The following is a 55,604-nucleotide window of genomic DNA, read 5'->3' as shown; positions in this document are numbered from 1 at the left end:
TCGAAGACCCGGCCCCGCACCTCGGCCGCGTACCGGCGGGCCTCCGCCGGCCCGAGCAGCGGCAGCTTCGGCCGTTCGGAACGGGGGTGCTCGAAGGCGTCGTACAGCGGGTCGATCTCCGGGCGCAGGGACTCGCGCCCGGCCACGTGACGCAGCAGCCAGAGTTCCTCCATGTTCCCGATGTGCGCCAGGTCCCACACGAGCGGCGACATCAAGGGGGAGTGCTGGGCGGTCAGGTCCCGGTCGTCCACCGGGTCCGTCAGCGCGGCGGTACGCACCCGCGCCGCGGTCAGGGCGGCCACCGCGCGCTCGCGCAGGGCCTCGGGGTCGGTGCTCCCGGGCGGGGCGCCGACGCTCCGGCCCGGGTGGTCGGCGCTCCGGTGCGGGCTGTCGATGCTCATGCGCGGTATCCCTTCCCGGCGGGCTGCCACAGGTCGTCCTCCTCGGCTTCGTCGGCCGGACAACGGCCGCGCAGGACGTAGCGCTCGGTGAAGGCACCGACCGTGTCGCGTACGTGCGTGCTCGCCCCGAGGCGCGGCAGCGCCTCGCGGGCCGCCAGGAAGCACGCGGTGGCGGCCGACCGCAGGTCGGGATCGGCGAGCCCCTCCCGGGCGGCGGTGCGCCACAGGGGATTGCGCGGGGCGGCCCGGCCGCCGTAGGCGTCGGCCAACGACTTGGACACCCGGTACGCGGTCTCCGCGGCCTCCGGGTCGTCGAAGAGCGCGTGCACGACGGCCGCGGGCACCAGCCAGCCGTCCGTGCCGGGCTGCGCGTCGATCATCCTCAGCTCCAGGTGGCCGCGCGGGCGGACCGGCGGGAAGAGCGTGCTGAGGTGGTACTCCAGGTCCCGCGCGGTGGGCGGACGCAGTCCGCCGGGGCGGGCGTCCGCGGGCACGTCGCCGCGCAGCCAGTCCCGGAAGGTCAGCCCGCTCGGCACCGGCCACGGCCCGTCGCCCTCGGACCGTACGCACATCACCCCGGTGTCCAGGGCGTGCCGGGTCCACCCGGCCCGTGGCTCGGCGTCCAGCGGCGGGGCCAGGGAGCGTCGCGCGTCGATGTCTTCCCAGATCCCCTGGCGGGCGCACCGCCACCCCCGGTACGGGCCCTCGCGCGCCGGCGAGTTGGCGAACGCGGCGACCAGCACCGCACCCAGCAGGTGGGCCAGCCGCCAGCGGCGGCCGTAGCCGAGGGGCCCCGGCTCCTCGTGACCGGCGTCCACGCAGACCTGGACGGAGGCGGAGGAGCGCATCATGGCCCGGCCGGCGGGGCCCGTACGGTCGAAGTAGGCCTCCATCGCGTCGTAGCGCGGGCTGCTCAGCAGCCGTCGCAAGGGGCGGCGCGGGTCCTGGCCGGCGCCCCGCAGGACCAGCCCCTGGGCGTCCAGGGCGGCGCGTACTGCGGTGAGGTCTTCCTGGAGGTCGTCCACGCACGCGGTGAGGGAGGCGGCGGGCTCCGAGCTGAGCTCCAGCTGCCCGCCCGGCTCGACGGTGATCCGCGAGTGCAGCGGCAGGGCGTGGGCGGCTTCGTGGGCGGCCGCCAGTCGTTCGGGCGGCAACGGTTGCCAGGGTCGTTCGGCGTCCAGCACGAGCCATTCCAGCTCGGTGCCGATCAGTCGGGGCGGTCCGGTCTTGAAACATATGCCGTGCACCAGGTGCTCGGCGGCGGGCTCCGTGAGGGAGGCGTGGTCGAAGTCCTGGGCGAACGGATCGGGCGGGATTTCCGGCATCACCGTTTCCTCGTCTCCTGTCGTCGGCCTTGATGTCACCCGTGCCTACCCGTCCTCGGGACACAAATTCCTTTGCTTTGCCCCGGGCGGCGCCCGAAGCTTTGCGGCGTGAGCAGATTGCGTGAGATAGCGCGGGAGAACGCGCTGATCGTGGCGGCCGGCGCGTACCGGACGCGGTCCGGGCGGCAGGTTTCCCTGGCCGCCGCCGTGGCGGAAGCCAAGGCGGGAACCACGATATACGGCCCAAACCGGGTCATTCCAGACGAAGGGCCCGTCGGTGGCGGAGCCCGGACGGTCATCGAGGTCACGGGGGAGAGCAGTACGGTCGCCGCCCGCCGGCTCGCCGCCGTCGACGCGGAAGCCGCCCCGGTGGCGGTCCTGAGCTTCGCGTCGGCCCGCAATCCCGGGGGCGGCTACGTGCGCGGGGCCAAGGCCCAGGAGGAAGCGCTGTGCCGCGCCTCGGCGCTCCACGAGACCCTGCTGGAGGCCCGCGCGTACTACGAGGTCCACCGCGCGACCGAGAGCACCTTCTACACCGACCGGGTGATTCACTCGCCCGGCGTCCCCGTCTTCCGCGACGACCGGGGCGAATTGATGGAGACGCCCTTCCGGGCGGGCTTCCTCACCTCCCCGGCGCCGAACGCGGGCACGATCCGCCGACAGGAACCGGACCGCGTCGCCGAGATCCCGGCCGCCCTGGCCCGACGGGCGGAGCTGGTGCTGGAGGTCGCCGCGCTGCACGGATACCGGCGTCTGGTCCTCGGCGCCTGGGGCTGCGGGGTCTTCCGGAACGACCCGGCCCAGGTCGCGGAGGCCTTCCGGGCCCTGCTGGCCGAACGCTTCGCCGGGACGTTCGAGCACGTCGTGTTCGGCGTGCTCGACCGCGACCCGGCGACCCGCGAAGCCTTCGCCCGCGCCTTCGGTACACCGCCGACGGGCTGATCGAAAGGGGGCCGGCGCAAGGGCCCCGGCGGACGGCCGCCCCGGGGGAAAGGCCCCGTCGGGAGGGCCCGGGCGGAAGGGGCGCCGTCACTGCCAGCCGTAGAGCTCCCGCAGACGGTCCACGACCAGCCCGAACCGTGCCCGGTCCAGCGCGCACGCCTCGCGCCGCATCCCCGACTCGTGCACCCGCAGCACCCGGTCCAGATCGACCCAGGACTCCCGCCCGGCGGAGTCCCACGGCCCCGAGCCGATCGGCACCCACTCCCGGTCGGCGTCGTGCCGCTTGCTCGACAGCTGGACGGCGAGCAGCGTCCGCCCGCCCGCCTCCCGGGCGACGACCAGGACGGGGCGGTCCTTGCCCCGGCCGTCGTTCTCCTCGAACGGAACCCAGGTCCAGACGATCTCCCCCGGGTCCGGATCCCCGTCCTTGTCGGGCGCGTACTCGGTGCGCACCGGCCCCGTGGCGCGCGGATCCGCCTCCGTGGTGGCGGTGACCCCGTCCCGTCCGGGCTGCTCGACGTGACTGTTGCCGTGATGCGAAAGTGCCGTCATTCGGGCGAGATTACTGGCCCCGGAACCCCGAACGGGAACACGCCCGCTCCGCGACCGCCGGGATGCGCCGACGCGGGCCCGGGGTCGCGCCGCCCACGCACCCCGCCCCGTCCCTCCAACGGGCGACGGGCGGGGGCCGCCGCGAAACCCCGAACACCACGTGGCTCAGAGGGCGGGCCAGTACGCCGACCAGTCCTCCGCCGCCTCCAACTGCGCGGCCAGCGACAGCAACCGGGGTTCCGCGTCCGACGGTCCCAGCAACTGGGCCCCGAGCGGCAGGCCGTCCGGGGTGAAGCCCGCCGGGACGTTGACCCCGGGCCAGCCCAGCACGTTCCACGTCCAGGCGTACGGGCACGCCGCGATCATCGCCCGGTCCGTGGCCATGGCCCCCAGGCCCGCCAGGGCGCCGATCCGCAGCGGGGGAGTGGCCGTGGTCGGCGTGAGCACCACGTCGAAGCGGCCGAATATCTCCCCGACCCGGCGGCGCAGCGCCACCTCGGCCCACCGGGAGACCCGCAGCGCGGGCCCGCCCAGCAGGCGCCCCGTACGCATCGCCTCGTGCGTCCGCGGATCCAGCAGCGCGGGATCGGGCACCCGGGCCGCCAGCTCCCGTACGCCCACGGTCGCGCGGGGCACGAAGGTCAGCCCGATGAGGCCGTAGCGGGGATCCTCCGGGACCACCTCGTGGCCCAGCGACTCCAGCCGTCCGGCCAGCCGTTCCACCGCCGAACGCACCACGGGGTCGAGGGACTTGGGCGTCGCGGTGAAGGCGGTCCCGTAGGACAGCGCGATCCGCAACCGCCCCGGCGGGCGCAGTACGGCCTCGGCCGCGGGGATGTGGGCGGGCCGGTGCAGGTCGCCCGGGTCGGAGCCGCTCGCCGCGTCCAGCAGTAGCGCGGCGTCCGCGACCGTACGGGCCAGTACGCCGTTGACGGTCAACCCGTGGAAGGACTCGGGCGCGGGCCAGGTGGAGATCCGCCCGCGCTGCGGCTTCACCCCGACGAGATGGGTCCAGGCCGCCGGGATCCGTACCGAACCCGCCCCGTCCGAACCGAGTGCGGCGGGCACCAGCCCCGCGGCCACGGCCGCCGCGGAACCGCCCGAGGAACCCCCGGGGGTGTGGTCCGGGTTCCACGGGTTGCGCGTCGCGCCGAAGGCGTGACCCTCGGTGAACGGCCATTGACCCAGCTCCGGCGTCTGCGTCTTGCCGACGATGACCGCCCCCGCCGCACGCAGGCGCCGGACCGCCTCGCTGTCGGCGTGCTGCGCCGGGAAGTCCCCCGCGCAGCCGAAGGCGGTCGGCTCGCCCGCCACGTCCATGTCGTCCTTGACCGCCACCGGAACGCCCAGCAGCGGCAGCCGTTCCCCCCGGGCGAGGCGCCGGTCCGCGGCGGCGGCCTCGGCGAGCGCGGCCTCGGCGCGCACGATGCGGAAGGCGTTGAGCGAGGGCTGCGCCGCCGCGATCCGGTTCAGGCATCCCTCGACCAACTCCATGGAGGTGACCGAACCCTCGGCGAGCCGCGCCACCATGTCCCGCAAGCCCGGGGCCACTTGACCCCCCGGCGGTCGCGACGTTCCCGGCGATCCCGCCACATCCAACGAACCCGCCACCGGACCTCCCCTACTCGTCGGTAGCAAGACGGTAGCGGGGGAGGCGGCCGGTCGGACAGCCCCGGGCGCTCCTATATCCAGCCCTCCAGCGAGGCCATGAACCCCTCGAAGTCGTCCCGGTGGATGGTGTGTCCGGCTCCGGCGACCGAACGGACCTCGAAGCCGCGCTCCGTGAGCCGCGCGGCCCGCTCCTCGGATATCAGGAAACTGGGATCGGCGAGCTGTACCAGGGAGGGCACCACCGGCGCCGCCGGCAGCAGGTCCCGACCCTGGAGCGGGGCGAGGCTCAGCGCGGTGGCCTCGTCCCACACGGCGAGGGTCGCCGCCTCGACCTCCACGTCCGCCTCCTCCCAACGCGGGTTCATCGCCCGGATCTGCTCCTTGCCCGCCGACTTGAACCGCGCGAACGCTTCCGCATCGAAGCCCTGTTCGGGACCGGCCAGGTGCCAGGCGGGGTCCGAGTACACCGCGCGACGCGGCTCCAGCCGGTCGACGGCCAGCGACAGGGTCAGGCCGCCGAGCGAATGGCCGATGGCCAGCTCCGCGCCACGGGGGAGCGTCTCGACGACGTCGTCCGCGAACAGTTCCGGGCCGTACGGGCCCCGCCCGCTGGCTCCGTGACCGCGCAGGTCGACGGCGACGACGCGGTAGCCGCGGTCGGCGAGGGCGGGTCCGACCCGGCGCCAGGTGCGGTGGTCGGCCATGATGCCGTGGATGAGGACGGCGAGGCGCTCGCCTTCGCCCCAGGTGCGGGTGTGCAGCTGCACGGTGATGCCTTTCGAGGAGGAGAGGGGGTGGGGAGTCGAGAAGGCGCAATGGGGTGCGTGGGGGAAGTCAGCGGACGCCGCGGATCGGCCGTACGGCCAGGGCCCCCGCCACGGCCAGCACGGCCGCGACCACGAACAGTGCCGTGTACCCGCCGGTCAGCGACACGACCACCGAGGCCACGAAGGGCGCCACGATCTGCGGTCCGGCGTTGGCGATGTTGAGCACGCCCATGTCCCGGGCGGCGTCCTCGGCCTTGGGCAGGACCATCGTGACGAGCGCCGTGTCCACCGCCATGTAACAGCCGAACGCGAGCCCGTTGACCACGGCGAACGCCAACATCGCCGACCAACTCGCCGACACGGCCGGGATGACCAGGGCGATCGCCGAGAGCAGCGCGGAAGCCCCGACGAACAGCTTGCGCCGGTCGAAGCGGTCCGACAGGTAGCCGCCCACGACGGTGGAGACGACCATCGCGACGCTCGTCACGGGCATCAGCACGGCCACCGCCGCCTCCGGCTCCAGCCCGTCCGGCAGCACGGTGTGGTCCTGGAGGATGTAGAGCTGGTACCCGCTCACCGCGAAGTACCCGAGGACCAACAGCGCCCGCCCGATGAACGCCCAGCGGAAGTCGTGGTCGCGCAACGCATGGGTGAAGGCGGCCAGTTGGCTCCGGACGGGCATCGGGGCACGCGCCGGGAGCCGCCGCTCGCGGCCGCACGCGGTGAACAGGACGGCGGCGCCCGCGACCACGGCGCCGAACACCAGGTAGCCGGTGCGGTAGTCGTCGGAGAAGGCCGCGCCCACCAGCGCGCCGACGGTGGAGCCGAAGGGCAGGCCGAGGCCGACGGCCGCCGAGGCCTTGCCGCGGGCGGTCATCGGTACCCGGTCGGGCACCACCGAGGTGATGGCCGCCTGGTAGACGTTCATCACGGCCTGGCCGAGGCACCAGGCGATGGTGATGAGCAGGATCGTGTCGGCGAGTCCGAGCAGGAACATCGCGGGCACGGCGGCGAGCCCGCCGCCCAGGATCCACGGATCGCGGCGTCCGCTGCGGTCGGAGAGGGCGCCCGCGACCGGGTTGAAGACCGTCGCGAAGATCGCGGAGACCCCCGCGATCAGGCCGAAGTTGGCGACCTTGTTCGCCGGGTCCACCTGTTCGACCTGGAGCGCGAGCAGGATGCCGGCCACGCCGATGTACAGGGCGTACATGGCGGTGTTGCCGAGGAGCAGCAGCGGGAGCAGGCCGCGACCCGGCGGGGGCGCGGCCCCGGGGCCGGGCGAGGGGTCGGCGCCGCCGGGTGCGGTGGGCGCGCCGGGAGCGGTGCCGGAGTCGGGGGAGGAAAGGGCCACGGTGCCCTCCTGGGCAGGGGATCCGATACGAGGTGAGGGGTGCGCGCCGCCCCGTCGCGACGGCGGGGGTGCGTCGGAGCGCGACGGGACGGCGGCACGGTCGGACACGTGCGACATCGCGCACCCAGGGGGTCGCGATGCGGCGGTTACACGTGTCAATGAATCGTGTAACCACTGTGTAGCATCCGTTTCAGGCCATCCGCCAGCCCCCGGGCGCAACAGGTCTGGAAAGATGCGACGGCAATGTCTCAGTCACCGAAATCGCCGAACGTGCCGACCAGCGCGGACGTCGCCCGCCTCGCGGGCGTGTCGCGCGCGACGGTCTCGTACGTGCTCAACAACGCGGCAGCCGTGCGGATCAGCGAACCGACCCGGCGCAAGGTCCGGGAGGCCGCCGAGGAACTCGGCTACGTCCCCCACGCCGCCGCGCGCAGCCTGCGGGCCGGGCACACCCGGATCGTCCTGCTGCCCACCTCCCACGTGCCGGTCGGCCCGCTCTACAGCGCCTTCCTCAACGAGCTGCAGTGGGCGCTGCGCCGCCTGGACTACACCGTGGTCCAGTACGGCAGCCTCGGCCTGAACGGGGACGAGGCCGCCCGCGCCTGGGCCGAACTGCGGCCGGTCGCCGTGATCTCGCTCGGAGAGATCGCCCTGTCGCCGCACAACGTCGCCACCCTCAAGCGGGCCGGCGCCCGCGCCGTCATCACCCTGGGGCCCGCCGGCGTGCCCGGCGCGCACGGGCTCGTCATGGACCAGGCGGAGATCGGCGCCCGCGCCGCCGCCCACCTCGTGGAGCGCGGCCGTCGCCGGATCGGAGTGATCGTCCCCCGGGAGGCGGGACTGGAACTGTTCTCCGGGCCCCGCCTGGCCGGAGCCCGGTCCGTCGCGGGCGCGGAGGTCCAGGAGGTGCCCCTGGCCCACACCGAGGAGTCGGCGGCGGAACTCGTCGCCCGCTGGCCCTCGCTCGGACTCGACGCGGTCTTCGCGTACAACGACGAGTACGCGATGCTGCTGATGCGCGCCCTGCAGGACGCCGGCCTGCGGATCCCCGAGGACGTGGCGGTCATGGGGGCCGACGACCTGCTCATCGGCCGACTGCTGCGGCCCCGACTGAGCACGGTCCGGCTGGAGCTGCCGACCGGGGACCACCTGGCGTCGCTGGTGGACCGGGCGGTGCGCGAACCGTCGGAGATCACCGAACGGCACGACCTGATGGCGGCCCTGGTGGTACCCCGCGAGTCGACCTGAGGCCGCGGCGGGCCCGCCCGGCGCCCCGCCGGCTTCCGGGCGGCCGTTGACAGGCGACGACGGTCGGGCGGAAACTGCGGGCGCGCCCCACCGGGCGTGCCCGGCGGCGTGCCCGGTGCCGAAGCCGGCCCCGATGCGCCGCCGCCCGTACGGATCCGCCCAGGAGAGACCCCATGAGCATCCGCACCGTCCGCGACGTGTACGTCGTCGACGCCGTCCGCACCCCGATCGGCAAGTTCGGCGGGGCACTGGCCGGAATCCGGCCGGACGACCTGGCCGCCCATGTGGTGCGCGCGCTGGTGGACCGTACGCCGGACCTCGACCCGGCCCGCATCGACGACGTCGTCTTCGGCGACGCCAACGGCGCCGGTGAGGACAACCGGGACGTGGCCCGCATGGCGGTGCTGCTCGCCGGCCTGCCCGTCACCGTCCCCGGGGTCACCGTCAACCGGCTCTGCGGCTCCGGCCTGGAGGCCGTGGTCCAGGCGGCCCGCGCCATCGCCCTGGGCGACGCCTCCGTCGCCATCGCGGGCGGCGTCGAGTCGATGAGCCGTGCCCCCTGGGTGGTGCAGAAGCCGGAGCGGGCCTTCCCCGCAGGGCACCAGGAGATGTGGTCCACCACCCTCGGCTGGCGGATGACCAATCCCGCCATGCCCGCCCAGTGGACGGGCTCGCTCGGCGAGGGCGCCGAACTCGTCGCCGAGAAGCACGGCATCACGCGCGAGGCGCAGGACGCCTTCGCGCTGCGGAGCCACCACAAGGCCGCCGCCGCCTGGGCCGCCGGGCTGTACGCCGACGAGGTCGTCCCGTACCCGCGCGTGGACCTCGCGCGCGACGAGTGCATCCGTGAGGGCTCCACCCCGGAGGCCCTCGCCCGACTGAAGCCCGCGTTCCGAACGGACGGGTCCGGTACGGTCACGGCCGCCAACGCCTCCCCGCTCAACGACGGGGCAGCCGCCCTGCTGTTGACGGACGAGGCCGGGCTGGCGGCGACCGGACGTGAACCGCTGGCCCGGATCAGCGCCAGTGCCGTCACCGGGATCGAGCCGCAGCTCTTCGGCCTCGGCCCGGTCGACGCGGTCGAACGGGTCCTGGGCAAGGCGGGCCGTTCGCTGACCGACCTGACGACCTTCGAGCTCAACGAGGCCTTCGCCGCACAGGCGCTCGGCTGTCTGGCGGCCTGGCCCGAGCTGGACCCGGACGTGGTCAACCCGCGCGGCGGGGCCATCGCCATCGGCCACCCGCTCGGCGCCTCGGGAGCCCGACTGGCCGGTTCGGTCGCCCACCAACTGGCTGCCGCGGGTTCGGGTACGGGCATGGCGGCGCTGTGCATCGGCGTCGGGCAGGGCATCGCGCTCGTCCTGGAGCGCTGAGTCCGGCCCCGCCGTGGCGTCGGCGCGTTCGCGGGCTGTCGATCGTTTCCAGACATGACAGCCCGTCAACTGCCCAATAACTGAACAGAAGTGGTGTCTCCGGTCTGGCACGATGGCGCGTGCTGCCGCCCCCCGCCCCGCACCATGCCCTTCCGGAGGCCCCGCGTGACGCCGCTCCTCGACCCGACGCTCTGGCAGGACGGACCCACCCTGACCGGCGGCACGGCCCCGGTCGTCGAACCCGCGACCGGGCGCACCCTGGCCACGCTCGACCTCGCCGCCCCCGCCGACGTGGCCGAGGCAGCCGTACGGGCCCACGCCGCGCAACGGGACTGGGCGCGCGCCACCCACCCGGAGCGGGCCGCCGTACTGCGCCGCGCCGGTGACCTGTTCGCCGCCCACGCCGACGAACTGCGCGAATGGCTGGTCCGGGAGTCGGGTTCCATCCCCGGCAAGGCGGACTTCGAGCTGCACGTCGCCGCCCAGGAGTGCTACGAGGCCGCCGCCCTCGCCTCCCGTCCGACGGGTCAGGTCCTGCCCACCGAGGCGCCCCGACTCTCCTTCACCCGCCGGGTGCCGGCAGGCGTCGTCGGGGTCGTGGCCCCCTTCAACGCGCCGCTGATCCTCTCGATCCGCTCGGTGGCCCCGGCCCTCGCGCTCGGCAACGCCGTCCTGCTCAAGCCGGACCGTCGCACCGCCGTGTGCGGCGGTCTCGCCCTGGCGGCCGTCCTCGCCGCCGCCGGACTGCCGGCCGGGCTGCTCCAGGTCCTGCCCGGCGGGGCGCAGACGGGGGCGGCGGTGGTGGCCGACCCGCGCGTGCGCGTGGTGTCGTTCACCGGCTCCACCGCCGCGGGCCGCGCGGTCGGCGAGCTGGCCGGCCGTCACCTCAAGCGCGCTCACCTGGAACTGGGCGGCAACTCTGCGCTCGTCGTGCTCGCGGACGCGGACGTCGAGGCCGCCGTCGCGCAGGCCTCCTGGGGCTCCTTCTTCCACCAGGGGCAGATCTGCATGACCACGGGCCGGCACCTCGTCCACGCCTCGCTCTACGACGAGTACGTCGAGCGCCTCGCCGCGCGCGCCGAGGCGCTGGCCGTCGGCGACCCGTACCGCGAGCGGGTGCACCTGGGCCCGCTGCTCGACGAAACCCAGCTGGAGCGGGTCCACGGGCTGGTCGAGGCCAGCATCGGACAGGGCGCCAAGCTCGTCGCCGGAGGCACCCACCGGGACCTCTTCTACCGGCCCACCGTACTGGCGGGGGTGGCCGACGACACGCCGGCCTACGCGCAGGAGGTCTTCGGCCCGGTGGCGCCCGTACGGTCCTTCGTGACGGAGGACGAGGCCGTCGAGCTGGCCTCGGCGGGGCCCTACGGGCTCTCGCTCGGCATCATCACCCGCGACGCGGCGCACGGCATGGAGCTGGCCGATCGGATACCGACCGGCATCGCGCACATCAACGACCAGACCGTGAACGACGAGGCCGTGGCCCCCTTCGGCGGGGTCGGCGCCTCCGGTACGGGCGCCCGCTTCGGCGGTGAGGCGAACCTGGACGCCTTCACCGAACTCCGCTGGACGACGGCCCGGACCAGCGCGCCCGGCCACCCGTTCTAGGGGTCCGGTCACTCGTTCGACGGATCCGTGGTGAGTGCGGAATTCGACGGGTGGGTCGGTCGTTCACACAGGACACGCACCAAACAGGAGGTCTGGACCCGTGGCTACAGTCGAGCTCACCAAGGAGAACTTCGACCGGACGGTCAGCGAGAACCCGTTCGTGCTGATCGACTTCTGGGCGGGCTGGTGCCGCCCCTGCCTGCAGTTCGCCCCGGTCTACGAGAAGGCCGCGCAGGACCACCCCGACCTGGTCTTCGCCAAGGTGGACACCGAGGCCCAGCAGGAGCTGGCCGCGGCCTTCCAGATCACCTCGATCCCGACCCTGATGATCGTCCGGGACCAGGTGGCGATCTTCTCGCAGCCCGGAGCCCTGCCGGCAGCCGCACTGACCGACCTCATCGGGCAGGCCCGCGCCCTCGACATGGACGAGGTCAGAGCGAAGATCGCCGAGTCGGAGCCGTCGGCCGGTCCGGCGGCCGACCCGCGGCCCGACGAGACCCCCGGCACGCCGCAGCCCTGACCTTGCCGGCCGCGGCCCGTCCGCTGCGGAGACACTGGTCCCCATGACTGAAGCGATGGAGTACGACGTCGTGGTGCTCGGCGGGGGACCGGCCGGCGAGAACATCGTCGACCGGACCCGGGCCGCCGGGTTGACCACGGCGCTGGTGGAGAGCGAGCTGGTCGGCGGCGAGTGCTCGTACTGGGCCTGTGTGCCGAGCAAGGCCCTGCTGCGACCGGCGCTGGCACGGGCCGAGGCGCGGCGGGTGCCGGGGCTGGCCGGTGCCGTGGCGGGCCCGCTGGACGCGGAGGCGGTGTTCGCGCACCGTGACTACGGGACCGGGAACTGGAACGACGAGGGACAGGTCGGCTGGATCGACTCCACGGGGGCCGATCTCTACCGGGGTCACGGCCGGCTGTACGGCATTCGCAAGGTGGCCGTGACCAGCCCGGAGGGGGAGCACCACATCCTGTCCGCCCGGCACGCGGTGGTGGTCGCCACCGGCACCCGCGCCGTGGTGCCGGAGGTCCCCGGGCTCGCCGAGGCCCGGCCGTGGACGAGCCGCGAGGCCACGTCCGCGCGGGAGGTGCCGGGCCGACTGCTGATCGTCGGCGGTTCGGTCGTGGCCGCCGAGATGGCCACCGCCTGGCAGGCGCTCGGTTCCCGCGTGACCTTGCTGGTACGGGGATCCGGGCTGTTGCCGCGGATGGAGCCCTTCGCCGGGGAGATGGTCGCCGACGCGTTGCGCGAGGCCGGCGCGGTCGTCCGTACGGGGGTGGAGGTCGAGGCGGTCGAGCGCGACGGGTCGACCGGCCCCGTCACGGTGGTGCTGGCGGGCGGGGAGCGGCTGGAGGGCGACGAACTGCTGGTGGCGACCGGCCGGGCCCCGCGGACCGAGGACATCGGGTTGGACACCGTGGGCCTGACCCCGGGTGACTGGATCGGGGTGGACGAGAGCTGCCGGGTGCCCGGCAGCGACTGGCTCTACGCCGTCGGTGATGTGAACCACCGCGCGCTCCTCACCCATCAGGGCAAGTACCAGGCCCGGATCGCCGGCGCTGCCATCGCCGCCCGCGCAGCCGGGACCGGTGACATCGACACCTCCCGCTGGGGCACCCACGCGGCCACGGCCGATGCGCGAGCCGTGCCGCAGGCCGTGTTCACCGACCCGGAGGCAGCCGCCGTCGGGCTCTCCCTCGCCGAGGCCGAGCGGGCGGGCCACCGGGTGCGGGCCGTCGACCACGACATGGGGAAGGTCTCGGGCGCGGGCCTCTACGCGGAGGGGTACCGGGGTCGCGCCCGGATGGTGGTCGATCTCGACCGGGAGGTCCTCCTCGGGGTCACCTTCGTGGGCGCGGGCGCCGCCGAACTCGTCCACGCGGCCACCATCGCCGTGGTGGGCGAGGTGCCGATCGACCGGCTGTGGCACGCGGTTCCGGCGTTCCCGACCATCAGCGAGGTCTGGCTGCGGCTGCTGGAGGCGTATCGGGGCTAGCCACTTCGGCCGGCGGTGCCGGGCGGTGGGGGCGCGGTGTGGCGGGTGGAGGGAGCGGGACCGGCCAGAGGAACGGAAATCGGCCAGAGGGCGGGAAGCAGGCTCAAGGTCGAGAAGTCTTAGGTTAGCCTAACCTAAGTCGATCAAGTCCGTTCCTGGAAAGGCGTTCTGCCATGCGTGTTGCCCACCTGCCCCGCGTCACCGTCCGGCTCGCCGCCCGCGCCGCCTTCGCCGCGACCGCCGCCGTGGCCCTCGCCCTCGGCACGGCCGGCTCCGCCAACGCCGCGACCTCGACCCGCACGGTGACGGACGGCGGCGCCACCTTCAACCTCAGCGTCACCGCCCCCGGCACGGCCGGCGCCGCCGGGCAGAACGTCACGGTCACGGGCAGCGGGTTCAACTCCGCCAAGGGCATATACGTGGGACTCTGCGCGGTGGACGGCGCCCCCGGCCAGTACAAGCCCACCCCGTGCCTAGGCGGTTCGGACCAGGCGGGCACCACCGGCGCCTCGCACTGGATCAACAACACCTTCGGCGGCACCCTGCCGAACACCTCCACGTTCGGCCCCGGCGGCACCTTCGGCGTCACCCTTCACGTCAAGGCCGACCTCGGCAACGGGAACATCTGCGGCGAGACCGTCGAGTGCGCCGTCGTCACCCGCGCCGACCACTTCAACTCCACCAGCCGCACGTACGACGTCCACGTCCCGGTGACCTTCAACTAGGGACCCCTCGGGCGGCCTTGCCCCACGGATCAGCCCCGGACCAGCGGTCACGTCGACGAGGAAGTCATGACACCCCAGTACCCCAGCACCCCCGCCCGGGCGGGCGCGGCCTCCGCCGCACTCGCGCTCGTGCTCGTCTCGGCAGCACCGGCGGCCACCGCCGGTCCGGCTGCGACCGGGCCCGGACGCACCGTATGGGGCTCGGGCGGACAGCAGTTGACCGTGTCCGTCGCGTCCGGTCCGGATCCGCTCGGCCAGACCGTACGCGTCACCGGTGCGGGCTACGACGGGGCGAAGGGCATCTACGTCGCCTTCTGCAAGGACAACGGGGACAACCGGGTGCCCGCTCCCTGCGTCGGGGGCGCCGACATGACGGGCGGGTCCAAGGCCTCGCAGTGGATCGTGCCCCGGGGCGACGCGCACGCGGGGGAGTTGGGGATCCCGTACGGCGAAGGAGGCCGCTTCGAGGTGGAGTTGAAGCTCACGGCGAGGAACGAGGGGCTGGACTGCACGCAGGTGCCGTGCTCCGTCGTCACCCGGGTCGACCACCGGGGCGCCGGCGACCGCTCCCAGGACGTGCGGGTCCCCATCGCCTTCCGGGGCCAGGATCCCGTCGGCCCCGGAGGCGAGGGAGTCGACGTACCGCAGGGCTCCGTCGCCTACCGGCCGGTGGCGGAGTTCACCACCGCGGGCAAACCGCGCGACCTGATGTTCCACCCCGACTCCCGGAAGCTGTACGTCGGTTCGGACGACCTCCCCGACACGGCCGACGTCAACGAGAGCGGCCTGCACGTGCTCGATCCGGCCGACGGCAAGCTGCGCAGCACCGTCAACCGGGCGCCCGGAGCCAACGGCACGCCGGGCCGGCGGGCGGTGCGGCAGATCATCGCGCCGCTCCCCGGCGACGGGGTCGTCTTCTCCTACCCGCTGCGCGGCATCGGCACGGCCAAGGACGGCGACCCCGTGGCGGCCGGCGCGTGGGTTCCCGGCGGCGCCGTCACGGACACCGGGCCGGGCGTCGCCCCGGGGACGGTGTTCGTCGCACAGGGCTCCGCCTTGTCGGAGGTCGACGTCGCCACCGCCTTGGTGAGGCGCACCGTCACGCCGGCGGGCGGCGACGGGTTCGCCGTGGACCCCGTGCGCAAGGCGATCTGGTTCCCCGACGCGGCCAACGGGCGGATGTACCGGATCGACGCCACCACCCTCCAGGTCACCGCCACCGTCGAACTCCCCGCCGGCGAGGACTACGTCGGATTCGCCGAGGTGGATCCCCGAACGGGTGCGGTCTGGATCGGCATCGGCACCTCGGTCGTCGTCCACGACGCGGCGGGCAAGCGGCTGCGCGTCCTGACGGGCGCCGACCTGCCCCGGGCGGCGAGGTTCGACCCCCTCACGCACGAGGCGTACGTCGTCCGGCAGGACCCGGGCGACCCCTCGCAACCCGGCAGCGACAACAACGGCAGCCTGACGGCGTACCGCACCACCGACTTCCAGGAGGCAGCGAAACCGGTCGTACTCCCGGGAAACCAGGGACAGTTGGGCTTCGCCTCACTCGCGGTCGAACCCGGCGGCGGGACGGTCTTCGTCTCGAACCCCGCCGAGGGCCGCATCACCCGGCTGCAACGCTCCGTCTCACCGAAGGTGACGCAAGGCCCCACGGCCCAGACCGTCACGGAGGGGGCCGAAGCCGTGTTGAGCGCGCGCGCCGACGGGACCCCGGAGCCCGCCGTCAGCTGGCATGTCAGTGCCGACGGGGGCCGGACGTGGAAGGCGGTCGCGGGGGCGAACGCCCCGGTGCACGCCTTCACGGCCCGGGCCTCCGACAACGGCCACCGCTTCCGCGCCGAGTTCAAGAACGAAGGCGGCACCAGCCGCACCACGCCCATCACCCTCACGGTCGGCCGGGCCGGCACCACGGGCGGCGGCTCGGGCACCACGGGGACGAGCGACGGCACGTCGGGCGGTGACGCGGGCGACACCACGACCGGCGGTACCACCGGCGACGGCACGTCGGGGGCGTCCGGCACGGGCGGCGTGCCGGACTCGGAGGGCTCCGTGGGCTCCGCGGGTTCCGTCGGTGCCGGCGGCTCCGCCGGTTCCGCCGGTGCGTCCGGTTCAGCCGCCGGCACCGGATCCGGCGGCACGGTCGGCGGTTCGGGCACCACGACCACGGGCGGCGGCGCCCTGGCCTCCACCGGCACGGCGGTCGCCGGCCTGGCCGGGAGCGCGGTCGCCCTCACCGCGGCCGGCTGGTTCCTGGTCCGCCGCAGGCGCGCGGGCGCCGCGGCCTGAGGAGGGCGCGGAGCCCGGGGGGAGGGGCCCGCGGAACCCGCGGGCGGGCCCTGTTGAATGGGTCGCGCGCGTAGCCACCGGCGGCCCACGACCGGCGGCCGCGGTGACCGAAGGAGCAGCCACCACCGTGATCGTGATCGCCCACCTCAGCGACGTCCACATCGACGGCGGCTCACGCGCCGCCGACCGCACCCGCGCCGTCATGGCCTACCTGGACGATCTGCCGTACGACCTCGACGCGGTGCTGGTCAGCGGCGACGTCGCCGACACCGGCGCGCCCGCCGAGTACGAGGAGGCCCGCGCCCTGCTCGCCTCCCGTCATCCCACGGTCATCTGCCCCGGCAACCACGACGATCGCATCGCTTTCCGCCGGGTCCTGCTGGAGGAGGAGGAACCGTCCGGGCTGCCGGTGGACCGGGTGCTGCGCGCCGAGGGGTTCGTGCTGGCCGTGTGCGACTCCTCCGTACCCGGCGAGGACCACGGGCTCCTGACGGAGTCGACGGTGGCCTGGCTGGACGGCGTACTCGCGGACACCCCGTACGAGGTGCCCGTCCTGGTGGCGTTCCACCACCCGCCGGTGCCCCTGCACACCCCGTACGTGGACGGGATCAGGCAGTTCGGAGAGGAACGCCTCGCGGAGCTGGCCGGACGCCATCCGCACCTGCGCGCCTTCCTGTGCGGGCACGCGCACACGGCGGCCGCGACGACCTTCGCGGGCCGGCCGCTGCTGGTCGCGCCCGGTGTGGTGTCCACGATCCGGCTCCCGTGGGAGAGCGCGACGGGACCCGACCACCACGTCCACCTCGACGAGCCGCCCGCCGTCGCCTTCCACGTGCTGGGCGACGACGGGCGGTTGACGACCCACTACCGGGTGGTCACCGGACGGCGGTAGCGGCTGCCGTCCCGGGTCCGGGTGAGCCGGCCCGAGGTGATCAGGTAGCGCCGGAGCGCCGAGCAGTCCTCGTGCACGGTGCGCAGCGCCTCGTTGACCTCGGGCTCGGTGTAGTCCCGGTCCTGCGCGAACAGGGTGTCGGCGAGGTGCGCGAGCAACTGCTCGCGCCGGGCCGCCTTGCGCGGGATCGCGAGCAGCCGCCCTCCGGAGAAGAGGTCCTCCACGCCACGCCCGTGCCGGACGGCCGGTACGGAAGTGGGCGTGGAGACGGTTCCGGAGGAATCGTGATGCTCGGTGCTCTGTGACATGTCAGCGAGCTTCGCCTGTCGCTTCCCTCCGGAGCAACGCAATTTCCACCGCGCGGAGGGACGGGACGGCTCTCGCCGGACCGAAACGCTCCGTTCAGGGACCGACGGTGATCTGCTGCGCCGGGTTCGTGGTGTCGGTGACCTTGTAGACGGCGTTGAAGGTGGAGGTGGTCGCGCTCGTCGGGCAGCCGAAGCCGCCGGTGACCGTGACCGGCACGGTGGCGTTGGTGAAGGTCAGGCTGGGCGGTGCGCCGTTGGTCCAGGTGCCGTTGACGCCGGCCGGGGCCGTGGGCGCCGTGGTGACGACACAGTTGGCCAGGCCGGTCGTGGTCACGACGAGCCCGCCGACCGGGACGTTCATCGTCGCGGTGATCGGGGAACCGTGCTGCATCGATACCGACCAGGCGCCGCTGGTGGTGACCGTCGGGGTCACGCCCCAGACGCTGGAGGTACAGGAGCTGTAGGTCGGCGGGGTGATGGGCGAGGAGACCGGCCCGGCCGGGTTCTGGTTGCCGGGGGCGGCCGGCACCGTACCGGTGGACACGGAGACCGTGCAGGTCACCGTGACCGAACCGGCCTTGAGCGTGGCCTTCCCGCTGAGGGTGGCCTTGAAGGCGTGCCCGGCCGGGGTGACCGTGGTCGACCCCGCCAGCGGTAACGGCGAGGCGGTGGCGGTGGCCGAGGCCACCGTCAGGGCGGCCGCGGCCGCCATCCCGAGGGCGAGCGCGGTGCGCGTACGGCTCATGGCTGAGCTCCTTGGGGATCGTGGTGCGGGGTGGGAGCGGGGGGTGTGTCATCCGCCCCGGGGGCGGCGGAGCCCCCGGGACGACGGGCCGCGGACGGCTGCCAGGCGAACATCAGGCCGCCGCCGAGGATGCCGAGGAGGGTGCCGATCAGGAACCCGCCGAGATTCGACAGGACCAGCGCGGCGGTGGCGATGAGCGTGGTGAGGACCCCGGCGAGGGAGCGTTGCTGGGGGGAGAACCAGGCGGTGACCCCGAGGACGATCATGACGATCCCCATCAGGACGGACGGAATGCCCGCCACCCCCTGCTGGAGCATGATCTTCAGCGGTGCCAGGGGCAGGACGCAGATCCACGCTCCGGCCAGGACGGCGAAGAGCCCGCCCCAGAACGGCCGGCCGCGCCGCCACCGCCGCCAGCGGCTCAGAAGCATTCCTTCTTGCCCTTGCTGACGCTCATGTTCAGCCCGGACAGCTTGAACGTTCCGGCGTTGGTGGCCCACGCCGTCTGCTGGAGACCGGTGATGCTCACCGTGTCCGCCTGCTGGGCGAACAGGTCCTGCATGCCCTGCGCCTCCGCGGGCCCCTTGTCCAGGGTGGAGGCGTCGCGTCCGATCTCGATGTTCGTGAAGACCGCGTCACCCGAGAGCTGCGTCGCGTCGACGAACAGGTTCGTCGCCTCGACCGGCTTCTTCTGCCCGGCGGTCAGGTTGAGCGAGATGTCGCCGATCATCGGAAGGGTGGTGACCACCGACTGGCACAGGCTGTTCAACTTCGCCTCCCTGATGGCGGTGACCGCCACCGGGATCAACTCCTCGCGGGCGTTGACGTCGACGCTGCCGTACTGCGCGAAGCCCTCGCCCTCCAAGCTCTTCGCCGACACCTTGAACTGCTGCCCCGACACCGCGAAGGACGCGGCGAGCGCCCCTTGGGCCAGGGCGATGCCGAGTCCCGCCGTCACGGCCACGGCCGGCACCGTCAGCAGGGCGAACCGGCGCCAGCGCACCCGCCCTTCGCCTCTGCCCGCGTCGCCCGTTCCGTCCCCGCCGGTCGTGCCGGGGGGCTCGGATAAGTTCGGTGAATCCGCCATGAGATCGTCCCTTATCTCGGCTGTGCACCTTTGTTACCGACGAGTTGAATGTAAGAGTGCCAATGGTGGTTGGCAAGGTTGTGCGAGTGCGCCTTTTGAGCCGACTCCTACTGCTCCGTACGCAGCAGTTCGGCGACCTCCGCCTCGACCCGACGCGCCATCGCCCGGGCGAACTCGGCGGCCACGACCTCGCCGGCCACCGGTCGGAGCGCCGCCACCGCCTCCCGTACGTGATCCAACTGGGTGGCCGAAAGTGGCTCAAGGCCCTCCGCGCCGATCACATGCCGGCGGAAAAGTCCGACGAAGCGGTCCGCGAGCGCGTCCGCCTGGATCTGTACGAAGTCGCCCGCGTCCAGGATGTCCCCCAGCGGCACCCCCTGCCGCACCAGCGCCAGCGTCGCCTCCAGCAGCCGCCGGTTCGGGTACGTCACCAGGTCCCCGTCGACCCGTACGTAGCCCAACTGCGCCGCCCGCCGGGTGTGTTCGGCGGTCGCCTCCGGGCCGAACAGTTCGCGCAACTCGGCCCGGGTCATCGTCACCGGCTCCTCGTGCACCCAGTCCCGGGTCATCTCGCGTTCCAGTCCGAGGAGTTGGGACAGGCCGCCGCCCTGCTCCCAGGCGGTCAGCAACTCCCCGATGCCCTTCACGGTGTACCCGCGCCCCAACAGGTCGCTGATCAGGCGCAGTCGGGTCAGGTGATCGTCGGAGTACCAGGCGATCCGGCCCTCCCGCCGCGGCGGCGGCAGCAGCCCGCGCTCCTGGTAGTAGCGCAGGTTGCGCACCTTCACGCCGGCCGCGCGGGCCACGTCCTCCCGGCGGTAACGCCGCCCCGGGTCCCCGCCTGCGGTCATGCCCTCGACCGTTCCGTCCGTCTGCACCTGGCTGCTCACGCGGCCGAGTGTAGGACGTACCGGCAGGTCACATGGGGCGCGTCCGCTCCTCGCGCTTGATCGCCCGCAGCACCACGAACTTGGGCTCGCTCGCGGCTACTTCACTGTTGCCGAAGAGCCGGCGCAGATGGGTGTGGTAGCCCATGTGGCGATTGGCCACCACCCAGAGCTCACCGCCCGGCCGCAGCACCTTGCGCGACTGCGCGAACATCCGCAGGGCCGTCGCGTCCGTCGTCGCCTGGTGGGAGTGGAACGGCGGGTTGCACAGCACCAGGTCCACGGAGCCGGGCGGCAGCATCGCGACGCCGTCGCCGACCAGGAACTCCGCCGTACGCCGACCCGCCGGCACGTTGGCCTCGTACGTGGCCCGTGCGGAGGCGACCGCCTGGTACGACTCGTCCGTGAAGACGACCTCGGCGTCCGGGTCGGCGACCGCGACCGCCGTGCCGACGACGCCGTTGCCGCAGCCCAGGTCCACGACCCGGGCCCCGTCCGTGTTCGTCGGGATGTTCTGGAGGAAGAAGCGCGTCCCGATGTCCAGCCGGTCCGCGCAGAAGATCCCCGCGTGGTTGACGACCTTCAGGCCGGCGCCCGAGCCGCCGTCCTCGTCCACCGTGTACGTCAGCGGCCACGGACCCGGGGTGGTCGGTCGCGCGGCACCGGGATTGCCCGGCGTGCAGAAGATCAGGCGTGCCTTCTTCTCCGCGAGCGAGGTCTTCGTCGGGCCGAGGATCTTCTCGAAGAGGCGCAGCGTCGAGGTGTGGATCTCCTTGACCATGCCGGCGCCCACGACCACGGTGCCCGCGTGCACGTGGGGAGCCACCCGGTACAGCTGGTCCTCCAGCAGCGCCAGGCTCTTCGGCACCCGCACGAGCAGGACGTCGATCCGCTCCGGTGGCGCGTCCTGCGTGGTCAGCAGGGACACCGTCGCCTTGGACGTACCGATCCCGGCCCGGTCCAGGTTCGCCTCGGTGGCGGCCCGGGTCAGCGAGGAATCGGTGATCTGCGTCGGACGGTACGAGGCCAGGGCCGTCGTCAGGGTTCCCCAGCGGTCACCGAGTACGGTGATCTGCCCGGCGGCGGCCAGGTCCACGGGGCCCCGCTCGCCGGTACCGGCGTCGAGATGACGCAACAGGTACTCGTCGGCGGCGTCCCAGGCCTGGAGCCGGTCGCGCGGGTCCGCGGGGAAGCGGGTGAGTTCGTAGGAGCCGAAGGGCGTGGTCAGGCGGTTCATATGGAACCCAGGCTATCGGAGTCGGCCGCCCGGCCCCGCACACGCGGGGCCGCAGGGACCGCACGACTCGGAGAACGCACCCGACGGCGCGCGTTTGCGCAGGCGGGAGCGCTGCGCGGGCCGGCCGTGGCTCGTGGCGCCCGCGCCGCCGGGCGGGGGCGTCCGAGGGCCCGCCGAGGCCCGGGCGCGGGGGGACGCGGCCGGGGCGGACAGGTCTGCCCGGGGAGGCTGCTCCCGAAGGGTCCGGGTCCGGGTCCGGGTCGGGTCCGGGTCCGGGTCGGGTCCGGGCCCGGCCCAGGGTCCTTCGGGGGGCCGCCGGATCGCCTACTCGGGGAAGTCGCCCGCCATGGCCGCCGCGATGCGCAGGTGCGGGGCGGCCTCGGCTGCCCGGCCCTGGCGCTGCAGGGTGCGCCCGAGCAGCAGCTGCGCGTAGTCCTCGACCGGCCAGCGCTCCAGGATCGCGCGCAGCTCGCGCTCCGCGCGCGACAGCTGGGCCGAGTGGTAGTAGGCCCGGGCCAGCAGCAGCCGGGGAGCCAACTGCTCCGGAGCCTCGTCGGCGAGCGTGACCAGGACGCGCGCGGCCGTCGCGTACTCCTTCGCGTCGAAGAACAGCCCGGCGCGCTCCCAGCGCTCCGCCGCCGTGCCGTGCTCGTGGTATGCCGTCGGCGCGTTCATCGCGTCCCTTCCGCTCGCTCCCGGTGGGTGTCGGTCCGTCCAACACGCCCTCCCGCCGGAACATTCCAGGCACAGGACCGGCCATACGGCCGCCGACCGGGACTAAGTTGTCCAACATGAGCAATCTCGATCGCCAGCCAGCTCTCTCCGCCTGCGGCGGCCGCGGTTTCGTCGTGGCCGAACCGGTACGCGAGCTCCTCAGCCCGCGCACCGTCAAACTCGGTGAATCCACCGAGGTCCGCCGACTCCTGCCGAACCTGGGCCGCCGCATGGTCGGCGCCTGGTGCTTCGTCGACCACTACGGTCCGGACGACATCGCGGACGAGCCCGGCATGCAGGTCGCACCGCACCCCCACTCGGGGCTGCAGACCGTGAGCTGGCTGCACGACGGGGAGGTGCTGCACCGCGACAGCGAAGGCAGCCTCGCCACGATCCGCCCCCGCGAACTGGGCCTGATGACCTCCGGCCGGGGCATCAGCCACTCCGAGGAGAGCCCCCGCCCGCACGCGCGCTTCCTGCACGGTGCCCAACTGTGGGTGGCCCTGCCCGACGCGCACCGGAACGTGGCCCCCCACTTCCAGCACCACCCCGAACTCCCGCAGGTCACCGCCCCCGGTGTGACCGCCACGGTGATCCTGGGCAGCCTGGACGGGGCAACCTCGCCCGGTACCGCGTACACCCCCATCGTCGGCGCCGACCTCACCCTCGCCGGCGGCACCGAAACCCGGCTGCCCCTCGACCCGGACTTCGAGTACGCGGTCCTGTCGATGTCCGGCGAGGCCCACGTCGACGGCGTCCCCGTCCTGCCCGGCGCCATGCTCTACCTCGGCTGCGGCCGCACCGAACTCCCCCTCCGCGCAGCCTCGGACGCCGGCCTGATGCTGCTGGGCGGCGAACCGTTCGAGGAGGAGATCGTGATGTTCTGGAACTGGATCGGCCGCTCCAACGAGGAGATCGTCCGGTTCCGCGAGGACTGGACGAACGGCACCCGCTACGGCGAGGTGAAGGGCTACGACGGCCCTCCGATTCCTGCCCCGGAACTTCCCCCAACTCGCTTGAAGCCCAGGGGTAGAACGCGCTGAACAGTGCTGATGCCATCAAGGGTGTGGGCTGCACGTGGCGGCTCCCATCGTTCCGCTTCTGGGCGGTGGAGCCGTCCCCGATCGGCCGCATGACGCTGCCGGGGGCCTCCGGGGCCTCCGGGGTGTCCCCGCCCGGCCCGGTACGACGGCCGCCCTGGTGCGGGCGGCCGTTGGGGTGTTCCGGTCGGGTCAGCCCGCGGAGCCGGCGCGGCGCATGCGCGCGGCGAGCAGGAGGCCCGCGCCGGCGACGAGAGCGGTGCCCGCGCCTCCGGCCATCATCCCCGCGTCACCGGAGCCAGTGGCGGCGAGGGGCGCGCCGTTGCCGCCCTGGGCGGTGACGGCGGTGTTGCCGGAACCGGCGCCCGTGTTGGCGGCCGGTCCCGTACCGGTGCCGGTGGTCTGACCGGGCTTGGTGTGGCCCTGCTGGCCCTTGCCCTTGTCCTGCTCGGCCTTCTTGTCCTTGGCGGCGGCCTCGTACTGGCCGGTCGCCAGGAAGGCGACGCGGTCGGCGGGGGTACCCGCCAGCGCGGCACGGCCGGCCTTCACCACTTCCGGGCCTCCGCGCTCGACGATCCGGGCGACCTTCAGGGTGTTGTCCTGGTCGCGGAGTGTGTGCTGGGTCACCTCCAGGAAGTGGCGCAGCTGGGCGGGAGTCGCGGAGCCCCGCAGCAGTTCGCTGATCGCCTCGCTGAGGATGGGTCCGTCCCAGCCCTCGTCGATGCGGGCGAGCTCGACCCGGTCGTCCTCGGCCTGGGCGTGGTACCGGCCCTTCTCCAGGAAGGCGGTGCGGTCGGCGGGCGTGCCCTTGAGGGCCTTCTTTCCCGCTTCCTTCACCCCGGGGCCACCGGTGTTGATGATCCGGGAGATCTCGACCTGGTTGTCCTCGTCACGCAGCTCGTGCTGGGTGACCTGGTAGAAGTGCCGGATTTCTTCCAGCGTCACGTTGTCGCCGTTGAAGATCTTCTTGATGGCGGCGCTCAGCGCGGGACCGGCCTTGTGCTCGAGCCTCGCGATCAGGATGCGGTAGTCGTCGAGACGGATCCGGTGCTGGTCGGTCTCGATGAACTTGCGCATGGCCGCGGGGCCGTCGGCGATGGCCTGGTTGCCGGCTTCCTTCATGTACTCGCTGGCCATCGGGTCGCCGATGATCGCGAGGATGGTCTTGCGGTCCTGCTCCGACTGGTCCTTGCCGGACTCATCCTTGCCGGGCTGATGCCTGCCGGCCTCGCCCGGCGCCGCCTGGTCGGGTGCGGTCGGGGACGGCGGGGTGGCGGACGTGGTGCTCTCCCCGTCGGCGGCGAACGCCGACGACGAGAGGAGAACGGCCGGAGCCAGTGCAGCGGTGGTGACGGCTGCGGCAATCCGGGACAACTTCACAGAAAAACCCCCATGGAAATGATCATTACGCCATGTGTGACCCACCATCGAAGGGAATGGTTGTACGGGTGGTCGCGAAATATCGGACGTGCCGGCGAATTGAACGCGACCCGGGGCGAACCGGTCGGCGATCTTCGCCGCCGACCGGACCGATGCGGGGCAGGCGAACTTTCGCAGCGGCCGGTCGCGTGTCTGGCCGGACCTCGCCGTCGGCCGGCGCGTTCTGCCCGCTGCCTCGCTCGCGCACACGAGCCCTTCTCCCTCCCGCCAGTTCGGGGGAGTCGGTGGACGGCCCGATCGCACAGCGATGTAGAAAGAGACCCTCGTGCGCCCTGGCCCAGGGCGCACACATTTCTGGGGGAAACACGACCATGCACATCCGCGCGCTCCGCAGAGCGCTGATACCCGTACTGGCCGCCTGCGCCGTGACCGTCCTGATCCCGGCGGCCGCTTCCCCGGCAGCCGCAGCCGGCCCCGGTGAGTGCCGCAGCACCGGAAGCGGCGAATTGGCGTTGATTTCCGCCGGCCAGAGGCTGGAGTCGGGTTCCCGACTGGTGGACAAGGTCAGCGCGGCCGAACTGGTCATGCAGCCCGACGGGAACCTGGTGCTGTACGCCCTCGGCAACCCGGGCGGCTACAAGCTCCCGCTGTGGAACAGCGGCACCTACGGCAACCCCGGCGCCTACGCCACCATGCAGGCGGACGGCAACTTCGTCATCTACCGCAAGGGCGGCAGCGCCCAGACCGGCGGCGGCATCTGGCACACCGCCACCTACGGCACCAGTACCGTCTTCACCCCCCGGGCCTACCTCCTGGCGGGCCGGTTCATCGTCGAGGGACGCGGCAGCAGCGCCGCCACCAATAGGTGGTCCACGGCCAGCCTGGAACAGATGAACCAGCTGTGTTCGGATTACGAGTCGACGCTCGGCTGGTGGGCGGGGTCCTGGGCCCAGTCCGCCAGCGTGTGGCTGGTCCTCCAGAGGGACAACAACCTGGTCATGTACCGCAAGAGCGATGGCAAGGCGATCTGGAACAGCGGCACCTACGGGGGCAGCACTCCCGTGACCCTGCAGATGGGTTGGGGGGACACGGGCGACTTGACCATCAGGCAGGGCGACGGCAACGGAGCGGTTCGCTGGCGTACCGGTACCTCCGGCCATCAGGACGCCTGGGCGCTGCTCCAGGACGATGGCAACTTCGTCGTCTACAAGAAGACCGGTGGCCCCGACAAGGGCGGCGCCCTGTGGAGCACGGGCACCTACAACAAGATCTGACCGATCCGCGCAACGGACGCAACGGACGCAACGGACGCGCCGACTGCGCCCGCGCGGGACGCTCGGACTGCGGTCAGTACCCGCAGGCGCCCGGCCGGAGTTTTCCCGGCCGGGCGTTTGGCATGGGCGTCAGTTGCGGTGAACGGCCAAGAGGCGTCCCGGTGACGTCCACAGATCCGTCTGACCCATGTCCTTCGTCCCCTGCCGGCCGCCCCGTGGCTATCAGGCCCTCTGTGCGACGACCCTTGGTGGTAGCGGGCGGTCATCAGGGCGAGGGTGTCGATCACTCGTCGGCGAACGGCTTCGGGGGCCAGCACCTCGGCGGCGGCGCCGATCTGCAGGACGCGCTCGACCGCGTCACCGACCGACTCGAAGGGCACGGCGATCCGCAGCCACCCGGGGTCGTCCGGTGGCGATACGCCACGGATCGGGAAGCCCGGGCCGCGTGGTGACGGCCGAGGTGCTGCTGTTCTGACGGGTATGCGGCGACGGACACTCCGGCCGTGCGGAACAGCCCCCTTTTCGAGAGACCGACGGGTGGAACCTCAGGGACAGGACAGGACAGGACAGGACAGGACACGACAGGCCCGGCCCGGCAGCGCAGCCGTGGATCGTGTCGGCTCCGAGGGACGGGAGCGGGAAGGATCCGGCCTTCGCATCTGTTCGGGCCAGTAGTGATCCCGAGGTGAGTAGAGGGGCGGGGCTGTGTCAGAGCTGTTCAATGAGGAGACGCGCAAGTTGTTGGACGGGAGGAACTTCGCCACCGTCGCGACTCTGAACCGGGACGGAGGGCCGCAGACCTCGGTGGTCTGGATCCTCAGGGAGGGGGATACGGTGCTGTTCTCCACGACGGCCGGGCGCCAGAAGGCACGGAATCTCGCCCGGGATCCACGGATCAGCCTCACGGTCTTCGACACCGCGAACCCGTACCAGTCCGTCGACATCCGCGGCACCGTCGAATTGATCGACGACGTGGACAAAGCGCTGCCGCGCGAGCTCTCGCAGAAGTACCTGGGCGAGGACCCGCCGGCCGAGCCGGAGGAGACACTCCGGCTGATCGTCCGGGTGACCCCGCAGAAGGTCACAGGCTTCTCCGTCTGAGGCTCGCAGACGCCCGGTCGCCCGCCACGCTCAGCACGGCGGGCAACCGGGCAGAACCGGGACGGGCTTGGCACGCGCCGATCGGCTGCACTCATGCGCGATCACGCTCTACGGCCGGACAACCGGCGGCCGGTGGCGGCGTGCTCCGCTCGTTGCGCCGGGGACGGCGAGCGGAGCCGGCCCCGGCCTGGCGAGCGGAGGAGCACATGAGGATCTTCGGAACAGCAGCGGGTGCTTGTCCAGCCGGCGTCGACACGCTTCCGGCACTCACGCAGCTACGGTCATGGGGCCCGCGTTCGCATCCGACCCCCACATGCGGCGAGTGGGTCAGGTGGTGACGTGCGCGGGTGTCGAGGGGGTGCCCGGCTGTTCGGGGATCTGCGCCGTGATGCCGTTGATGAGGGCGTCGGCGGTGGCGGAGTTCAGGGCGATGGGGATGTCTTCGAGCACCAGGGCGCCCTTGCCGACAGGCGGCGAGGCAATCAGCTCCAGCTCATCCGCACGCCACATCACCGGCTCACCTGTCTCGCGCCACGCCACGCCCTGGTACCACTCGGGCATAGCGACCCCTTGCAGCACGGCGGCGGCCTCGGTCCCGTTCCAGCCCTGCGGGCCGATCCGCTCGAATCCCCGCCGCTCGATCCGCACCCACGTCCCCCGCTGCGTACGGCCGCCCAAGGAACGGCGCTTGCGTACCAACGCTTGACGATTCAATTGGACATGCAGGGCCTTCTCCACGCGTTCCAGTACCTCTTCCACTGGCTGACGGCGCAGATCCACTTGGGCAGCAACGGGCAGGGATCCAGTCATCACGACCTCCTCGGCGAACGGGCGACCGTAGCAGAGGGAGACCCACTGGCACGTTCCGTCCGTCAACATGGAGCCCGTCAACCTCCGCTCTACCGCTGACCGTTGCAGAAACGGAGAAGGGACGGTTGACGTCTTCTTCAACGAGGCCCGGGTCCCATCGCTGCGTGATCTCCCGCGGAGGGCTGCGATGCCCATCTGGTGGACCCCGTGCCGAAGCATGTGAAGCAGAATCGCGAGAGGGCGCTGCCCTTGCGTGGCTACGCAAGGGCAGCGCGCCAGCTGGATTTCTCGGCCTACAGCTTTGATGCAGTGCTGCTCTTGGGACCGCTTACCGCCTGGTGGAGCATGCAGCGCTGAGAGGGGCTCGACGGATCGCGGTACAGGGCGGTGTCGTGGCAGCGGCGGGCCTCTCGAGCTACTCCCTGGTGCAGGACTGCACCGTCAGCGCGGGCCTGTCCCCGGAGCTGCTGGCCGGCGAGGTCTCGGAGGTGGTGCGTACCGGTTCCTACGAGGGCTGTTCACGAGTGCCTCTGGCCTGAGCCAATGCGACGCCTTGAAGATCGCTGCCCGGCTCCAGAGTGATCGTTTCCCGACAGGGTCAGGGTCAGTCCCACCAGAATTCCCAGCAGTGCGTGTCGATGAGTCGCTCGGCGTACGCCGCCAGGGTCTGGGGCCGAGGGCCCTGCCAGATGTTGTCGGGGCAGAAGGCGAAGTGTTCGGCCGCGATGTACAGGGCGTCTTCCCTGCTGGTCGGGGGCGTGGCGATGCTCAGGTGGAGGGTGTCGGAACCAACGGCGACCACGCATGCGCCGAAGCGTCGTTCCCAGTCGGTCACCACGGCGGAGAACGTGGCGGTGTCGTTGTCCCAGTTGGCGGGGCCGTCCCAGCCGACGAGGGTAAGGGCCTCGGCGCCGGAAGGTGCGGCGACCAAGCCCAGGCGTGACTGCGGCCGCCTCAGGGCGAAGTGTTCTGCGTACTCAGCGGCAAGCCGGATGCGATCCGCCGTGTCTTCACGGCCGGGCGCGAGGCCCGGCCAGGTTTGACCGAAGGGGGCCGTGATGGCCAGCCGCTTGTCGGGTGACAGCATGTCGTCGTCCTCGTCGACCGCGGTGTATGTCGCCCACCACTTCGCAAGCAGATCGGCCGGGTCGTGATCGCCGGGTGATGACATCTGCTCGGGGAAGAGCTCGCCGGCGCCCCAGGGCCGGAAGTGGCTGTCCTCGGGGTCGCGCGAGTCGAGAAGCAGGGGCCACACCCCTGAGCGGGGATGCTCGTCGCGGATCCGCTTCCACAACTCCGCGGATGCTGCGCCGTCGCTCAGCCACAGGGCTTGGACGCCTCCGTCGCCTTCATCGGACGTGATCAACCGTCCAGGTGGGAGGGGGACAGCAATGTGTGACAGCAGCTCAGGGTTCACGGGCGGATGCTAGCCGTGGGCTCTGACATGACGGCGATTGCCCGCTCAGCCTCGGCGGTTGGAGTCCAGCCATTCGTCGCTGTTCCACATGACGGGCATGGCACCGACCGGGTCGAATTGGATGTCGGGGTCGTTGCTGTGGACCAGGCAGATCAGCCGGCGTTGAAGTACGGCCGCGTGCCGGGCTCGGTCGGCGATGATGTCGAGCACAGCTTGCGCGGCCCGCGGGCAGACAGCTGTGAACCGGTCGTAGTCGGTGAAGGCGAGGACCAGTCCAGCGCCTTCCGCTGAGTCGTCGTAGGGGCCGTAGCCGGCCACATCGCCGAGGCAGTCGTTGAGTGCGTCAAGGTTGTGGCCGTAGTAGTCGGGGAACTGCAGGGCGGCCGCGATGGCACGGTGCATGTCCTGCTCCGTGGTCCATTGGCCCGCTGACAGCCGGACGACCCGGAAGTCGCGGTCTTCGAGACGCTGCACAGCCTGGTTGAGAAATCGCTGGCGCCAGAAGAGGGTGACGAACGTGTTGCCCATGTATTCGATGCCGGGGAAGCCGGCCGTCGACGTGCTCGGCGTCGGCTTCGAGGCGGCGTGGCGGCGGTAGTCGTCCAGTAGTCGGAAGAACTCCTCGACGGGGTTGGAGTCCGCAGGCGTGGTGCGTTCGATTTCGGCAGCCCAGCTGAGGGAACTGGATGTCCCGCGGCTCTCGTGGAGCCATTGCGTGAAACGCTCTTCGGGCCAGAAATCGAAGGGTTCGTCGATTGCGTGCACGCCCAGTGCGACGCGGTAGCCGGTGAGGAGCGCTTCCAGATGACGCAGTGAGTGACCCGGCAGCCACATGCCGGGGCGGAGGCGGATCTGCTCGAGGAAGTCGTACACGTCCGTGCAGTCCTGCCAGTGCTTGACGGTGTTCTGCGGGCTGTCCTCATTCGGCATGGGGTGAGCCTACGGGGCGGGCAGGAGTGGTCTTTCAGCGCAGGGGCGGACCCGAGGCGGGCGAGGGCGGTCGTTCGGGAGCATCTGTGGTCACCCTCTGGATCTTGTTGCGGCTCGCCCTACGTTTGGCTGGGGCTTCCAGTGCCGCGAGGTCCCGATGCCGGCTGGGTGAAGGCAGGGCTGCGATGACGTCGCTCTTCGAGCGTCTGGACAGGGAAGAAGCCATCGTCCGCGGGGAGCTGTCTTCACTTCGCGAGAAGATCGCGACGACGGAGGAACGGAGACCGACGGCGAAGGCCGCCCAGTCGCGTCCGTCGATCAGCCTGCGCCCCGTGCTCCCGCGCCCCTCCGGAAAGCCACCAAAGGAGCCCAGTCGAACGTCCCAAAATCGTCGAGACGTTCGGCTGGGCTGAAATGCCACGCCACATGGGCGATTCACCCAGCGGATGAGACGCCCCTCAAGCGGTGTGGGGCTCGGGCGGCTAGCGTGATCGATGTGGCGGCCGACAGGTCGCTTTCCCCACAGATGAAGAGCGAGGCGTTACTTTCATGAGCCTGAGCATCCGCAACCAGATCCCCGGCACCATCACCTCCGTCACGGCCGGCGAGGCCATGTCCACGGTGAAGGTCCGTCTGCAGGGTGGCCAGGACATCACCGCCGCGATCACCACCGAGGCGGTCAAGGACCTCGGCTTCGCCGAGGGCACCGCCGTCAAGGCGCTCGTGAAGTCCACCGAGGTCTCCCTCGCCACCGGTCCCGTCGAGGGCATCTCCATCCGCAACCAGATCGCGGGCACCGTCACCGACGTCGCGACCGGCGGCGCCATGGGCTCCGTCAAGGTCTCCGTCGAGGGCGGCGAGCTGACCGCCGCCATCACCAAGGACGCCGTCGAGGCCCTCGGCCTGACCGCCGGCACCTCCGTCGTCGCGCTGATCAAGTCGACCGAGATCTCCCTCTCCGTCTGATCAGCCGCGCACCACGCCCGAGGGCCCCGCACCGAATCGGTGCGGGGCCCTCGGGCTTACCGGACCCATCGGGCCGACAACGTGGAACGTTGGCCGCGAATGAGCGCGAGCCTCGCATGCACAAGGAACTCAGTGCACGCACGGTGTGCGGCCCTGAGCGCACCACGCGCCCCGACGGGTCCGCGCGGATCCCGAAGACGCCCTCCGCGAGGTTCCTGATCAGGGTGTCCACCTGGTATTCGGTACAGGACTTGGAGGCCTTCGTGGCTTTCGGCCACCTCGACCACCTCGACGTCGCCTTCTCCCGAGACCAGCGCAACAAGATCCACGTCCAGGACCGCATGCGCGAGCACGGCCCGCGCCTGTGGAGGTGGCTGGAGGACGGCGCCCACCTCTACGTCTGCGGCGACGCGGGCCGCATGGCCAAGGACGTGGACCGGGTCCTGCGCGAGATCGTTGCCGCGCACGGCGGATTGGACGCGGACTCGGCTGCCGCACACGTGTGGCAGTTGGCGGGCGACAAGGGCTACGTCCGGGACATCCAACGACCACAGCCCCGTCCGTCCCGCGCGCAACGGGAGCGACGTGAGATGTGGTTGCAACCTGGACACCGGTGATCGGATTGCATTTGCTAGGTTGTGAGGGCTGTCCCTCGTCGGCAAGTACTCCAGGAGGTTCCGCGCATGGCCCGCTCGGCTCATCACCAGCTGTTCTCCTACGGCACGTTGCAGTCCCGGGAAGTGCAGCTCGCCCGGTTCGGCCGGTTGCTGGACGGCACGCCCGACGCGCTGCCCCGGTACCGGATGACCTACATCGAGATCACCGACCCCGATGTGATCGCGGCCAGCGGTACCAACAGCCACCCCCTGCTCGTGATCTCCTCCGAGGAGACCGATGTGGTGGAAGGCACCGTCTTCTCCCTCACCGACGACGAGCTCGCCGCGGCGGACGACTACGAGGTCGACGACTACGCCAGGACCCAGGTCGTCCTGCGTTCGGGAACACAGGCATGGGCCTACCTCGGAGCGCAGGCGGCGGAGGAATCCGGCGGCCGCTAGCGCGTGTCTCTCCCGCGCGGTCTCACGGGAGGTGAGCACGTCTTCCCTGCGCCCGAGGAATCTGATCGAGTCGCTGTCGCTGTCGCTGTCGCTGTCGCTGTCGCTGTTCGTCGTCACGGGTTCGCGCGGACGATGACGAGCGAGCCCTCGTAGGTGGGCTGCGTGCGGAGGTGGCCGAAGCGCTCGTCCCATGCCCCCGACTCCAGATCCCGGCTGAGGCGTTCGTCGAAGCGCTCGCGGACGCCGTCGTCCATGAAGCTCCATGCCGAGCAGGCCTGACGGACGGCGGGGTCGAGGAGCATGTCGGGCCGGCCGTAATAGGCCTCGTTGAACCCGTCGGTGCAGTCCAGGGGGATCGGGACCGTCTGCAGGGTGCCGGCGCCGCCGAGTGCCGCGGCCATGTCCTCGATGGGCGGGAAACGGCGCGCTTCGGTGTCGAGGACCTCGGGGGCGTACTCGTACAGCCAGAAGTCGCGTACGAGCTTCGGGTCGCAGGTCAGGACGACGACCGGGCCGCGTGTGACGCGCCGCATCTCGCGCAGGCCGGCTGCGACGTCGTTCCACTGGTGCACGCTGAACAGCGTCATCGCCGCGTCGAACTCTCCGTCGGCGAAAGGCAGGTCCTCCGCGAAGGCATCGACGGCGCGGGCGAGACGGGCCGGGCGCCGGGCACGCATGGACTCGGACGGCTCGACGGCCGTCACGGAGCGGGCGGCGCTCTCGTAGGACCCGGCGCCGGCGCCGACGTTGAGGACGGTCCGCGCACCGTCGAGGGCCTCGGCGATGAACTGGGCGATGCGCGTGTCGGGTTGGCGGTAGGAGGCGTATCCGGTGCCGATGGCGTCGTAGCCGATGTCGCCGGCGCTGCCGTCGCGGGTCCGTGTGGTCATGGGTCCTTACCTCGCCTCGTGAGCAGGAACAGGGGATGTGATGTGCCCGCCCCGTGCCGGTGGTGGCGGCGCACGGGAGCGGGACGGGTGGCGCTACGACCAGAGCCGGAACCGTTCCCAGCCGGTGGCGACGCGTTCGTAGCGCAGCCGGGTGTGGACGCGGCTCTTCGCGGCCTGCCAGAACTCCACTTCGGTGGGGGCCAGGGTGTAGAGGGTCCAGGCCGAGTCGACGAGCGAGGGCTCGCGCTCGATCAGGGCCAGGGCCTTCTCCAGCGCTTGGTCGCGCTCGGCCGGGTCCATCAGGTACTGGCTCCGGCGGCCCAGCAGGGACTCCGCCCGGGCGGTGGGGGAGCGGTCGAGGAAGTCGGCGGCGTTGTCCTCGGCGGAGCCGGGCGTCACGGGCCCGCGGATCCTGACCTGGCGGCCTTGCTCCGGCCAGTAGAAGGTCAGCGCCGCCCGCGGGTGGCGGACGAGCTGCCCGCCCTTGGGGCTGACGGCGTGCCCGGCGAACTGCCATCCCTCCGGGCCGACCCCCTTGAGGATCAGCACGCGCGCGTCCGGGTCGCCGGCGGAATCCACCGTGGACAGCGTCATCGCGTGCGGATCGCGCACCCCGTCCGCCACGGCCCCGACCAACCAGGACAGGAAGAGCCGCACCGGATCGGCCGGAGCCCGCTCCGGATCGAACTCCGGCAGCGGCCCGGCCAAGACCTCGAGGCCGCGCAGCCACTGCCGCGTGCCGTCCACCCGCTCCGAGCCCGCTGCCATCCTCGGCTCCCTCAACTCATTCGGACCACGACAACCTCACGACAACATCTTGCATCCGCAAGGTTGTATTCGTGTATCAGCCGGCAAATGCTCGTTGAATCAACCAGCAGGCTCAGAGGTGCGGCCTTGGATGATGCGCTCCCCCGGCGCGCGGGTCCCGTTCGGCGTGCCGCCGGTGGGAGGCGAACTGCCCGGCCCGGTGCACGCCACGAGTGGGCCACGTTTCGTCACGGACGCTTCCGCACGGGGAACCGGACCCGGTCATCCGCCCCACCGATGGGCGCTGCCCGGACCTCGGCACTTCGTTCCTGTTCGTGAGTGCCGCGCTGCGACACTCCCTGGCGTGACCATCGCCGTGCCGGCCGGGGTGAGGAACCTGCCGAGCCAACCACCGTCCACGGCCGCGCCCGCGAGGTCCGCTGGACGGCGAGTTCCACGGGGGAGGCAGAGGTCAGGCCGTTGCCGGCGGCGATGTGGACGGCCAGGACCCTCGCCGCCCGCGCCCTTCTCGGCGAGGCGGGCCGCGCGGCGGATGAGCGTACGGCCCTCCGGGCCGCCGGTCAGGCCGACGACGATCCGTTCGCGGGCCTGCCAGGTGGAGCCCCGGTACTCGATCTCGCGCGGTTCGACCAGTTCCAGGCCGTGCAGCATCACCTCGGCGCGGGGCCTGGAGTGGTGCTCGACGAAGCCGACGACGCAGTCCGTGCCCCGCTCGATCCAGCGGTGCGCCTCGGACAGCATGGCGTACGTCTCGCCGACGCCCGGCGCCGCGCCGAGGTGGATGCGGAGTACGCCGCGTCCCATGTTCCGTCTCTTCTCCTGCCCTGGGTGATCAGACGACCGGGGTGGGTGATGAGGATCTCCAACAGGTGCCATTCGGTCGGGGTGAGCCGCACATGTCGGGCACGCCGAGGTCCAGCACGATGACGTCCGGCTTGCGCGCCGCCGCGAGCCGCAGGGCCGATCCACCGTCGCCGGCCTCCTCGACCTCGAACTTGCGCGCCTGGAGATTGATCCTCAGCGCGCGGACGAGCTGGGGATCGTCCTCCACCACCAGCACCCGGGTCATCGGTGTGCAGCCTTTCCTTGGGTACGGGCACGGCGGGAGCCGACGGTGCGTTGCCGGCCCCCGGCCGAGGGCCGGGGGAGCGGCGCGCTCCGCCGGCGCCCGGAGACGTGCGTGGTGGAGCGTCAGCTCTTGGAGAGCGCCTTCAGGGCGGTGTTGAGTTCGAGGACGTTGACGCGCGGTTCGCCCATGAAGCCGAGGGTGCGGCCGGTGGTGTGGTCGGCCACGAGCTTCTCGACCTGCTCGACGTCGAGCTTGTTCTGCTCGGCGACCCGGTGGACCTGGAGCTCGGCGTACTCGGGGGAGATGTTCGGGTCGAGGCCGGAGCCGGAGGAGGTGACGGCGTCGGCGGGGACGTCCTGAGGCTTGACCCGGTACCCGGCAGTGGAGTTGTCCGCGATGACGGCTTCCTTGGCGGCGACGACCTGGGCGCAGAGGGTGCCTTCCTCGGCGTCCTTGGTGCACCGGCCGTTGACCGCGCCGTTGTCGGCGGACCGGTTGGTGGCTCCGGACAGGATCAGCGAGTACTGCGTGTTGACGCTGTTGCTGCCGAGGCCGTTGGAGGGGCGGGGCTGGAACCACTTCAGGTCCGGCCGGGCCGCCTCCTCGGCGTCGTTCGGATCGTTCTTCGGGAGGTGGTACGTCTGCCCGATGAGGGAGGAGCCGACGACCTGGCCGCTCTTGTCCTTGATCTCGGAGCCGTTGGCCTTGTCGTTGAACAGGGCCTGGGCGATCCCGGTGACGGCGAGCGGGTAGATGACCCCGCAGATCACGGTCAGGACGAGCAGGGCGCGCAGGCCCGCCCCGAGCAACCGTGCCGCGCTTCCTACTGAGTTGTTCATCGCAGATCAGCCGATTCCGGGGATGAGGGAGATGAGCAGGTCGATGAGCTTGATGCCGATGAACGGGGCGACGAGGCCGCCGAGTCCGTAGATCCCGATGTTGCGGCGCAGCATCTTGTCGGCGCTGGTGGGCCGGTACTGGACGCCCTTGAGGGCGAGCGGGACGAGCGCGATGATGATCAGCGCGTTGAAGATGACGGCGGAGAGGATCGCCGACTCCGGCGAGTGCAGGCCCATGATGTTGAGCTTGTCGAGGCCCGGGTGGACCACGGCGAACATGGCCGGGATGATCGCGAAGTACTTGGCGACGTCGTTGGCGATGGAGAACGTGGTCAGCGCGCCGCGGGTGATCAGCAATTGCTTGCCGATCTCCACGATCTCGATGAGCTTGGTGGGGTTGGAGTCGAGGTCCACCATGTTCCCGGCCTCCTTGGCGGCCGAGGTACCGGTGTTCATGGCGACGCCCACGTCCGCCTGCGCGAGCGCCGGGGCGTCGTTCGTACCGTCGCCGGTCATCGCGACGAGCTTGCCGCCGGCCTGTTCCCGTTTGATCAGCGCCATCTTGTCCTCGGGCGTCGCTTCGGCGAGGAAGTCGTCGACGCCCGCCTCCTCGGCGATGGCCTTCGCGGTCAGCGGGTTGTCGCCCGTGATCATGATGGTTTTGATGCCCATGCGGCGCAGCTCGTCGAACCGCTCCCGCATGCCTTCCTTGACGACGTCCTTGAGGTGGATGACGCCCAGGACCCGGGCCCCGCGCTCGTCCTTGACGGCGACGAGCAGCGGGGTGCCGCCGGCTTCCGAGATCCGGTTGGCGAGGAGGTCGGCGTCGTCGGAGACCCGGCCACCCTGTTCCCGTACCCAGGTGATGACCGATCCGGCCGCGCCCTTGCGGGTCTGCTTGCCGTCCACGTCGACACCCGACATACGGGTCTGGGCGGTGAAGGCGATCCACTCGGCCTGCGCCAGTTCGCCCTGGTGGCGCTCGCGCAGTCCGTACTTCTCCTTCGCCAGGACCACGATGGAGCGGCCCTCGGGGGTCTCGTCGGCGAGGGAGGACAGGTGGGCGGCGTCGGCCAGTTCGGCTTCCGTGGTGCCCTTGACCGGGACGAACTCGCAGGCCTGGCGGTTGCCGAGGGTGATGGTGCCGGTCTTGTCGAGCAGCAGGGTGGAGACGTCGCCGGCGGCTTCCACCGCACGACCGCTCATCGCGAGGACGTTGCGCTGGACGAGCCGGTCCATGCCCGCGATGCCGATGGCGGAGAGCAGCGCGCCGATCGTGGTCGGGATCAGGCAGACCAGCAGGGCCGTCAGCACGATCATCGACTGCTCGGCGCCCGCGTAGATCGCGAACGGCTGCAGGGTCACCACGGCCAGCAGGAAGACGATCGTCAGCGAGGCGAGCAGGATGTTCAGCGCGATCTCGTTGGGCGTCTTCTGCCGGGCCGCGCCCTCCACCAGTGCGATCATGCGGTCGATGAAGGTCTCGCCGGGCTTCGTCGTGATCTTGATGACGATCCGGTCGGACAGGACCTTCGTACCACCGGTGACGGCCGAACGGTCGCCGCCGGACTCGCGGATGACCGGCGCGGACTCGCCGGTGATGGCGGACTCGTCGACGGACGCGACGCCTTCGACCACGTCACCGTCGCCGGGGATGACGTCCCCGGCCTCGCAGACCACCAGGTCACCGATGCGCAGCTCGGCTCCCGGGACCTGTTCCTCGCTCCGGCCGTCCTTGCTCAGGCGGCGCGCGACGGAGTCGGTCTTGGCCTTGCGCAGGGTGTCGGCCTGCGCCTTGCCGCGGCCCTCGGCGACGGCCTCCGCAAGGTTGGCGAAGATCGTGGTCAGCCACAGCCAGCCGGTGATGGCCCAGCCGAACCAGTCCGTCGGATCCTTGATCGCCAGGACGGTCGTCACGACCGAGCCGATCAGGACCACGAACATGACGGGGGACTTGATCATGACCCGGGGGTCGAGCTTGCGCACGGCGTCCGGGAAGGACTTCAGTAGCGCCCCGGGGTCGAACAGCCCCCCGCCGACGCGGCCGGCAGGCGGCTTGTGGCCGGTGGGCAGGTCGTCGTGCGGAGCACGGGTCGGGGTGGCGGTGCTCATGAGGCGAGCCCTTCGGCGAGCGGTCCCAGCGCGAGGGCCGGGAAGTAGGTCAGACCGGTGATGATGAGGATCGTGCCGACGAGCAGGCCCGCGTAGAGCGGCTTGTCGGTGCGCAGGGTGCCGGCCGTCTCCGGTACCGGCTTCTGCTCGGCCAGCGAACCGGCGAGGGCGAGGACGAACACCATGGGAAGGAAGCGGCCCAGCAGCATGGCGATGCCGATGGTGCTGTTGAACCACTGCGTGTCCGCGTTGAGGCCGGCGAAGGCGGAGCCGTTGTTGTTGGCACCCGAGGTGTAGGCGTAGAGGATCTCGGAGAAGCCGTGCGCGCCCGAGTTCGTCATCGAGTTCGCCGGGGTGTCCAGCGCCATGGCTGCCGCGGTGAAGCCGAGGACCAGGGCCGGGGTGATGAGGATGTAGCAGGCCGCGAGCTTGATCTGCTGGGTGCCGATCTTCTTGCCCAGGTACTCGGGGGTCCGGCCGACCATGAGGCCTGCGATGAACACGGCGATGATCGCCATGATCAGCATGCCGTAGAGGCCGGAGCCGACGCCGCCGGGCGCGATCTCGCCGAGCTGCATGCCCAGCATCGCGATGCCGCCGCCGAGGCCGGTGTAGGAGGAGTGGAAGGAGTTGACCGCGCCCGTGGAGGTGAGGGTGGTCGCGACGGCGAAGATCGACGAACCGCCGACCCCGAAGCGCGTTTCCTTGCCCTCCATGGCCCCACCGGCGACGTCGAACGCCGGGCCGTGGTGGGCGAACTCGGTCCACATCATCAGCGCGGTGAAGGCGATCCAGATGATGCCCATCGTCGCGAGGATCGCGTACCCCTGGCGCAGGTTGCCGACCATGCGGCCGAAGGTCCGGGTCAGGGCGAAGGGGATCAGCAGGATCAGGAAGATCTCGAAGAGGTTCGAGAAGGGGGTGGGGTTCTCGAAGGGGTGGGCGGAGTTGGCGTTGAAGTAGCCGCCGCCGTTCGTACCCAGTTCCTTGATGACTTCCTGCGAGGCCACGGCCCCGCCGTTCCACTGCTGTGTGCCGCCCAGGAACTGGCCGACCTCGTGGATGCCGGCGAAGTTCTGGATGGCGCCGCAGGCGACCAGGACGATCGCGCCGATCACCGAGATCGGGAGCAGGATGCGGACGGTGCCGCGGACCAGGTCGGACCAGAAGTTGCCGAGCTCACCGGTACGCGACCGGGAGAATCCCCGTACCAGGGCCACCGCGACGGCCATGCCGACGGCGGCGGAGACGAAGTTCTGCACCGCCAGGCCACCGGTCTGTACGACGTGGCCCATGGCCTGCTCGCCGTAGTACGACTGCCAGTTGGTGTTGGCGACGAACGACGCGGCGGTGTTGAACGCCTGGTCCGGGTCGATCGAGGAGAAGCCGAGCGAGCCCGGCAGGCTGCCCTGCACGCGCTGCATCAGGTACAGGAACAGGACGCTCACGGCGGAGAAGGCGAGGACGGCGCGCACGTAGGCGGGCCAGCGCATCTCGGCCGACGGGTTGGCGCCGATGGCTTTGTAGATCCACTTCTCCGGGCGGTAGTGCTTCTCGGAGGAGTAGACCTTGGCCATGTGGTCGCCCAGCGGGCGGTAGGCCAGCGCGAGCGCGGCGATCAGCGCGAGCAGCTGGAGCACTCCAGCGGTTACGGGGCTCATGTCAGTGCTCAGAACCTCTCCGGGTACACGAGGGCGAGGACGAGGTAACCGAGCAGGGAGACGGCGACCAGCAGGCCGACGATGTTCTCGATCGTCACAGCTTGGTCACCCCCCGGGCGATGAAGGCCACCAGCGCGAACACCGCGACCGTGGTGACGACGAAGGCCAGATCGGCCATCGCGAGCTCCTGGGTGAAGAGGGAAGTAAGGAATCGGCCAGACGGCCGATAACGAGATAACCGTGTCTTCAGCCCGGCGTTAAGACGTCTTGACGGGCTCCATACGGACCCCGGGGAACTCTTGATGCCGTCCTGACGCGAGGGGCCGTGAATCGCCGCTCAGCCCTGGTGGGACAGGCCGGCCGTGTCCAGGGCGGCGCCTGCCTGCGAAGCCAGGGCGACGGACACCAGGCGGGCCTCTTCGGGCGGCAGCGGGCGTCCGGGGAGCGGGTCGCGGCGGGAGAGCTCCGTGCGCAACGGTACGAGCGCGAGCGCCACGAGGAAGGGGGCCACGAGCCCCGCCAGTACGGCGGCGGGGTCGTGGAGTCGGTAACCGGACACGTGATGCCTCCTGTCCGGAGGGCAGAGCCTCGGATCAGAACTTCTCGGGCCTGATCAGAACTTCTCGGGCCTGATCAGAGCGGCCACGAGGTAGCCGAGCAGGGCGAGGGCGACGATGAGCCCGACCACGTTTTCCGCGTCCATCCGCTACTTCTCCTTCGATGTGTGCGCTCGGGCTGCGTCGCCCACGTCCAGCGTGCCCCCGGACGCCGGCGCAGCCCCGCACCCTGGCGGGCTCTTGACGGACCTCATACGGCATGAGGGCCCCGGTGTCAGGAGCGCGTGAAGAGTGGGCCGGTGGGCGTATGGATCGCGCCAAGCGCTCTGGTCATCCGGCCACGGCCTCCGGACGCTGTCCTCACTTTGTCCCACGGAGGAACCAGCGAAGATGGCTATACACATGCGAAGGCCGGCCACGACAGGACAGGCGCCGAGCACGGAGCAACCTCCTGATACCGGCGTCACGGCGCCCGCAGCGGGGGACCGGCACCGGCTGACCGCCCTCCAGGGCCTGGCCGCGCTGTCGCTGGACGCGATGGCCTCCGTCGCCTACGGGCCCGAGTCGATCGTGCTGGTCCTGGCGGCGGCCGGGGCCTACGGCCTCGGATTCACCCTCCCCGTCACCCTGGCGATCGCGGCGCTGCTCGCCGTGCTGGTGGCCTCGTACCGGCAGGTGATCGCGGCGTTCCCGGACGGCGGCGGCTCGTACGCCGTCGCCAAGGAGCACCTGGGCCGACGTACGAGCCTGGTGGCCGCGGCCTCGCTGATCCTCGACTACGTCCTGAACGTGGCCGTCTCCGTCACCGCCGGCGTCGCCGCGCTGACCTCGGCCTTCCCCGAGCTGTACGGCGAGCGGGTCTGGATCTGCCTCGGGATCCTGGCCCTGGTCACGGCGGTGAACCTGCGAGGTGTCGTCGACTCCGCCAAGGCCTTCCTGGTCCCGACGGCCGTCTTCGTCGGGTCGATCCTGACCATGGTCGCGGTCGGCCTCTTCCGCGACGGTCCGGTGAGCACCGCCTCGGCCGCCGGGCACCCCTCCGCCCTGGGGGAGGGCGCCACCGCGGTCGGCGCGCTCCTGCTGCTGAAGGCCTTCGCGGCCGGCTGCTCCGCCCTGACGGGCGTCGAGGCGGTCGCCAACGCCGTGCCGTCCTTCCGGGCCCCGGCCGCCCGGCGCGCCCAGCGCACCGAGGTCGCCCTCGGTGCCCTCCTCGGCGTCATGCTGATCGGGCTGTCGGTGCTGATCGGCCGTTTCCACCTCCAGCCGGTCGAGGGCGTGACCGTCCTCGCCCAGCTCGCGGACGCCTCCTTCGGCCACAACGCGGCCTTCTACGTCGTCCAGTTCGCCACCATGGTGCTGCTGGCACTCGCCGCGAACACCTCCTTCGGCGGGCTCCCGGTGCTCATGAGCCTGCTCGCCCGCGACAACCACCTGCCGCACGTCTTCGCCCTCAAGGCGGACCGCCAGGTGCACCGCCACGGGGTCGTGTGGCTGGCGCTCGTGTCGGGAGTCCTGCTGGTGTTCTCCGGCGGCGACACCAACACCCTCGTCCCGCTCTTCGCGATCGGTGTCTTCGTCGGCTTCACCATCTGCCAGGTCGGCATGGTCCGGCACTGGTCCGGCGAGCGCCCCAGGGGCTGGCGGTCGAAGGCCGTCCTCAACGGCTTCGGTGCCCTGCTCACCGGCGTCGCGGCAGTCGTCGTGGCCGCCACCAAGTTCACCGAGGGCGCCTGGCTGATCGTGCTCGCCCTGCCGCTGCTCGTCCTCGGCTTCGAGAAGGTCCGCCGTGCGTACGAGCAGATCGGAGAACGCCTGGAACTCGGCCGCATCCCGCAGCCGCCGCACCGCTCCCGCTCACTCGTCGTGGTACCCGTTTCCGGGCTCTCCCGCCTGACCTGCCAGGCGCTCACCGCCGCCCGCTCGCTCGGCGACGAGGTCCGTGCCGTGACCATCGCGCACTCCGCTCCGGAGGACCGGACCGCGGCCGAAGCGCTGCGCCGTGACTGGGAGTTGTGGAAACCCGGTGTCGAGCTGACCGAGATCACCTCGCGGAGCCGTTCGCTCGGCCGGCCCGTGTCGGCCTACGTGCGCGAACTGGCCCGTACGCACCCGGACGCCCAGGTGACCGTCCTCATTCCGGAGACCGAGCCCGCCCACCTGTGGCAGCGGATGCTCCAGAACCAGCGCGGCTCGGTCGTCGCCCACGCCGTACGCCGCGACACGGACGCCGTCATCTGCCGACTGCGCTTCCGCATCACCGACAACGCACGCTGACCTGCGTTGACGCGCCTTTGACGGCGACCTGACGCGCCTCGTGCGCCGCCGTCAAGAAGGTGCCAATTCCCCCGCCCGGATGGGTCATCGGCCCTGAACGGGCACTAGTTTCCTGCCTGTTGCGCCGCCGGGGACCTCGATCACTCACATGACGGCCGAGGGGGTCCATGCGAGACAGTCCCCGGCGGCGGCAACCCTCTCCCGCACCCCATCGATCTCGTCAGAAGGTCGCTCCATGCCTCCCGCCGCCGCGCAGCACGTTCCCCCGGGTCCCGGCACACCTCCGCGGACCCCGGTCCACCGTCCGTCCCGGAAACACTCCCGCCAGGTGAACGTGCTGGAGCCCGAACTCCTCGCCGCCTCGGCCCGGGAGGCCGTTGCCAAGCTGCACCCGCGCGAACTGGTCAAGAAGCCGGTGCTGTTCGTCGTCGCCGTCGGATCGCTCCTCACCACGCTCTCCGCGCTGATCCACCCCTCCGTCTTCACCTGGGTGATCAGCGTCTGGCTCTGGCTGACGGTCCTCTTCGCCAACCTCGCCGAAGCCGTCGCCGAAGGTCGCGGCCGCGCCCAGGCCGAGTCGCTGCGCAAAGCGCGTACGGAAACGGTCGCGCTGCGCCTGAGCCACTGGACGTACGGCGCGAACCCGCGCCGCGCCGAGACCGAGGTGGTGACCCCGGCCGAGCTCCAGCCGTTCGACTTCGTGCTCGTCGAGGCCGGGGAACCGATCCCGGCCGACGGGGACGTCGTCGACGGGGCGGCGATGGTGGACGAGTCGGCCGTCACGGGTGAATCGGCCCCGGTCCTACGGGAGTCGGGCGGTGACCGGTCCTCGGTGACCGGTGGGACGACGGTGCTCTCCGACTCGATCGTCGTACGGGTCACCTCGCGCCCGGGGAACAGTTTCATCGAACGCATGATCGCCCTGGTCGAGGGCGCGTCCCGGCAGAAGACCCCCAACGAGATCGCGTTGAACATCCTGCTGGCGGCCCTGACCGTGATCTTCATCCTGATCGTGGTCAGCATCCAGCCGATGGCCGCCCATGCGGGAGCCGCCCAGTCGACGACCGTGCTGGTCGCCCTCCTCGTCACCCTCATCCCCACCACCATCGGCGCCCTGCTCTCCGCGATCGGCATCGCCGGCATGGACCGCCTCGTCCAGCGCAACGTCATCGCGCTGAGCGGCCGCGCCGTCGAGGCCGCGGGCGACGTGGACACCCTCCTCCTCGACAAGACCGGCACCATCACCCACGGCAACCGCGAGGCAGCCGAGTTCATCCCGCTCCCGGGGACCGACCACACCAAGCTGGCCGACGCCGCCCAACTGTCCTCTCTCGCCGACGAGACCCCCGAAGGACGATCCGTCGTCGCTCTGGCCCAGCGGTACGGACTCCAGCCGGCCGCCGCCGAGGACCTCGGCAACCCCCGCTTCACCGAGTTCAGCGCCCGCACCCGGATGAGCGGCGTCAACCTGAGCTGGGACAACGGCGCCGGCTGCGCCATCCGCAAGGGCGCGGTGACGCAGGTCTGCGACTGGGTGGCGGCCCGCGGCGGCAGCGTACCGGCGGAGGCCGCCGCATGGTCGGCGGCCGTCTCCGCATCCGGCGGCACCCCGCTGCTGGTCGCGGTCCACGATTGGGACGGCCCACGTGTCCTCGGCATCATCCACCTGAAGGACGTCGTGAAGGACGGCATCCGGGAGCGCTTCGCGGAACTCCGGGCCATGGGCATCCGTACGGTCATGGTCACGGGCGACAACGAGCTGACGGCCCGCGCCATCGCCGCCGAGGCAGGCGTGGACGAGTACCTCGCCGAGGCCACCCCCGAGGACAAGATGGCCCTCATCAAGCGGGAGCAGGCCGGCGGCAAGCTCGTCGCGATGACCGGCGACGGTACGAACGACGCCCCGGCCCTCGCCCAGGCCGATGTCGGCGTAGCGATGAACACCGGCACCTCGGCCGCCAAGGAGGCCGGGAACATGGTCGACCTGGACTCCGATCCCACCAAGCTCATCGAGATCGTCGAGATCGGCAAGCAGCTCCTCATCACCCGGGGCGCCCTGACGACCTTCTCCATCACGAACGACGTCGCGAAGTACTTCGCGATCATTCCGGCCATGTTCACCACGGCCTACCCCGGGCTCGAAGCCCTCGACATCATGGGCCTGAGCAGCCCGACGTCCGCGATCACCTCGGCGATCATCTTCAACGCGCTGATCATCGTCGCCCTGATCCCGCTCGCCCTGCGCGGCGTCCGCTACAAGCCCGCTTCCGCGCACGACCTCCTGCGCCGCAACCTCGGCGTCTACGGCCTCGGCGGCCTGATCCTGCCCTTCGTCGGCATCAAATTCATCGACCTCCTGGTCTCCACCGTCCCCGGCCTCGGCTGACCGCCCCGCCACTGCGCTGGTTCGTCCGCGTTAAGGACGCGTCAGTATTGCCTCACACCCGTGCAAAAAGGATCTCGCTGCGTACGCTGACTCAGCCGTCGATGTCGATGGCTGATTCTTTCCGTACGACAGGAGCCCGCCACGATGGCCACCCCTGCCCGCACGTCACGCCTGCGGGCGTGGATGCTGGAAGGCTTGACCGCCGAGAACAGTTCGCCCGCCGCCAAGGAGGCGGCCGCCCAGCCGCACGGTCGGCCGTGGTGGCGGGTCATGTGCCTGACGGGTCTCGACTACTTCTCCACCCTCGGCTACCAGCCCGGCATCGCGTTCCTCGCGGCCGGGCTGCTGTCACCGTTGGCGACCATCGTGCTCGTGCTGCTCACCCTCTTCGGGGCGCTGCCCGTCTACCGGCGCGTGGCCGAGGAGAGCCCGCACGGCGAGGGCTCCATCGCCATGCTGGAGCGGCTGCTGACGTTCTGGAAGGGCAAGCTGTTCGTCCTGACCCTCCTCGGGTTCGCCGCCACCGACTTCCTCATCACCATCACCCTCTCCGCCGCCGACGCGACCGCGCACTTGGTGGAGAACCCGCACCTCACCAGCACCCTGCACGGCCACGAGGTGCTGATCACCCTGATCATGATCGCGCTGCTCGGGGCGGTGTTCCTCAAGGGCTTCAGCGAGGCCATAGGCGTGGCGGTGGTCCTGGTCTTCACGTATCTCGGCCTGAACGTGATCGTGGTGGCGGTCGGGCTGTGGCACGTGTTCACCGCACCGCAGGTCGTCACCGACTGGACGGAAGGACTGACCACCGAGCACGGCAATCCGTTCATGATGATCGCCATCGCGCTCGTCGTGTTCCCGAAGCTCGCGCTGGGTCTGTCGGGCTTCGAGACGGGCGTGGCGGTCATGCCGCACGTGAAGGGCGATCCCGACGACACGGCCGCGAAGCCCGCAGGCCGGATCCGTGGCGCGAAGAAGTTGCTGACCACGGCAGCCGTCATCATGAGCGTCTTCCTGATCTGCTCCAGCCTGATCACGACCCTGCTGATCCCGGCCGCCCAGTTCCAGCCGGGCGGCGAGGCCAACGGACGCGCGCTCGCCTACCTGGCGCACGAGTACCTGGGCTCCGCCTTCGGCACGGTCTACGACATCTCCACGATCCTGATCCTGTGGTTCGCCGGCTCCTCCGCCATGGCGGGCCTGCTCAACCTGATGCCGCGCTACCTGCCCCGTTACGGCATGGCCCCGCACTGGGCCCGCGCCCTGCGCCCCATGGTCATCGTGTTCACCCTCGTCGCGTTCCTCGTCACCTGGATCTTCGACGCCGACGTCGACGCCCAGGGCGGCGCGTACGCCACCGGTGTCCTCGTCCTGATCACCTCGGCGGCGGTCGCCGTCACCATCGCCGCCCGGCGGGCGGGGGAGCGCGGCTGGACGATCGGGTTCGGCATCATCTCGGCGGTGTTCATCTACACGACCGCCGTCAACATCGTGGAGCGCCCCGACGGCGTGAAGATCGGCGCCTGCTTCATCGCCGGGATCATGGCACTGTCCCTCCTCTCCCGTCTCGCCCGCGTCTTCGAGCTGCGCGTCACACACGTGGAGTTCGACGACATGGCCCAGCGCTTCATCCGCGACACCGCCAGCCGCACGATCCGTTTCATCGCGAACGAGCCCGACAACCGGGACCGCGAGGAGTACCGGCAGAAGAAGGAACAGATCCGCGCGGACAACGACATCCCCGCCGGGGACGACGTGATGTTCGTGGAGGTCACCGTCCTGGACGCCTCCGAGTTCGAATCCGGCATGCGCGTCCGCGGCGAAGTGCTCCACGACCGCTACCGCGTGCTGACCCTGGAGAGCTCCAGCATCCCCAACGCGTTGGCCGCACTCCTCCTCCACGTACGCGATGCGACCGGCCAGCGGCCGCACATCTACTTCGAGTGGACCGAGGGCAACCCGTTCGCCAACTTCTTCCGGTTCTTCCTCTTCGGCCAGGGCGAGGTCGCGCCGGTCACCCGCGAGGTCATCCGCGAGGCCGAACCGGACCGCTCCCGCCGCCCGCACGTTCACGCCGGCTGACCCCGGATCCGGCGTCAAGATGCCGACAGGAATCGCGCCGGACCCTCGCCAAGGCGAGGGTCCGGCGCGATTCTCATGACGTGACCATCGACTGGCTCCCCGACCGCGGCATCCGCCGGGCGATCCTCACCCTCGGCGCGGCCGGCCTGGCCGTCATCGCCACCGGCGCCCTGATCGAAGCCCTCTGGCTGCTCGGCCTCGGCGTCTGGGCGGTGATCGCCGCGATGATGATCGAGCTCGTCTACCGCCCCTAGGCCTGGCTGCGGCAGTCCTGTGGCGTCCGCGCCGTACGAGGACCGTTCGCGCGCGCCGAGGCAATGAGCCGCGCGTGCGTGCTGTGCCCACCGAGGTGCGTGGTTGAGGCTACTTACCGGTCGTGCCGGGGTTCCCTGTCGAGGGATTCCTGGTAGGCGTCCGCGTACGTGGGGGAGTCCTTGATCAGGTCGTCACAGAACGCCGCGACATCGCTGCCGATGAGTTGCAGGACGCCCTTGCCCGCTACGACACCCTCCTCGAAGAAGTCGACGATCCCGGGGAGCAGCGGCCCGTCAGGCAGGTCGATCGGTCCGACCTTGAACAGGTACTTCTGCATTTCCTCGTAGACGATCCGGTAGTCCGGGGGGAGGGCCTTGACCCGAGCCGTGTGCGCCCGCCACTGCTTCTTGCCCTCGATGATGTCCTGGATGCCCATGTCAGCCTCCCAGCCTGCTCAATTTCCTGGCGACGTTCCTGTTCAGCTGCTCGCGCCAGCGGTCGCGATAGGTTCGGGCCCCTTCGCCGCCGGCCAGTGCCGTGCAGAAGCCCCGGATGTCGTCGCCGAGCACCTCGTGGACGCTCTGCCCGTCCGCCGCTGTTCCTTCGAGCAGTCCCAGGGCGGCGTCGAGGATCGGCATCAGGTTGCGGCCGGTGAAGTCCCCGTGGGGGAGGAGGCCGACCTTGATCTGTTCCCACGCCGCCCGGTGGTCGCCCGGCAGGGCGGCGGCCCGGGCTTCGAACGCCTTCCATTCCCTGGTGAGATCGCTGCCGGTGATGGTCTCCCAGAAGTTCATCGCCCGCCCTCCTTGAGCTTGTCGATGCGTGATGAGACGTACTGCCATTTCGCCCAGAACTTCGCGAGCTCCTCGCGGCCCGCCTCGTTGAGCGCGTAGAACTTGCGCGGGGGGCCGACCCCGGAAGGTCGCTTCGTCACCCGGACGAGTCCGTTCCTCTCCAGCCGCAGCAGGATGGTGTACACCGTCCCCTCGATGACGTCGGTGAAGCCCAGCTCGTTCAGCCGGCGGGTGATGGCGTACCCGTAGGTCTCCTCGCGGTCGATGATTTCGAGCACGCACCCTTCGAGCGTGCCCTTCAGCATCTCCGTCAGGTCGTCCATCGCACGTCTTCCTCCTCGATGCCCGCGGTACTGTGTAGTACCGAGTACAGCTATACGGTATCACCGAGTAGTGAAGGGTGTCGGCGATCGGCGAGTCGCCGTCGCCGGATACGAAGAGGGCGCGACGGAGCTGAACCGTCCGCCGCAGGCACCGGGCGGCCGTCGAAGCTGACGGTCCGCCCGGCCGTCGCGTCTGCGGCGGGGCTGACGAACGCTCCCTGCTGTGGCCTCAGATGCCGATGTCCCGGCTCCGGTAGTCCTCCAGGGTCTCGCGCCGGACGAGGAGCCGGGCCGTGCCTTCGTGGACGGCTACGACGGCCGGCCGGCCGACCAGGTTGTAGCCGGAGGCCATGGACAGCTGGTAGGCGCCGGCCACCGGTACCGCGAGCAGGTCGCCCGGGTGGATGTCGCCCGGCAGTTGGACGTCGGAGGCGAGGACGTCGCCCGCCTCGCAGTGACGGCCGACGACCGTGGCCCTACGGGGCCCCGTCAGCGAGTGGCGGCCGACGAGCCGGGGCGCGTACCGCACCCCGTACAGGGCGGGGCGCGGGTTGTCGCTCATGCCGCCGTCGACGGCGACGAACACCTTCTCGCCGGTGTGCTTGACGGTGAGCACCCGGTAGAGGGCGACTCCGGCGGGGCCCACGACGGCCCGTCCGGGTTCGACGGCGAGCCGGGGCACGGGCAGTCCCGCGGCGGCGCAGCCGTCGACGAGTTCCGTACGCATCCGCCGGGCGAGCGCGGTGAGGTCGAGAGCGGGTTCACCGGGCCGGTAGGCGATGCCGTGGCCGCCACCCATGTCGAGCTCGGGCAGGACCAAGCCGTGCGTGTCACGGATGCGGGCCATCAGCCCGATCATGCGGCGCAGAGCGACCAGGTAGGGCTTCACCTCGGTGATCTGCGAGCCGATGTGGCAGTGCAGCCCCGTGAGTTCGAGCTGCGGCCGGCCCACGATCCGGGCGACGGCGTGCTGGGCGCCGCCGTCGGTGAGCGAGAGCCCGAACTTCTGGTCCTCCGTACCGGTGCGGATCTTGTCGTGGCCGCCGGCCGAGACACCCGGGACCACCCGCACCATGACCTTCTGGCGGCCGAAGGGGCCGACGGCGGCGGCGATGCGGGCTATCTCGGACGGGCTGTCGATGACGATCCGTCCCACCCCGAGCCGGAGAGCGGCCGCCAGGTCCTGGGGCGACTTCGCGTTGCCGTGCAGCACGATCCGTTCCGGCGGGAAGCCGGCCGTGACGGCGAGCTCCAACTCCCCGGCCGAGCACACGTCCAGGTCCAGCCCCTCCTCCTGGATCCAGCGGATCATGGCGCGGGAGAGAAACGCCTTGGCCGCGTACAGCACGTCCGCGTCGGGGAAGGCGTCGCGATACGTGCGGCAACGCCCGCGCACCTCGCCCTCGTCCAGCACATAGGTCGGCGTGTCGAACCGGTCGGCGATCTCGCTGAGGGGAACTCCGCCGACGGCCAGGCCACCGTGCGGGAGCGGTGTCGCGGATGAGGGCCATACGGACAGCTCACCGGCGTCGGCGGGCATCTCCGGGAGAACGGCGATGGTCATGATCTGCTCCCCTTCAGGCCGTGCGGGCCGTGGTCTCGGGCACCCGTGCGAACGGGACTCCGGCGGGCCTCGCCACACCCGCCGTGGGCGCGGTGAGAACCGGGTCGACGGTCAGCAGGGACGCGCCGAGCGGCCGGGCCATCGCACGAACCGCGGCCTCGGAGAGCCGGATCCAGGGCTGGGCCGTACCGAGCGTGGCGGCCAGCCGTTCCGGGCTGGTGAAACCGACGGCGGTACGGGCTCCCAGGGGGGTGCGGAACAGCCGCACGACGACGTGCGCCGCTCCCGGCCGGGCGGGCACGTACAGAGGCCCGGCCGGGCTCTGTTCCTCAGGCTCGGAGTCGGATTCGTCGTACCGGAACAAGCACATGGGGCCCTCCTCGGGGAACCACGAGTGACAGGTGACGCCCCGGCGCGGGGAGGCGGTCCGGGACGTGCAACCGAAGCTATCCCCGTCCCCGAGCGCCGGCGGTCACGCCGTAACGGGACCCATACGGCCACCGGCCCACTCCATACGGATCACTGACGGCAGGGCCGGTGACGGCGGACAGGTCGAGGGTGCGGACGCCGTCGTGCAGACATCGCCCCCGTGCGCCCGTCAGGGTCTGGAACGGGGACGTCCTGTCCGCGGCACAGCCCGGTGCCGGAAGCGGCGCAGAGGCGCAAGCAGGCCTCCTCTGGCGGGTTGTCGACCGGCGCGTGGGGCGCACCGACGTGCGCCCCACTGCGAGCCGCGGGCGCAGAAGCCCGCCCCGGCAGGCTGCGCTCCCGCCCCCTGCCCGAAGGGCGGGGGCACGACTAACCGCGGGCGCTCGCCGGATCCTGTCGTCCGGCCAGCAGACCGCGCGACGCCAGCTCCGGAGTAACGCCCTCGCCGAACCAGTACGCCTCCTCCAGGTGCGGATAGCCGGAGAGCACGAAGTGTTCGATCCCGAGCGCGTGGTACTCCTCGATCCGGTCCGCCACGTCCGCGTGGCTGCCGACCAGGGCCGTCCCCGCCCCGCCGCGGACCAGACCGACGCCCGCCCAGAGGTTCGGCGAGATCTCCAGCTTGTCCCGCGTGCCGCCGTGCAGTGCCAGCATCCGCTGCTGCCCGACGGACTCGCTGACCCCCAGCAGCGACTGGGCGGTGGCGATGTCCGCGTCGGAGAGGTCCCCGAGCAGCCGATCGGCCGCGCTCCAGGCCTCCTTCGCCGAATCCCGCGAGATCGTGTGCAGCCGGATCCCGAAGCGCACCGTGCGTCCCCGCTCCTCGGCCAGAGCGCGGATCCAGTCGATCTTCTCCTTCACCTCCTGGGGCCGCTCGCCCCAGGTCAGGTAGACGTCCGCGTGCTCGGCGGCCACCGGCCCGGCCGCGGCCGAGGACCCACCGAAGAAGATCTCCGGCAGCGGGTCCGGCGGCAGCGCCGTCAGCCCGCCGTCGATCTGGTAGTGCTCGCCGCGGAAGTCGTACGGCTTGCCGCCCCACACGCCGCGGACGACCGACAGGAACTCGGCGGTGCGCTCGTAGCGCCGGTCGTGGTCGAGGTGGTCGCCGAACCGCCGCTGCTCGGCGGAGTCCCCGCCCGTGACCACGTTCAGCAGCAGCCGCCCCCGCGTGATCCGCTGGTACGTCGCCGCCATCTGCGCGGCGAGCGTGGGGGAGATGACCCCGGGCCGGAAGGCGACCAGGAACTTCAGCCGCTCCGTGTGCTGGGCCAGGGCGACCGTGGTCAGCCAGGCGTCCTCGCACCAGGTGCCCGTCGGGGTCAGCACCGCCTCGAAGCCGAGCCGTTCGGCCGCCTTGGCGATCTGTGCGAGGTACTCGATGTCGGGCGCGCGCACCCCGGTCGTGGCCGTGTTGTGAGCGTAGGCGTGCCGGTCCACCAGGGTGCGGCCGTCACCGCCGGTGGGCAGGAACCAGTGCAGTCGGACGGTCATCAGGAGTCCTTCCCGTACGTGCGCGGGGCGGTGGTGGAGGGCGGCAGGTCACGGTTGAAGCGGGTGTCCACGAAGTCCTTGAAGACGACCTTGCCGGGGATCAGCTTCAGTTCGGTGAAGGTGTCGGCGATCTTCTGCTCGGAGGCCACGGCCGCGTCGTCGACGGCCACCGCCACCCGGGTGCCGTTGCTGCGCTTGACGGCGTCGAGGGCCACCTCGTACGGCAGTCCGGTCTCCTTCGACCACACCTTCGCCCACTCCTCCGGGTGCTTGAACACCCAGTCCTGGGCGCGCTGGAGGCGCTGGAGGAAGTCGCCGATGGCCTTGCTCTTCGCCCCGTCCGCCAGGGCGGAGGGCGCCGCCACCTGGAAGCCGAGCCCGTTGACGACACCCTCGCCGCTGGTCAGCACCCGGGCACCGGAGCGCAGCACCTGCGAGGTGTACGGGTCCCACACCGCCCAGGCGTCGACCTTGCCGCTGTTGAACGCGGCGAGCGCGTCCGCCGGCTGGAGCAGGGTGATCTGCACGTCGGAGGGGGTCAGGCCGGCGGCCTGGAGGCTCGCGATCAGCTGGAAGTGCGCCGAACTGCCCTGCGCCACCGCGATCTTCTTGCCGCGCAGCTCCGCGGGGGTCTTCAGCGCGGAGTCCTTGGGCACCAGGATCGCCTCGCCGGTCGAGGAGCCGTGCGTGGCGCCCACGACGGCGATTTTCGACTTGGCGGCGGCCGCGAAGACGGGCGGGGTGTTGCCCACGCTGCCCACGTCCACGGCCTTGGCGTTGATCGCCTCCAGCATCGGCGGGCCGGAGGTGAAGGTGGACCACTTGACCGTGTAGTCCAGGTTCTCCAGCTCACCGGCCGCGCGCAGCAGCGACTCCGAGCCGCCCTTCTGGTCCCCGACGTTCAGCGTGACCTTGGCCCCGCTCGACCCGCCGGCCTTCGCGCTCTCCTGACCGGCCGGCTTGGATCCGTCGGCGGCGGAGTTGCCCCCGCAGGCGGACAGCGCCAGGGACAGCGGGATCAGGGCGGCCAGCAGGGGGAGGGTGGTGCGTCTCATGTCGGTTCTCTTCGATCTCTCGTACGGGCGGGCGGAGGGGGAGGCGAGGGAGGGAGCGGGAGGGAGCGGGGGAGCGGGACTCAGTGGACGCCGAGTTCGGCGAGGAGCCGGGTGCGCAGTGCCGCGAAGGTCGGGTCACCGGCGGCGCGGGGCCGCTCCAGGGGCGCCCGTACGTCGTAGGCGATGCGGCCCTCGTCCATGACGAGGATCCGGTCGGCCAACAGGACGGCCTCGTCCACGTCGTGCGTGACCAGGAGCACCGCGCAACCGCGCCGCTGCCACAGCTCGGAGACCAGCAGCTGCGCCTTGATCCTGGTGAGCGCGTCGAGCGCGCCGAACGGCTCGTCCAACAGCAGCAGGTCGGGCTCGCGGACCAGGGCCCGGGCCAGGGAGGCCCGCTGTGCCTCGCCGCCCGACAGGGTCTTGGGCCAGGCGTCGACGCGGTGCTCCAGTCCCACCTCGGCCAACGCCTTCTCGGCGCGCTCCCGTTCGGGCCGGCCCGGCAGCCCGAGCAGGACGTTGCGCCACACCCGCTTCCACGGCATCAGCCGGGGCGCCTGGAAGGCCACCGCCCGCCGCTCGGGCACGAGGACCTCGCCGGAGATCTCCCGGTCCAGGCCGGCCAGGATCCGCAGCAGGGTCGACTTGCCGCAGCCGCTGCGCCCGAGGAGGACGGTGAACTCGCCTGCGGCCAGGCTCAGATCGAGTCCGTCGATGACGGCGCGGCCGTCGAAGGAGCGGGTCAGTCCGGCGACCCGTACGGCGGTCTGCGGGATCACTGCCCCGTGAACGTCGGTCGCCATTGCAGCAGCAGCCTTTCGAGAGCGCGGACGACGAGGTCGGCGGTCAGGCCGAGGAGGGCGTAGACCGCGAGGCAGACGACGATCACGTCCGTACGGAAGAACTCGCGCGCCTGGTTCATCAGGAACCCGATGCCGGCGTCGGCGTTGATGGACTCGCCGAAGACCAGGGCCAGCCAGGCGGTCGCGAGGGAGTAGCGCAGACCCGTCATGAACCCGGGCAGTGCGCCCGGCAGCACCACGTGGCGTACGAGCCCCCAGCGGCCGAGGCCCAAGGCGCCCCCGGCTTCGATGAGTTGCTGGTCCACTCCGCGGATCCCCGCGTAGACGTTCAGGTAGAGGTGGAAGGCCGTCCCGAGGGCGATCAGTGCGACCTTCGGCGCCTCGCCGATGCCCATCCAGATGATGAACAGCGGGATGAGGCCCACCCAGGGGACCGTGCGCAGCATCTGCACGCTCGCGTCGATCAGGTCCTCGCCGAGCCGGGACAGTCCGGACAGCAGCGCGAGGGTGGTGCCCGCGGCCCCGCCGATCAACAGGCCGACGGCGACGCGCTGGAGGGAGATCCACATCGCGGAGGGCAGGGTGCCGTCCCCGATCAGGTCCGCTCCGGCGGAGGCGATGGTGGCCGGCGGCGCGAGGGTGTCGGGGGACAGGATCCCGAAGGTGCTGGCCAGCTGCCACAGGGCGAGGAGCAGGAGCGGCCCGGCGGTCCGCCGCAGCCAGCGGGGCGGGGACCCGCGGCGCGCCGAAGCCGGCACGACGGGGACGAGGGCGGGGGAACGCGGGGCGGGGGTCTTATCGATCGCGACGGATCCCGTTTTGGGGGATATGTCGGGTGGTGCGTGGTCGAGGCTCATCGAGACTCCACGGGAGGGAGGGGAAACGGAGGGGCGGGCCGAACGGGGCCCGGGCGGGGTGCGGCGAAGGCGGTGGAGGTCTGGTGGACGCGTGTCCGCGGCGCTGGACGCGCGGGGTCCTGTCGCCCGCACCGCCGCGACGCGGTGGCCCGTGGCGCGGAGCTACGGGACGGGTGCGGCGGGGGAGTTCAGGGCGTGCGGCGGTCGAGCGCGGAGCGCTCGCGGCACGTGGGGAAAAAGGGCGTCAGCAGCCGCGGCGACACGCGGCGGAGGCCACCCGCAGCAGGTCGATGTGACCGCGCGTGGTGAGCATGGCTGAACGCAACATGCGGCCGAAGGTAGCCAGGAGGCGGCACACCGGTCAATGGTGTCTCAATGATTGGACGGCCAGTCTCCGATATTGGGACACCGGACGACGCGAAGCCCCCGTGGGGCGAGGGAACGCGTACCCGCACGGGGGCGTTCGGCGGCGCCGTGAGCGGCGTCACCGGGGCTCGCATCAGCCGGATCGCGCCATCCGGGCCGCCAGTTGCTCGGGTGAGGCGCCGACACGCGGGGCGAGGCGAAGCGCGGTTGCGGTACGCGTCGTGGCCGGGGAGGAGCCGCCGCGCATCACGCGGCCGGTGCCGGGGGCGAACAGTCGGCGCACGGTCCACTCAGGTTGCCGACGACGCTGTGGAGGCCGAAGCCGTTGGTGCGGACGGACTTGGCCGGCGCCGTGCCCTCGTAGCCGTCCTCGCGGTGTTGAGGGTGGGGAAGTCGCCCTGCCGGATGGCGTGCATGTGTCGGCCGCCGGGGGTGAGGTCGTCGCTCCCCGGGTGGCGCCGCTGCCGGAGGCAGTCGCGGGCCGCGCACAGCCCTTCGGCCTCGGTGACGTGGCCGGTGGCTTCGACGAAGGTGGCGAACCGGGCGTTGGTCACCGTCGTCGGCGCGAGCCGGAAGGGGGCGACCCCGACCTCGGGACCGGCCCTTCGCCGTGGGCCGGGAAGGAGCCCGGGTCGTCGGCGTCCATGAGGAAGCGCCCGCCCCGGCAGGTCGATCAGCCGCCCGGCGGCCCGTTCCGTGGCGGCGACCGGCGACCGGCGGCCGCGGTGCCGGGAGAGCGTGACGGTGGTGACGTCACCGGAGCCGGGAGTGCGGCGGGAACTCGTGGCGGCTCCGTCGGTGCGGGTGGTGGGGGAGCGGCTTCCCGGATCCCGGGGTACCCAGGAGGACGACGTGCTCTTCGGGAGTCATGGTCGTCACCTCCTGGGTCTGCCGGGCTGCGGAGTTACTTGGCGCCGAGACCGGCGTCGGAGACCTCGGGCTTGCCGGCGGCCTTCAGCACCTTGTTGAGGAGCGTCAGGTCGTAGATGCCGGC

At 71.4% G+C, this 55,604-nt stretch carries 54 protein-coding genes and 4 pseudogenes (1 of these 58 running past the window's edge); 20 read left to right on the top strand and 38 right to left on the bottom strand.

Going from position 1 to position 55,604, the window contains the following annotated elements; translation table 11 throughout:
- On the bottom strand, positions 1–401 hold the 5' portion of the coding sequence (gene egtB, locus ACFY0I_RS12675) for an ergothioneine biosynthesis protein EgtB (RefSeq protein ID WP_388893688.1). The gene continues 967 nt to the left of window position 1, outside the view; the window shows 401 of its 1,368 coding nt (coding positions 1–401); the start codon lies at positions 399–401; its stop codon lies off the left edge, out of view.
- The gene (egtA, locus tag ACFY0I_RS12670) at positions 398–1,726 is read right to left on the bottom strand and encodes an ergothioneine biosynthesis glutamate--cysteine ligase EgtA (protein WP_388893686.1); all 1,329 of its coding nucleotides are present in this window, start codon (positions 1,724–1,726) and stop codon (positions 398–400) included. The genes egtB and egtA overlap by 4 nt, the downstream gene beginning before the upstream one ends.
- A 108-nt stretch (positions 1,727–1,834) precedes the next feature.
- On the opposite strand from egtA, the gene ACFY0I_RS12665 reads away from it, so the two are divergent.
- A complete protein-coding gene (locus tag ACFY0I_RS12665; RefSeq protein ID WP_388893684.1) occupies positions 1,835–2,668 on the top strand; it encodes a TIGR02452 family protein in 834 nt (277 codons plus the stop codon).
- 87 nt (positions 2,669–2,755) lie between these two features.
- Here ACFY0I_RS12665 and ACFY0I_RS12660 read toward each other — a convergent pair whose 3' ends face one another.
- From ACFY0I_RS12660 to ACFY0I_RS12645, 4 genes are all read right to left on the bottom strand, one after another.
- The gene (locus tag ACFY0I_RS12660; RefSeq protein WP_388893682.1) at positions 2,756–3,220 is read right to left on the bottom strand and encodes a type II toxin-antitoxin system PemK/MazF family toxin; all 465 of its coding nucleotides are present in this window, start codon (positions 3,218–3,220) and stop codon (positions 2,756–2,758) included.
- Positions 3,221–3,385: 165 nt separating this feature from the next.
- Positions 3,386–4,750: an amidase gene (locus ACFY0I_RS12655; protein ID WP_388894394.1), complete on the bottom strand. Its 1,365-nt coding sequence runs from the start codon at positions 4,748–4,750 to the stop codon at positions 3,386–3,388.
- 152 nt (positions 4,751–4,902) lie between these two features.
- Positions 4,903–5,598: an alpha/beta fold hydrolase gene (locus ACFY0I_RS12650; RefSeq protein ID WP_388893680.1), complete on the bottom strand. Its 696-nt coding sequence runs from the start codon at positions 5,596–5,598 to the stop codon at positions 4,903–4,905.
- A gap of 67 nt (positions 5,599–5,665) precedes the next feature.
- A complete protein-coding gene (locus tag ACFY0I_RS12645) occupies positions 5,666–6,949 on the bottom strand; it encodes an MFS transporter (protein ID WP_388893678.1) in 1,284 nt (427 codons plus the stop codon).
- 243 nt (positions 6,950–7,192) lie between these two features.
- Between ACFY0I_RS12645 and ACFY0I_RS12640 the strand changes: the two genes are divergently transcribed.
- The 8 genes from ACFY0I_RS12640 to ACFY0I_RS12605 all read left to right on the top strand — a co-directional run bounded on the left by ACFY0I_RS12640 (position 7,193) and on the right by ACFY0I_RS12605 (position 17,081).
- The gene (locus ACFY0I_RS12640) at positions 7,193–8,197 is read left to right on the top strand and encodes a LacI family DNA-binding transcriptional regulator (protein WP_388893676.1); all 1,005 of its coding nucleotides are present in this window, start codon (positions 7,193–7,195) and stop codon (positions 8,195–8,197) included.
- 173 nt (positions 8,198–8,370) lie between these two features.
- On the top strand, positions 8,371–9,570 hold the full coding sequence (locus tag ACFY0I_RS12635; RefSeq protein WP_388893674.1) for a thiolase family protein: 1,200 nt from the start codon (positions 8,371–8,373) through the stop codon (positions 9,568–9,570).
- A 165-nt stretch (positions 9,571–9,735) separates the two neighbouring features.
- Complete coding sequence (locus tag ACFY0I_RS12630) at positions 9,736–11,178, top strand: aldehyde dehydrogenase family protein (RefSeq protein ID WP_388893672.1); 1,443 nt, start codon at positions 9,736–9,738, stop codon at positions 11,176–11,178.
- A 100-nt stretch (positions 11,179–11,278) separates the two neighbouring features.
- Entirely contained in the window at positions 11,279–11,698 is a 420-nt protein-coding gene (locus tag ACFY0I_RS12625) for a thioredoxin family protein (protein ID WP_388893670.1), read from the top strand.
- Positions 11,699–11,741: 43 nt separating this feature from the next.
- Positions 11,742–13,172 (top strand): dihydrolipoyl dehydrogenase family protein, encoded by a 1,431-nt coding sequence (locus ACFY0I_RS12620; protein ID WP_388893668.1) that lies wholly within the window; start codon positions 11,742–11,744, stop codon positions 13,170–13,172.
- A 173-nt stretch (positions 13,173–13,345) separates the two neighbouring features.
- Positions 13,346–13,897 carry a hypothetical protein gene (locus ACFY0I_RS12615; protein WP_388893666.1) on the top strand — a complete coding sequence of 184 codons (552 nt, stop codon included), beginning with the start codon at positions 13,346–13,348 and terminating at the stop codon, positions 13,895–13,897.
- Between the two features lie 66 nt (positions 13,898–13,963).
- On the top strand, positions 13,964–16,189 hold the full coding sequence (locus tag ACFY0I_RS12610) for a hypothetical protein (RefSeq protein WP_388893664.1): 2,226 nt from the start codon (positions 13,964–13,966) through the stop codon (positions 16,187–16,189).
- A gap of 127 nt (positions 16,190–16,316) precedes the next feature.
- On the top strand, positions 16,317–17,081 hold the full coding sequence (locus tag ACFY0I_RS12605; protein ID WP_388894391.1) for a metallophosphoesterase: 765 nt from the start codon (positions 16,317–16,319) through the stop codon (positions 17,079–17,081).
- Here ACFY0I_RS12605 and ACFY0I_RS12600 read toward each other — a convergent pair.
- The 7 genes from ACFY0I_RS12600 to ACFY0I_RS12570 all read right to left on the bottom strand — a co-directional run bounded on the left by ACFY0I_RS12600 (position 17,054) and on the right by ACFY0I_RS12570 (position 22,020).
- Entirely contained in the window at positions 17,054–17,389 is a 336-nt protein-coding gene (locus ACFY0I_RS12600) for a DUF2087 domain-containing protein (RefSeq protein ID WP_388893662.1), read from the bottom strand. The two genes, ACFY0I_RS12605 and ACFY0I_RS12600, sit on opposite strands and share 28 nt — an antisense overlap.
- Before the next feature lie 94 nt (positions 17,390–17,483).
- Positions 17,484–18,134, bottom strand: a complete 651-nt coding sequence (locus ACFY0I_RS12595) for a hypothetical protein (RefSeq protein ID WP_362877055.1) — start codon at positions 18,132–18,134, stop codon at positions 17,484–17,486.
- Positions 18,131–18,565, bottom strand: coding sequence for a DUF6114 domain-containing protein (locus ACFY0I_RS12590; RefSeq protein ID WP_388893660.1), 435 nt, complete (start codon positions 18,563–18,565; stop codon positions 18,131–18,133). The genes ACFY0I_RS12595 and ACFY0I_RS12590 overlap by 4 nt, the downstream gene beginning before the upstream one ends.
- Positions 18,556–19,137 (bottom strand): DUF6230 family protein, encoded by a 582-nt coding sequence (locus tag ACFY0I_RS12585; protein WP_388893658.1) that lies wholly within the window; start codon positions 19,135–19,137, stop codon positions 18,556–18,558. Before ACFY0I_RS12585 ends, ACFY0I_RS12590 begins: the two co-directional genes overlap by 10 nt.
- A gap of 191 nt (positions 19,138–19,328) precedes the next feature.
- The gene (locus ACFY0I_RS12580; protein WP_388893656.1) at positions 19,329–20,111 is read right to left on the bottom strand and encodes a MerR family transcriptional regulator; all 783 of its coding nucleotides are present in this window, start codon (positions 20,109–20,111) and stop codon (positions 19,329–19,331) included.
- A gap of 28 nt (positions 20,112–20,139) precedes the next feature.
- Positions 20,140–21,345 carry a methyltransferase gene (locus ACFY0I_RS12575; RefSeq protein WP_383998365.1) on the bottom strand — a complete coding sequence of 402 codons (1,206 nt, stop codon included), beginning with the start codon at positions 21,343–21,345 and terminating at the stop codon, positions 20,140–20,142.
- 324 nt (positions 21,346–21,669) lie between these two features.
- Entirely contained in the window at positions 21,670–22,020 is a 351-nt protein-coding gene (locus tag ACFY0I_RS12570) for a tetratricopeptide repeat protein (RefSeq protein WP_388893654.1), read from the bottom strand.
- Positions 22,021–22,136: 116 nt separating this feature from the next.
- Here ACFY0I_RS12570 and ACFY0I_RS12565 point away from each other — a divergent pair, with 116 nt between their 5' ends.
- Positions 22,137–23,102: a pirin family protein gene (locus tag ACFY0I_RS12565; protein ID WP_388893652.1), complete on the top strand. Its 966-nt coding sequence runs from the start codon at positions 22,137–22,139 to the stop codon at positions 23,100–23,102.
- Between the two features lie 189 nt (positions 23,103–23,291).
- On the opposite strand, the gene ACFY0I_RS12560 is transcribed toward ACFY0I_RS12565, so the two are convergent.
- Positions 23,292–24,473 (bottom strand): ALF repeat-containing protein, encoded by a 1,182-nt coding sequence (locus ACFY0I_RS12560; RefSeq protein WP_388893650.1) that lies wholly within the window; start codon positions 24,471–24,473, stop codon positions 23,292–23,294.
- 377 nt (positions 24,474–24,850) lie between these two features.
- On the opposite strand from ACFY0I_RS12560, the gene ACFY0I_RS12555 reads away from it, so the two are divergent.
- Positions 24,851–25,753, top strand: a complete 903-nt coding sequence (locus tag ACFY0I_RS12555; protein ID WP_388893648.1) for a hypothetical protein — start codon at positions 24,851–24,853, stop codon at positions 25,751–25,753.
- Here ACFY0I_RS12555 and ACFY0I_RS12550 read toward each other — a convergent pair.
- Complete coding sequence (locus tag ACFY0I_RS12550) at positions 25,738–26,181, bottom strand: WYL domain-containing protein (protein WP_388894388.1); 444 nt, start codon at positions 26,179–26,181, stop codon at positions 25,738–25,740. The genes ACFY0I_RS12555 and ACFY0I_RS12550 overlap by 16 nt on opposite strands.
- Positions 26,182–26,458: 277 nt before the next feature.
- Between ACFY0I_RS12550 and ACFY0I_RS12545 the strand changes: the two genes are divergently transcribed.
- Entirely contained in the window at positions 26,459–26,854 is a 396-nt protein-coding gene (locus ACFY0I_RS12545; RefSeq protein ID WP_388893646.1) for a PPOX class F420-dependent oxidoreductase, read from the top strand.
- Between the two features lie 327 nt (positions 26,855–27,181).
- Here the strand turns inward: ACFY0I_RS12545 and ACFY0I_RS12540 are convergent, their stop codons facing one another.
- Positions 27,182–27,664 (bottom strand): hypothetical protein, encoded by a 483-nt coding sequence (locus tag ACFY0I_RS12540; RefSeq protein ID WP_388893644.1) that lies wholly within the window; start codon positions 27,662–27,664, stop codon positions 27,182–27,184.
- 392 nt (positions 27,665–28,056) lie between these two features.
- Between ACFY0I_RS12540 and ACFY0I_RS12535 the strand changes: the two genes are divergently transcribed.
- Positions 28,057–28,203, top strand: coding sequence for a hypothetical protein (locus ACFY0I_RS12535; protein WP_388893642.1), 147 nt, complete (start codon positions 28,057–28,059; stop codon positions 28,201–28,203).
- Between the two features lie 65 nt (positions 28,204–28,268).
- On the opposite strand, the gene ACFY0I_RS12530 is transcribed toward ACFY0I_RS12535, so the two are convergent.
- Complete coding sequence (locus tag ACFY0I_RS12530) at positions 28,269–29,081, bottom strand: DUF4253 domain-containing protein (protein WP_388893640.1); 813 nt, start codon at positions 29,079–29,081, stop codon at positions 28,269–28,271.
- Positions 29,082–29,126: 45 nt separating this feature from the next.
- Positions 29,127–30,011, bottom strand: coding sequence for a barstar family protein (locus ACFY0I_RS12525; protein ID WP_388893638.1), 885 nt, complete (start codon positions 30,009–30,011; stop codon positions 29,127–29,129).
- A gap of 549 nt (positions 30,012–30,560) precedes the next feature.
- Between ACFY0I_RS12525 and ACFY0I_RS12520 the strand changes: the two genes are divergently transcribed.
- The 3 genes and pseudogenes from ACFY0I_RS12520 (at position 30,561) to ACFY0I_RS12510 (ending at position 32,035) form a co-directional block, all read left to right on the top strand.
- A complete protein-coding gene (locus ACFY0I_RS12520) occupies positions 30,561–30,977 on the top strand; it encodes a molybdopterin-binding protein (protein WP_388893636.1) in 417 nt (138 codons plus the stop codon).
- A 257-nt stretch (positions 30,978–31,234) separates the two neighbouring features.
- A pseudogene (locus ACFY0I_RS12515) lies at positions 31,235–31,519 on the top strand (hypothetical protein); the annotation flags it as partial.
- A 141-nt stretch (positions 31,520–31,660) separates the two neighbouring features.
- Entirely contained in the window at positions 31,661–32,035 is a 375-nt protein-coding gene (locus ACFY0I_RS12510; protein ID WP_388893634.1) for a gamma-glutamylcyclotransferase family protein, read from the top strand.
- A gap of 113 nt (positions 32,036–32,148) precedes the next feature.
- On the opposite strand, the gene ACFY0I_RS12505 is transcribed toward ACFY0I_RS12510, so the two are convergent.
- The 10 genes and pseudogenes from ACFY0I_RS12505 to kdpF (ACFY0I_RS12460) all read right to left on the bottom strand — a co-directional run bounded on the left by ACFY0I_RS12505 (position 32,149) and on the right by kdpF (ACFY0I_RS12460) (position 40,077).
- Complete coding sequence (locus tag ACFY0I_RS12505; protein ID WP_388893632.1) at positions 32,149–32,925, bottom strand: class I SAM-dependent methyltransferase; 777 nt, start codon at positions 32,923–32,925, stop codon at positions 32,149–32,151.
- A 93-nt stretch (positions 32,926–33,018) separates the two neighbouring features.
- Entirely contained in the window at positions 33,019–33,693 is a 675-nt protein-coding gene (locus ACFY0I_RS12500) for a pyridoxal 5'-phosphate synthase (RefSeq protein ID WP_388893630.1), read from the bottom strand.
- A gap of 413 nt (positions 33,694–34,106) precedes the next feature.
- Positions 34,107–34,497: pseudogene (locus tag ACFY0I_RS12495) on the bottom strand (hypothetical protein); the annotation flags it as partial.
- 85 nt (positions 34,498–34,582) lie between these two features.
- Positions 34,583–34,762: pseudogene (locus tag ACFY0I_RS12490) on the bottom strand (response regulator); the annotation flags it as partial.
- Between the two features lie 122 nt (positions 34,763–34,884).
- Positions 34,885–35,601: a potassium-transporting ATPase subunit C gene (locus ACFY0I_RS12485; RefSeq protein WP_388893628.1), complete on the bottom strand. Its 717-nt coding sequence runs from the start codon at positions 35,599–35,601 to the stop codon at positions 34,885–34,887.
- Positions 35,602–35,607: 6 nt separating this feature from the next.
- Positions 35,608–37,713 carry a potassium-transporting ATPase subunit KdpB gene (kdpB, locus tag ACFY0I_RS12480; protein ID WP_388893626.1) on the bottom strand — a complete coding sequence of 702 codons (2,106 nt, stop codon included), beginning with the start codon at positions 37,711–37,713 and terminating at the stop codon, positions 35,608–35,610.
- Positions 37,710–39,374 carry a potassium-transporting ATPase subunit KdpA gene (kdpA, locus tag ACFY0I_RS12475; protein WP_388893624.1) on the bottom strand — a complete coding sequence of 555 codons (1,665 nt, stop codon included), beginning with the start codon at positions 39,372–39,374 and terminating at the stop codon, positions 37,710–37,712. Before kdpA ends, kdpB (ACFY0I_RS12480) begins: the two co-directional genes overlap by 4 nt.
- An 8-nt stretch (positions 39,375–39,382) precedes the next feature.
- Positions 39,383–39,472, bottom strand: a complete 90-nt coding sequence (kdpF, locus tag ACFY0I_RS12470; protein WP_388893622.1) for a K(+)-transporting ATPase subunit F — start codon at positions 39,470–39,472, stop codon at positions 39,383–39,385.
- Between the two features lie 239 nt (positions 39,473–39,711).
- On the bottom strand, positions 39,712–39,933 hold the full coding sequence (locus ACFY0I_RS12465; RefSeq protein ID WP_388893620.1) for a hypothetical protein: 222 nt from the start codon (positions 39,931–39,933) through the stop codon (positions 39,712–39,714).
- A gap of 54 nt (positions 39,934–39,987) precedes the next feature.
- Positions 39,988–40,077, bottom strand: coding sequence for a K(+)-transporting ATPase subunit F (gene kdpF, locus ACFY0I_RS12460; RefSeq protein ID WP_267724319.1), 90 nt, complete (start codon positions 40,075–40,077; stop codon positions 39,988–39,990).
- A 244-nt stretch (positions 40,078–40,321) separates the two neighbouring features.
- Here kdpF (ACFY0I_RS12460) and ACFY0I_RS12455 point away from each other — a divergent pair, with 244 nt between their 5' ends.
- From ACFY0I_RS12455 to ACFY0I_RS12440, 4 genes are all read left to right on the top strand, one after another.
- Positions 40,322–42,205, top strand: a complete 1,884-nt coding sequence (locus tag ACFY0I_RS12455) for an APC family permease (RefSeq protein ID WP_388893618.1) — start codon at positions 40,322–40,324, stop codon at positions 42,203–42,205.
- A 235-nt stretch (positions 42,206–42,440) separates the two neighbouring features.
- On the top strand, positions 42,441–44,591 hold the full coding sequence (gene kdpB, locus ACFY0I_RS12450; protein WP_388893616.1) for a potassium-transporting ATPase subunit KdpB: 2,151 nt from the start codon (positions 42,441–42,443) through the stop codon (positions 44,589–44,591).
- A gap of 144 nt (positions 44,592–44,735) precedes the next feature.
- Positions 44,736–46,673, top strand: a complete 1,938-nt coding sequence (locus ACFY0I_RS12445) for an APC family permease (RefSeq protein ID WP_388893614.1) — start codon at positions 44,736–44,738, stop codon at positions 46,671–46,673.
- Positions 46,674–46,753: 80 nt separating this feature from the next.
- Complete coding sequence (locus ACFY0I_RS12440; RefSeq protein WP_388893612.1) at positions 46,754–46,927, top strand: hypothetical protein; 174 nt, start codon at positions 46,754–46,756, stop codon at positions 46,925–46,927.
- Between the two features lie 113 nt (positions 46,928–47,040).
- On the opposite strand, the gene ACFY0I_RS12435 is transcribed toward ACFY0I_RS12440, so the two are convergent.
- From ACFY0I_RS12435 to ACFY0I_RS12390, 10 genes and pseudogenes are all read right to left on the bottom strand, one after another.
- Positions 47,041–47,364 carry a DUF1048 domain-containing protein gene (locus tag ACFY0I_RS12435; RefSeq protein ID WP_388893610.1) on the bottom strand — a complete coding sequence of 108 codons (324 nt, stop codon included), beginning with the start codon at positions 47,362–47,364 and terminating at the stop codon, positions 47,041–47,043.
- A 1-nt stretch (position 47,365) separates the two neighbouring features.
- On the bottom strand, positions 47,366–47,722 hold the full coding sequence (locus ACFY0I_RS12430) for a DUF1048 domain-containing protein (RefSeq protein WP_388893608.1): 357 nt from the start codon (positions 47,720–47,722) through the stop codon (positions 47,366–47,368).
- Entirely contained in the window at positions 47,719–48,045 is a 327-nt protein-coding gene (locus ACFY0I_RS12425; RefSeq protein ID WP_388893606.1) for a PadR family transcriptional regulator, read from the bottom strand. Before ACFY0I_RS12425 ends, ACFY0I_RS12430 begins: the two co-directional genes overlap by 4 nt.
- A 229-nt stretch (positions 48,046–48,274) precedes the next feature.
- Positions 48,275–49,609: a diaminopimelate decarboxylase gene (lysA, locus tag ACFY0I_RS12420; protein ID WP_388893604.1), complete on the bottom strand. Its 1,335-nt coding sequence runs from the start codon at positions 49,607–49,609 to the stop codon at positions 48,275–48,277.
- 13 nt (positions 49,610–49,622) lie between these two features.
- Positions 49,623–49,979, bottom strand: a complete 357-nt coding sequence (locus tag ACFY0I_RS12415; RefSeq protein WP_388893602.1) for an SAV_915 family protein — start codon at positions 49,977–49,979, stop codon at positions 49,623–49,625.
- A gap of 397 nt (positions 49,980–50,376) precedes the next feature.
- Positions 50,377–51,529, bottom strand: a pseudogene (locus tag ACFY0I_RS12410) (LLM class flavin-dependent oxidoreductase); the annotation flags it as partial.
- Positions 51,529–52,584 (bottom strand): ABC transporter substrate-binding protein, encoded by a 1,056-nt coding sequence (locus ACFY0I_RS12405; protein WP_388893600.1) that lies wholly within the window; start codon positions 52,582–52,584, stop codon positions 51,529–51,531. The gene ACFY0I_RS12405 and the pseudogene ACFY0I_RS12410, both read right to left, overlap by 1 nt.
- 80 nt (positions 52,585–52,664) lie before the next feature.
- Entirely contained in the window at positions 52,665–53,387 is a 723-nt protein-coding gene (locus tag ACFY0I_RS12400; protein ID WP_388893598.1) for an ABC transporter ATP-binding protein, read from the bottom strand.
- On the bottom strand, positions 53,360–54,244 hold the full coding sequence (locus tag ACFY0I_RS12395) for an ABC transporter permease (protein ID WP_388893596.1): 885 nt from the start codon (positions 54,242–54,244) through the stop codon (positions 53,360–53,362). The genes ACFY0I_RS12400 and ACFY0I_RS12395 overlap by 28 nt, the downstream gene beginning before the upstream one ends.
- A 244-nt stretch (positions 54,245–54,488) precedes the next feature.
- Positions 54,489–54,557, bottom strand: coding sequence for a putative leader peptide (locus ACFY0I_RS12390; RefSeq protein WP_351286961.1), 69 nt, complete (start codon positions 54,555–54,557; stop codon positions 54,489–54,491).
- Positions 54,558–55,604: the final 1,047 nt, after the last annotated feature.

This window comes from Streptomyces sp. NPDC001568, assembly GCF_042893755.1.
Taxonomy (GTDB): Bacteria; Actinomycetota; Actinomycetes; order Streptomycetales; family Streptomycetaceae; genus Streptomyces.
The sequence above is the reverse complement of the archived record's forward strand: the minus strand, read 5'-3'. Positions and strand labels throughout refer to the sequence as shown.

Bases quoted from the DNA above. Each gene is read 5' to 3' on its own strand.
- egtA (WP_388893686.1), bottom strand. From the start codon at position 1,726: ATGCCGGAAATCCCGCCCGATCCGTTCGCCCAGGACTTCGACCACGCC.
- ACFY0I_RS12660 (WP_388893682.1), bottom strand. From the start codon at position 3,220: ATGACGGCACTTTCGCATCACGGCAACAGTCACGTCGAGCAGCCCGGA.
- ACFY0I_RS12655 (WP_388894394.1), bottom strand. From the start codon at position 4,750: ATGGTGGCGCGGCTCGCCGAGGGTTCGGTCACCTCCATGGAGTTGGTC.
- ACFY0I_RS12640 (WP_388893676.1), top strand. From the start codon at position 7,193: ATGTCTCAGTCACCGAAATCGCCGAACGTGCCGACCAGCGCGGACGTC.
- ACFY0I_RS12635 (WP_388893674.1), top strand. From the start codon at position 8,371: ATGAGCATCCGCACCGTCCGCGACGTGTACGTCGTCGACGCCGTCCGC.
- ACFY0I_RS12620 (WP_388893668.1), top strand. From the start codon at position 11,742: ATGACTGAAGCGATGGAGTACGACGTCGTGGTGCTCGGCGGGGGACCG.
- ACFY0I_RS12615 (WP_388893666.1), top strand. From the start codon at position 13,346: ATGCGTGTTGCCCACCTGCCCCGCGTCACCGTCCGGCTCGCCGCCCGC.
- ACFY0I_RS12610 (WP_388893664.1), top strand. From the start codon at position 13,964: ATGACACCCCAGTACCCCAGCACCCCCGCCCGGGCGGGCGCGGCCTCC.
- ACFY0I_RS12600 (WP_388893662.1), bottom strand. From the start codon at position 17,389: ATGTCACAGAGCACCGAGCATCACGATTCCTCCGGAACCGTCTCCACG.
- ACFY0I_RS12595 (WP_362877055.1), bottom strand. From the start codon at position 18,134: ATGAGCCGTACGCGCACCGCGCTCGCCCTCGGGATGGCGGCCGCGGCC.
- ACFY0I_RS12590 (WP_388893660.1), bottom strand. From the start codon at position 18,565: ATGCTTCTGAGCCGCTGGCGGCGGTGGCGGCGCGGCCGGCCGTTCTGG.
- ACFY0I_RS12575 (WP_383998365.1), bottom strand. From the start codon at position 21,345: ATGAACCGCCTGACCACGCCCTTCGGCTCCTACGAACTCACCCGCTTC.
- ACFY0I_RS12570 (WP_388893654.1), bottom strand. From the start codon at position 22,020: ATGAACGCGCCGACGGCATACCACGAGCACGGCACGGCGGCGGAGCGC.
- ACFY0I_RS12565 (WP_388893652.1), top strand. From the start codon at position 22,137: ATGAGCAATCTCGATCGCCAGCCAGCTCTCTCCGCCTGCGGCGGCCGC.
- ACFY0I_RS12555 (WP_388893648.1), top strand. From the start codon at position 24,851: ATGCACATCCGCGCGCTCCGCAGAGCGCTGATACCCGTACTGGCCGCC.
- ACFY0I_RS12540 (WP_388893644.1), bottom strand. From the start codon at position 27,664: ATGACTGGATCCCTGCCCGTTGCTGCCCAAGTGGATCTGCGCCGTCAG.
- ACFY0I_RS12525 (WP_388893638.1), bottom strand. From the start codon at position 30,011: ATGCCGAATGAGGACAGCCCGCAGAACACCGTCAAGCACTGGCAGGAC.
- ACFY0I_RS12520 (WP_388893636.1), top strand. From the start codon at position 30,561: ATGAGCCTGAGCATCCGCAACCAGATCCCCGGCACCATCACCTCCGTC.
- ACFY0I_RS12510 (WP_388893634.1), top strand. From the start codon at position 31,661: ATGGCCCGCTCGGCTCATCACCAGCTGTTCTCCTACGGCACGTTGCAG.
- ACFY0I_RS12505 (WP_388893632.1), bottom strand. From the start codon at position 32,925: ATGACCACACGGACCCGCGACGGCAGCGCCGGCGACATCGGCTACGAC.
- ACFY0I_RS12500 (WP_388893630.1), bottom strand. From the start codon at position 33,693: ATGGCAGCGGGCTCGGAGCGGGTGGACGGCACGCGGCAGTGGCTGCGC.
- ACFY0I_RS12485 (WP_388893628.1), bottom strand. From the start codon at position 35,601: ATGAACAACTCAGTAGGAAGCGCGGCACGGTTGCTCGGGGCGGGCCTG.
- kdpB (WP_388893626.1), bottom strand. From the start codon at position 37,713: ATGAGCACCGCCACCCCGACCCGTGCTCCGCACGACGACCTGCCCACC.
- kdpA (WP_388893624.1), bottom strand. From the start codon at position 39,374: ATGAGCCCCGTAACCGCTGGAGTGCTCCAGCTGCTCGCGCTGATCGCC.
- kdpF (WP_267724319.1), bottom strand. From the start codon at position 40,077: ATGGACGCGGAAAACGTGGTCGGGCTCATCGTCGCCCTCGCCCTGCTC.
- ACFY0I_RS12455 (WP_388893618.1), top strand. From the start codon at position 40,322: ATGGCTATACACATGCGAAGGCCGGCCACGACAGGACAGGCGCCGAGC.
- kdpB (WP_388893616.1), top strand. From the start codon at position 42,441: ATGCCTCCCGCCGCCGCGCAGCACGTTCCCCCGGGTCCCGGCACACCT.
- ACFY0I_RS12445 (WP_388893614.1), top strand. From the start codon at position 44,736: ATGGCCACCCCTGCCCGCACGTCACGCCTGCGGGCGTGGATGCTGGAA.
- ACFY0I_RS12435 (WP_388893610.1), bottom strand. From the start codon at position 47,364: ATGGGCATCCAGGACATCATCGAGGGCAAGAAGCAGTGGCGGGCGCAC.
- ACFY0I_RS12430 (WP_388893608.1), bottom strand. From the start codon at position 47,722: ATGAACTTCTGGGAGACCATCACCGGCAGCGATCTCACCAGGGAATGG.
- ACFY0I_RS12425 (WP_388893606.1), bottom strand. From the start codon at position 48,045: ATGGACGACCTGACGGAGATGCTGAAGGGCACGCTCGAAGGGTGCGTG.
- lysA (WP_388893604.1), bottom strand. From the start codon at position 49,609: ATGACCATCGCCGTTCTCCCGGAGATGCCCGCCGACGCCGGTGAGCTG.
- ACFY0I_RS12415 (WP_388893602.1), bottom strand. From the start codon at position 49,979: ATGTGCTTGTTCCGGTACGACGAATCCGACTCCGAGCCTGAGGAACAG.
- ACFY0I_RS12405 (WP_388893600.1), bottom strand. From the start codon at position 52,584: ATGAGACGCACCACCCTCCCCCTGCTGGCCGCCCTGATCCCGCTGTCC.
- ACFY0I_RS12400 (WP_388893598.1), bottom strand. From the start codon at position 53,387: ATGGCGACCGACGTTCACGGGGCAGTGATCCCGCAGACCGCCGTACGG.
- ACFY0I_RS12395 (WP_388893596.1), bottom strand. From the start codon at position 54,244: ATGAGCCTCGACCACGCACCACCCGACATATCCCCCAAAACGGGATCC.